The 47,737-nt window shown below is 70.8% G+C and carries 44 protein-coding genes and 1 tRNA gene; 16 read left to right on the top strand and 29 right to left on the bottom strand.

Annotated elements, in window-relative coordinates; genetic code table 11:
* Nucleotides 1-148: 148 nt before the first annotated feature.
* Genes ACFFCN_RS08975 through ACFFCN_RS08965 form a run of 3 tightly spaced genes read right to left on the bottom strand, consistent with a single transcriptional unit; the run spans nucleotide 149 to nucleotide 4,276 of the window.
* Entirely contained in the window at nucleotides 149-913 is a 765-nt protein-coding gene (locus ACFFCN_RS08975; protein WP_375490820.1) for a TIGR03936 family radical SAM-associated protein, read from the bottom strand.
* Nucleotides 914-916: 3 nt separating this feature from the next.
* Complete coding sequence (locus tag ACFFCN_RS08970) at nucleotides 917-2,836, bottom strand: TIGR03960 family B12-binding radical SAM protein (RefSeq protein WP_375490818.1); 1,920 nt, start codon at nucleotides 2,834-2,836, stop codon at nucleotides 917-919.
* A 33-nt stretch (nucleotides 2,837-2,869) separates the two neighbouring features.
* Entirely contained in the window at nucleotides 2,870-4,276 is a 1,407-nt protein-coding gene (locus tag ACFFCN_RS08965) for a M1 family metallopeptidase (protein ID WP_375490816.1), read from the bottom strand.
* A 63-nt stretch (nucleotides 4,277-4,339) separates the two neighbouring features.
* Here ACFFCN_RS08965 and ACFFCN_RS08960 point away from each other — a divergent pair, with 63 nt between their 5' ends.
* The 9 genes from ACFFCN_RS08960 to ACFFCN_RS08920 all read left to right on the top strand — a co-directional run bounded on the left by ACFFCN_RS08960 (nucleotide 4,340) and on the right by ACFFCN_RS08920 (nucleotide 14,168).
* Nucleotides 4,340-5,221, top strand: a complete 882-nt coding sequence (locus ACFFCN_RS08960; RefSeq protein WP_375490814.1) for a DMT family transporter — start codon at nucleotides 4,340-4,342, stop codon at nucleotides 5,219-5,221.
* Between the two features lie 20 nt (nucleotides 5,222-5,241).
* Nucleotides 5,242-6,039 carry a DeoR/GlpR family DNA-binding transcription regulator gene (locus tag ACFFCN_RS08955; RefSeq protein WP_375490812.1) on the top strand — a complete coding sequence of 266 codons (798 nt, stop codon included), beginning with the start codon at nucleotides 5,242-5,244 and terminating at the stop codon, nucleotides 6,037-6,039.
* A gap of 160 nt (nucleotides 6,040-6,199) precedes the next feature.
* Nucleotides 6,200-7,690 (top strand): FGGY-family carbohydrate kinase, encoded by a 1,491-nt coding sequence (locus ACFFCN_RS08950; RefSeq protein WP_375490810.1) that lies wholly within the window; start codon nucleotides 6,200-6,202, stop codon nucleotides 7,688-7,690.
* Nucleotides 7,687-8,370, top strand: coding sequence for a histidine phosphatase family protein (locus ACFFCN_RS08945; protein WP_375490808.1), 684 nt, complete (start codon nucleotides 7,687-7,689; stop codon nucleotides 8,368-8,370). The genes ACFFCN_RS08950 and ACFFCN_RS08945 overlap by 4 nt, the downstream gene beginning before the upstream one ends.
* 51 nt (nucleotides 8,371-8,421) lie before the next feature.
* On the top strand, nucleotides 8,422-9,519 hold the full coding sequence (locus ACFFCN_RS08940) for a sugar ABC transporter substrate-binding protein (RefSeq protein ID WP_375490806.1): 1,098 nt from the start codon (nucleotides 8,422-8,424) through the stop codon (nucleotides 9,517-9,519).
* Complete coding sequence (locus tag ACFFCN_RS08935) at nucleotides 9,516-10,397, top strand: ATP-binding cassette domain-containing protein (protein WP_375490804.1); 882 nt, start codon at nucleotides 9,516-9,518, stop codon at nucleotides 10,395-10,397. The genes ACFFCN_RS08940 and ACFFCN_RS08935 overlap by 4 nt, the downstream gene beginning before the upstream one ends.
* A complete protein-coding gene (locus tag ACFFCN_RS08930) occupies nucleotides 10,394-11,656 on the top strand; it encodes a sugar ABC transporter permease (protein ID WP_375490802.1) in 1,263 nt (420 codons plus the stop codon). Before ACFFCN_RS08935 ends, ACFFCN_RS08930 begins: the two co-directional genes overlap by 4 nt.
* A gap of 8 nt (nucleotides 11,657-11,664) precedes the next feature.
* The gene (locus tag ACFFCN_RS08925) at nucleotides 11,665-12,723 is read left to right on the top strand and encodes a 2-hydroxyacid dehydrogenase (protein ID WP_375490830.1); all 1,059 of its coding nucleotides are present in this window, start codon (nucleotides 11,665-11,667) and stop codon (nucleotides 12,721-12,723) included.
* Nucleotides 12,720-14,168 (top strand): FGGY family carbohydrate kinase, encoded by a 1,449-nt coding sequence (locus tag ACFFCN_RS08920; protein ID WP_375490800.1) that lies wholly within the window; start codon nucleotides 12,720-12,722, stop codon nucleotides 14,166-14,168. The genes ACFFCN_RS08925 and ACFFCN_RS08920 overlap by 4 nt, the downstream gene beginning before the upstream one ends.
* 5 nt (nucleotides 14,169-14,173) lie before the next feature.
* Here the strand turns inward: ACFFCN_RS08920 and rodA are convergent, their stop codons facing one another.
* The 6 genes from rodA to ndk all read right to left on the bottom strand — a co-directional run bounded on the left by rodA (nucleotide 14,174) and on the right by ndk (nucleotide 20,577).
* Nucleotides 14,174-15,346 (bottom strand): rod shape-determining protein RodA, encoded by a 1,173-nt coding sequence (gene rodA / locus ACFFCN_RS08915; protein ID WP_375490798.1) that lies wholly within the window; start codon nucleotides 15,344-15,346, stop codon nucleotides 14,174-14,176.
* Nucleotides 15,343-17,475, bottom strand: a complete 2,133-nt coding sequence (locus tag ACFFCN_RS08910; protein ID WP_375490796.1) for a penicillin-binding transpeptidase domain-containing protein — start codon at nucleotides 17,473-17,475, stop codon at nucleotides 15,343-15,345. The genes rodA and ACFFCN_RS08910 overlap by 4 nt, the downstream gene beginning before the upstream one ends.
* Nucleotides 17,468-18,028 (bottom strand): hypothetical protein, encoded by a 561-nt coding sequence (locus tag ACFFCN_RS08905; protein WP_375490794.1) that lies wholly within the window; start codon nucleotides 18,026-18,028, stop codon nucleotides 17,468-17,470. Before ACFFCN_RS08905 ends, ACFFCN_RS08910 begins: the two co-directional genes overlap by 8 nt.
* On the bottom strand, nucleotides 18,025-18,885 hold the full coding sequence (mreC, locus tag ACFFCN_RS08900; RefSeq protein WP_375490792.1) for a rod shape-determining protein MreC: 861 nt from the start codon (nucleotides 18,883-18,885) through the stop codon (nucleotides 18,025-18,027). Before mreC ends, ACFFCN_RS08905 begins: the two co-directional genes overlap by 4 nt.
* A 9-nt stretch (nucleotides 18,886-18,894) precedes the next feature.
* Nucleotides 18,895-19,911, bottom strand: a complete 1,017-nt coding sequence (locus ACFFCN_RS08895; protein ID WP_375490828.1) for a rod shape-determining protein — start codon at nucleotides 19,909-19,911, stop codon at nucleotides 18,895-18,897.
* Between the two features lie 231 nt (nucleotides 19,912-20,142).
* Entirely contained in the window at nucleotides 20,143-20,577 is a 435-nt protein-coding gene (gene ndk / locus ACFFCN_RS08890) for a nucleoside-diphosphate kinase (protein ID WP_375490790.1), read from the bottom strand.
* Between the two features lie 69 nt (nucleotides 20,578-20,646).
* On the opposite strand from ndk, the gene ACFFCN_RS08885 reads away from it, so the two are divergent.
* A complete protein-coding gene (locus ACFFCN_RS08885; protein WP_375490788.1) occupies nucleotides 20,647-21,330 on the top strand; it encodes a hypothetical protein in 684 nt (227 codons plus the stop codon).
* 5 nt (nucleotides 21,331-21,335) lie between these two features.
* Here ACFFCN_RS08885 and ACFFCN_RS08880 read toward each other — a convergent pair whose 3' ends face one another.
* From ACFFCN_RS08880 to ACFFCN_RS08855, 6 genes are all read right to left on the bottom strand, one after another.
* Nucleotides 21,336-21,533 carry a hypothetical protein gene (locus ACFFCN_RS08880; RefSeq protein WP_375490786.1) on the bottom strand — a complete coding sequence of 66 codons (198 nt, stop codon included), beginning with the start codon at nucleotides 21,531-21,533 and terminating at the stop codon, nucleotides 21,336-21,338.
* A gap of 12 nt (nucleotides 21,534-21,545) precedes the next feature.
* Nucleotides 21,546-22,502 carry an SPFH domain-containing protein gene (locus ACFFCN_RS08875; RefSeq protein ID WP_375490784.1) on the bottom strand — a complete coding sequence of 319 codons (957 nt, stop codon included), beginning with the start codon at nucleotides 22,500-22,502 and terminating at the stop codon, nucleotides 21,546-21,548.
* Nucleotides 22,477-22,647 carry a hypothetical protein gene (locus ACFFCN_RS08870; protein WP_375490783.1) on the bottom strand — a complete coding sequence of 57 codons (171 nt, stop codon included), beginning with the start codon at nucleotides 22,645-22,647 and terminating at the stop codon, nucleotides 22,477-22,479. Before ACFFCN_RS08870 ends, ACFFCN_RS08875 begins: the two co-directional genes overlap by 26 nt.
* Nucleotides 22,648-22,746: 99 nt before the next feature.
* Entirely contained in the window at nucleotides 22,747-23,163 is a 417-nt protein-coding gene (locus tag ACFFCN_RS08865) for a DUF4233 domain-containing protein (RefSeq protein WP_375490782.1), read from the bottom strand.
* Nucleotides 23,160-24,536, bottom strand: coding sequence for a bifunctional folylpolyglutamate synthase/dihydrofolate synthase (locus tag ACFFCN_RS08860; protein ID WP_375490826.1), 1,377 nt, complete (start codon nucleotides 24,534-24,536; stop codon nucleotides 23,160-23,162). The genes ACFFCN_RS08865 and ACFFCN_RS08860 overlap by 4 nt, the downstream gene beginning before the upstream one ends.
* Nucleotides 24,518-27,106 (bottom strand): valine--tRNA ligase, encoded by a 2,589-nt coding sequence (locus tag ACFFCN_RS08855; RefSeq protein WP_375490781.1) that lies wholly within the window; start codon nucleotides 27,104-27,106, stop codon nucleotides 24,518-24,520. The genes ACFFCN_RS08860 and ACFFCN_RS08855 overlap by 19 nt, the downstream gene beginning before the upstream one ends.
* A gap of 65 nt (nucleotides 27,107-27,171) precedes the next feature.
* Here ACFFCN_RS08855 and ACFFCN_RS08850 point away from each other — a divergent pair, with 65 nt between their 5' ends.
* Nucleotides 27,172-27,957, top strand: coding sequence for a GNAT family N-acetyltransferase (locus ACFFCN_RS08850; protein WP_375490780.1), 786 nt, complete (start codon nucleotides 27,172-27,174; stop codon nucleotides 27,955-27,957).
* Here ACFFCN_RS08850 and ACFFCN_RS08845 read toward each other — a convergent pair.
* A complete protein-coding gene (locus ACFFCN_RS08845) occupies nucleotides 27,944-29,881 on the bottom strand; it encodes a M3 family metallopeptidase (protein WP_375490779.1) in 1,938 nt (645 codons plus the stop codon). The genes ACFFCN_RS08850 and ACFFCN_RS08845 overlap by 14 nt on opposite strands.
* A gap of 161 nt (nucleotides 29,882-30,042) precedes the next feature.
* On the opposite strand from ACFFCN_RS08845, the gene ACFFCN_RS08840 reads away from it, so the two are divergent.
* Nucleotides 30,043-30,957 (top strand): endonuclease domain-containing protein, encoded by a 915-nt coding sequence (locus ACFFCN_RS08840; RefSeq protein ID WP_375490778.1) that lies wholly within the window; start codon nucleotides 30,043-30,045, stop codon nucleotides 30,955-30,957.
* 73 nt (nucleotides 30,958-31,030) lie between these two features.
* On the opposite strand, the gene clpX is transcribed toward ACFFCN_RS08840, so the two are convergent.
* From clpX to ACFFCN_RS08815, 5 genes are all read right to left on the bottom strand, one after another.
* A complete protein-coding gene (gene clpX, locus ACFFCN_RS08835) occupies nucleotides 31,031-32,320 on the bottom strand; it encodes an ATP-dependent Clp protease ATP-binding subunit ClpX (RefSeq protein WP_375490777.1) in 1,290 nt (429 codons plus the stop codon).
* 139 nt (nucleotides 32,321-32,459) lie between these two features.
* The gene (locus tag ACFFCN_RS08830) at nucleotides 32,460-33,083 is read right to left on the bottom strand and encodes an ATP-dependent Clp protease proteolytic subunit (protein ID WP_375490776.1); all 624 of its coding nucleotides are present in this window, start codon (nucleotides 33,081-33,083) and stop codon (nucleotides 32,460-32,462) included.
* A gap of 11 nt (nucleotides 33,084-33,094) precedes the next feature.
* Complete coding sequence (locus ACFFCN_RS08825; RefSeq protein WP_375490824.1) at nucleotides 33,095-33,694, bottom strand: ATP-dependent Clp protease proteolytic subunit; 600 nt, start codon at nucleotides 33,692-33,694, stop codon at nucleotides 33,095-33,097.
* 136 nt (nucleotides 33,695-33,830) lie between these two features.
* The gene (tig, locus tag ACFFCN_RS08820; protein ID WP_375490775.1) at nucleotides 33,831-35,309 is read right to left on the bottom strand and encodes a trigger factor; all 1,479 of its coding nucleotides are present in this window, start codon (nucleotides 35,307-35,309) and stop codon (nucleotides 33,831-33,833) included.
* A 44-nt stretch (nucleotides 35,310-35,353) separates the two neighbouring features.
* Nucleotides 35,354-35,427 (bottom strand) — tRNA-Pro (locus ACFFCN_RS08815).
* A gap of 84 nt (nucleotides 35,428-35,511) precedes the next feature.
* On the opposite strand from ACFFCN_RS08815, the gene ACFFCN_RS08810 reads away from it, so the two are divergent.
* The gene (locus tag ACFFCN_RS08810) at nucleotides 35,512-36,303 is read left to right on the top strand and encodes an Fpg/Nei family DNA glycosylase (RefSeq protein WP_375490774.1); all 792 of its coding nucleotides are present in this window, start codon (nucleotides 35,512-35,514) and stop codon (nucleotides 36,301-36,303) included.
* A 3-nt stretch (nucleotides 36,304-36,306) separates the two neighbouring features.
* Here the strand turns inward: ACFFCN_RS08810 and ACFFCN_RS08805 are convergent, their stop codons facing one another.
* Complete coding sequence (locus ACFFCN_RS08805; RefSeq protein ID WP_375490773.1) at nucleotides 36,307-38,220, bottom strand: HlyD family efflux transporter periplasmic adaptor subunit; 1,914 nt, start codon at nucleotides 38,218-38,220, stop codon at nucleotides 36,307-36,309.
* A gap of 68 nt (nucleotides 38,221-38,288) precedes the next feature.
* Between ACFFCN_RS08805 and ACFFCN_RS08800 the strand changes: the two genes are divergently transcribed.
* Nucleotides 38,289-38,867, top strand: coding sequence for a hypothetical protein (locus tag ACFFCN_RS08800; protein WP_375490772.1), 579 nt, complete (start codon nucleotides 38,289-38,291; stop codon nucleotides 38,865-38,867).
* A 322-nt stretch (nucleotides 38,868-39,189) separates the two neighbouring features.
* Here the strand turns inward: ACFFCN_RS08800 and ACFFCN_RS08795 are convergent, their stop codons facing one another.
* The 6 genes from ACFFCN_RS08795 to ACFFCN_RS08770 all read right to left on the bottom strand — a co-directional run bounded on the left by ACFFCN_RS08795 (nucleotide 39,190) and on the right by ACFFCN_RS08770 (nucleotide 44,999).
* Nucleotides 39,190-40,422 carry an ABC transporter permease gene (locus ACFFCN_RS08795; RefSeq protein WP_375490771.1) on the bottom strand — a complete coding sequence of 411 codons (1,233 nt, stop codon included), beginning with the start codon at nucleotides 40,420-40,422 and terminating at the stop codon, nucleotides 39,190-39,192.
* Entirely contained in the window at nucleotides 40,419-41,123 is a 705-nt protein-coding gene (locus tag ACFFCN_RS08790) for an ABC transporter ATP-binding protein (RefSeq protein WP_375490770.1), read from the bottom strand. Before ACFFCN_RS08790 ends, ACFFCN_RS08795 begins: the two co-directional genes overlap by 4 nt.
* A complete protein-coding gene (locus ACFFCN_RS08785; protein WP_375490769.1) occupies nucleotides 41,120-42,475 on the bottom strand; it encodes an efflux RND transporter periplasmic adaptor subunit in 1,356 nt (451 codons plus the stop codon). The genes ACFFCN_RS08790 and ACFFCN_RS08785 overlap by 4 nt, the downstream gene beginning before the upstream one ends.
* 188 nt (nucleotides 42,476-42,663) lie before the next feature.
* Nucleotides 42,664-43,209 (bottom strand): hypothetical protein, encoded by a 546-nt coding sequence (locus ACFFCN_RS08780; RefSeq protein ID WP_375490768.1) that lies wholly within the window; start codon nucleotides 43,207-43,209, stop codon nucleotides 42,664-42,666.
* A 10-nt stretch (nucleotides 43,210-43,219) separates the two neighbouring features.
* The gene (locus ACFFCN_RS08775) at nucleotides 43,220-43,849 is read right to left on the bottom strand and encodes an HAD family hydrolase (protein ID WP_375490767.1); all 630 of its coding nucleotides are present in this window, start codon (nucleotides 43,847-43,849) and stop codon (nucleotides 43,220-43,222) included.
* A 52-nt stretch (nucleotides 43,850-43,901) separates the two neighbouring features.
* Nucleotides 43,902-44,999, bottom strand: coding sequence for a PP2C family protein-serine/threonine phosphatase (locus ACFFCN_RS08770; protein ID WP_375490766.1), 1,098 nt, complete (start codon nucleotides 44,997-44,999; stop codon nucleotides 43,902-43,904).
* Nucleotides 45,000-45,136: 137 nt separating this feature from the next.
* Here ACFFCN_RS08770 and ACFFCN_RS08765 point away from each other — a divergent pair, with 137 nt between their 5' ends.
* Nucleotides 45,137-46,282, top strand: a complete 1,146-nt coding sequence (locus ACFFCN_RS08765) for a glutamate--cysteine ligase (RefSeq protein WP_375490765.1) — start codon at nucleotides 45,137-45,139, stop codon at nucleotides 46,280-46,282.
* 18 nt (nucleotides 46,283-46,300) lie between these two features.
* Here the strand turns inward: ACFFCN_RS08765 and ACFFCN_RS08760 are convergent, their stop codons facing one another.
* Nucleotides 46,301-46,918, bottom strand: coding sequence for a methyltransferase (locus ACFFCN_RS08760; RefSeq protein ID WP_375490764.1), 618 nt, complete (start codon nucleotides 46,916-46,918; stop codon nucleotides 46,301-46,303).
* A gap of 114 nt (nucleotides 46,919-47,032) precedes the next feature.
* Here ACFFCN_RS08760 and ACFFCN_RS08755 point away from each other — a divergent pair.
* Nucleotides 47,033-47,737, top strand: a 705-nt coding sequence (locus ACFFCN_RS08755) for an iron-containing redox enzyme family protein (RefSeq protein WP_375490763.1), incomplete at its 3' end; no start/stop codon positions are given.

Below are 47,737 nucleotides of genomic sequence, written 5' to 3'. Positions count from 1 at the left end.
CGGGCGCGTGCCACCTGGGTGGCACCGCGACCGCACAGGGGCGGTTGTGGCGGTCCGGGTGCGTCCCGCCCTGATCAGCGGTAGGACACTCGAGCCGCAAAGTCTGCGGCGGGCTCGCGATTGCGCGCCCATCGGTGAAGCGGTGTGGCTACGACGTCGGTGTCGCGGAGACTCGATCGGCGGCCAGCGGGTCTCCGATCGCACCGGTGTCGTCGAGCGGACCCTGCGCCAGGCGCACCGCAATCGGCGGCGCTACCGGGGCGAGACCGGCGACGGCACACAGTGCCGCGACGATGTCGTCGGGCCGCACGGTAGGGATCACCTGCCGCACGACCACGTCGATTATCGCATGGGCGGCGTCGTTCGGCGTCTGCGCCGTGCCGGACACGGTCACCGCAACGACCGCGGCACGCACGTCGAGGGTGCGCCGACCGTTCTTCGTCAGCCGCTCGACGGTCACCGATTCCTGCTGTGTGAACTGCGTCACAGCATCACCGACCGTCGCAACGGCAATCCCCGGCAGTTCGATGCGCCACGCCGACGCCTGCATCCGGTCGGCGAAGCCGGAGGTCGACGCGGCCACCGTCTCGACGATGTCGAGGCCCGGCGGCAGCGCGGCGTCGAGTGCCGCCTGCAGGGCCGGCAGCGCGATCTCGCGGGCGAGTCCGATCTCGAGGTACTCGGCCTCGCTGGCGACGCCGGTCGGCGACGCACCGACGTAACTGATCTTGGGATGCGGCGAGAAGCCGGCGGAGTAGGCCATCGGGGCCTCGGCGCGGCGCAGCGCGCGCTCGAACGCGCGGGCGAAGTCGCGATGCGAGGTGAAACGCAACCGGCCCCGCTTGGCGTAGCGGATGCGCACCCGTTGCACCACGGGTGGTGGCGGCGGGCCCTCGGGGACGCGGCGCGCCACGCTTCAGCGCGCGGGCGCGAGCGGCAGCAACGCGCGGCCCGTCGGGCCGACCTGGATGTCGGTGCCGAGATTGGAGCACACGCCGCAGTCGAAGCACGGCGTCCACCGGCAGTCGTCCTGCTCGAATTCGCTCAGCGCGTCCTGCCAGTCGTCCCAGAGCCACTGCTTGTCCAGCCCGGAATCGAGGTGGTCCCAGGGCAGGACCTCGTCGCCGTCGCGCTCGCGGGTGGTGAACCAGGCGAGGTCCACGCCGTGCAGTTCCGCGTCGGCCGCGGCCACCCAGCGCGCGAACGAGAAATGCTCGCTCCAGCCGTCGAAGCGGCCGCCGTCGCGCCACACGCGTTCGATCACCGCACCGACGCGGCGGTCCCCGCGCGAGAGCAGCCCTTCGACGAGCGACGGCTCGCCGTCGTGGTAGCGCAGCCCGACGTTGCGCCCGAGCGAGCGGTCGGCGTTGATCGCCTCGCGCAGCTTGCGCAGGCGCGTGTCGACGGTCTCGGGATCGGCCTGCGCGGCCCACTGGAACGGCGTGTGCGGCTTCGGTACGAAGCCGCCGATCGACACGGTGCAGCGGATGTCGCGATGACCGGCTGCGTCACGGCCGGCGCGGATGACGTCGTGCGCCATCTCGGCGATCTCCAGCACGTCGTCGTCGGTCTCGGTGGGCAGGCCGCACATGAAGTACAGCTTCACCTGCCGCCAGCCCTGCCCGTACGCGGTCGAGACGGTACGGATCAGGTCGTCCTTGCTGACCATCTTGTTGATCACGCGCCGCAGCCGCTCGGACCCGCCCTCGGGCGCGAAGGTCAGCCCGGATCGTCTGCCGTTGCGGGAGAACTCGTTGGCGAGGTCGATGTTGAACGCGTCGACGCGGGTGGACGGCAGCGACAGGCTGATCTTGTCGTCGGCGTAGCGGTCGGCGAGCTGCTTGGCGAGCGGGCCGATCTCGGAGTGGTCGGCGCTGGACAGCGACAGCAGCCCGACCTCCTCGAAGCCGGTGGCGGCGAGACCGCCGCGCACCATCTCGCCGATGCCGTCGATGCTGCGCTCGCGGACCGGGCGGGTGATCATCCCGGCCTGGCAGAACCGGCAGCCGCGGGTGCACCCGCGGAAGATCTCGACGCTCATCCGCTCGTGCACGGTCTCGGCCATCGGCACCAGTGGCGTCTTGGGGTACGGCCAGTCGTCGAGGTTCATCACCGTGTGCTTGGTGACCCGCTCGGGCACGCCGGCGCGGTTGGGCGCCACGGACGCGAGCCGGCCGTCCGGCAGGTGGGCGACGTCGTAGAAGCGCGGGACGTACACGCCGCCGGTCGCTGCGAGACGCAGCAGCAGCTCGTCGCGACCGCCGGGGCGGCCCGCGTTCTTCCACTCCCGGACGAACTCGGTGATGGTGCCGACGATCTGTTCGCCGTCGCCGAGCACCGCGATGTCGACGAAGTCGGCGATCGGCTCCGGGTTGAACGCTGCGTGGCCGCCGGCGACGACGACCGGGTGCGTCTCGTCGCGGTCCGCGGCGTGCAGCGGGATGCCCGCGAGATCGAGCGCGGTGAGCATGTTCGTGTAGCCGAGCTCGGTCGAGAAGCTCAGGCCGAACAGGTCGAACGCGGCGACCGGCCGGTGCGCATCGACGGTGAACTGGCCGATGCCGTGCTCGCGCAGCAGCGCTTCCAGATCCGGCCACACCGAATAGGTGCGTTCGGCCAAAGCGTCGTCGCGCTCGTTGAGCACCTCGTAGAGGATCTGCACGCCCTGGTTCGGCAGCCCGACCTCGTAGGCGTCGGGGTACATCAGCGCCCAGTGGACGTCGACGTCATCCCACTCTTTGGTGCGCGCGTTGAGCTCGCCGCCGACGTACTGGATGGGCTTGGTCACCCGGGGCAGCAGCGGCTCGAGGCGCGCGAAGAGGCTCTCGACGGGCATGGTCACCGAGTGTACGGACGATGCCCGTGGTGATCAGCCGGTCGGCTTGCCGTTCTTGTACAGCCACTCGTAGAAGAAGTGGGTCAGGTTGCGGTGCGCGACCCGCTGCGCGAACGCCGTGAACTGACCGACCGTCGCGTTGCCGTAGCGGTGCGCGGGCAGCCAGCCGCGCATGATGGCGAAGAACGTCCGGTCGCCGACCAGCTGCCGCAGCGCTGCCAGCGTCCCGGCGCCGCGGTCGTAGACCGAGTCGGCGAAGATCCCCTTGCCCGATCCGGGATTTCCCGGCGGCGGCAGCCACTCGTCGCTGTCCGAAGCCGGGTTTGCGAGCAGCGTCGCGAGGTGCTGTGCGGTGGTCTGTCCGCCGGTGTGCTCGGTGTAGAGCCAGGACGAGAACTCCGCAAAGCCCTCGTTGAGCCAGATGTCGCGCCACTTGGCGACGGTGACGTCGTCGCCGTACCACTGGTGCGCGAGCTCGTGCGAGAGCGTCGCGACGTCCGGCGCGCGGTCGAACAGCGGGCGCGTCGCGGTCTCCAGCGCGTAGCCGACCTTGTGCGCGTGGTCGACGATCGCGCCCGCCTGCCCGAACGGGTAGCGCCCGTACACCTTGCTGAAGTAGTCGACGATCGCCGGGAGTTGTTTCAGGACCGGCTTGGCGGCGGCCTCGCGCGGGTCGACGGCGGTGAGGTAGGGGACGCCGGACGACGTGCGGCCCCGGCTCACGGCGAACCTGCCGAGCGTCGCGGTGACCAGATAACTGGACACCCGCTGGTGCAGCGCCCACGACCAGGTGACGAGCCTGCCGTGCGCGTGCCGTCCGGTCAGGGCGCCGTTCGACACCGCGGTCAGCCCCTTGGGCACCGTGATCGACACGGCGTAGGTGGCCTTGTCGCGCGGCGTGTCGTTGACCGGGTACCAGGTCGGAGCACCCTGCGGTTCGCTCGCGACGAACGCGCCGTCGTCGGTCGGGATGAAACCGTCGAGCGATCCGTCGGGGTCGGTCACCGGCCGGGCTGTGCCCGCGTAGTGCACCGTGACGTGGAAGCGGCGCCCGGCGCGCAGCGCGTGCCGCGGCGTGATCACGAGCTCCTGCACGAGCTTCTTGGGCTGCCGGTAGGCGGCGCGGTGGCCGTTGACGCGCACCGATGACACGTGCAGGTTGCCACGCAGGTCGAGGTCGAAGCGCGACAACGTCATCGTCGCGCGGGCAGTCACGTGGGCGACGCCGCTCAGTCGTTTCGTCCCCGGTACGTAGTGGACGGCCAGCCGGTAGTGCGAGACGTCGTAACCGCCGTTGCCCTGCCGCGGGAAGTACGGGTCGCCGCTGCCGACGCTGCCGGGCGTGCCGTGCGGCGCGGACGCGACGGCAGCCGTCTCCGGCAGGACGAACGCTGCCGCGCTGAGGACGGCGGTCAGGAGGACGACGCGGCGGGGGGTCATCGCGTGATCTTCGCACCAAGGCTGCGCGAAATCGACCACCACGGTGCTGGCAGCATCGGGGCCGTGCGATCGGTGGGTGCGCTGGCCAACTCCGTGCCGCCGGAACTGCCGGTGCTCGGCGGCGTGTTCTCCGTGCAGTTCGGCGCGGCGCTCGCCGACACGATCTTCGACCGCGTGGGGCCGGCCGGGGTGGCGTTCTTGCGAGCGTTCTTCACCGCGCTCGTGCTGTTGGTGATCGTGCGACCCCGGTTGCGCCGGCACACGTGGCACGAACTGCGCGTCGTCGCCGTCTACGGCGTGGTGCTGTCCGCGATGAACTGGAGCTTCTACGAGGCGCTGCACCGGTTGCCGCTCGGCGTCGCGGTGACGATCGAGTTCACCGGGCCGCTGGCCGTCGCGATCGCCGGGTCACGCAAGCCGCTGGACGGCCTGTGGGTGCTGCTCGCCGGCGGCGGCGTGGTGCTGCTCGCCACTCGCGGCAGCAACGCCGGCGTGCGACCGCTGGGCGTCCTGCTGGTGCTGATCGCCGCTGCGCTGTGGGCGTGCTACATCCTGCTGACGAAGCGCGTCGGCCAGTGGTTCGGCGCGGCCGAGGCGTTGGCGTTGGGCATGTCGGCCGGCCTGTTCGTGGTGCTGCCGGCGGGTGTCGTCGAAGGCGGGTCGGTGCTGCTGCGGCCGGGTGTGCTCGGCGCCTGTTTCGGCGTGGCCATGCTGTCGTCCCTGGTGCCCTACACACTGGAACTGATCGCGCTGCGCCGGCTGGCCACGCACGTCTTCGGGTTGCTGATGAGCATCGAGCCCGCGGTCGCCGCACTGGCCGGTGTCGTCGTGCTCGGCCAGCGACTGACCGGCGTGGTGCTCGTGGCGCTGTTGATGGTGGTGACGGCCAGCGCCGGGTCGAGCCTCGCCGCGCGGCGTGCCGCCGTCAGCGTCCCGGAGGCCTGACACCCGCCTAGCATGTGCGCGTGAGCGAATCGGCGTCCTCCGGGCCGGCGGAACGTCGCCCGGGTGCCCGGCGCGAGCTCGTGCGCCGCCGTGTGCTGGACGAGGGGTTCGCGCGGGTCGAGGACCTCGTGCGCGAGTTCGACGTCAGCCTGATGACGATGCACCGCGACCTCGACGCACTCGAGGCGGAGGGCTGGCTGAGCAAGATCCGTGGCGGCGCCACGGCCAACCCCGCTGCGCTCGTCGACGCCGGAGTACGCGAGCGCAGCTCGGCGATGCGCGCGGAGAAGCTCGCGATCACCGACGTCGCCGCGACCATGCTGCTGCCCGGGCAGACGGTGTTCCTCGATGACAGCACCACCGGGATGGGACTCGTCCCGCATCTGCTCGCCCGACCGCCCATGACGGTGGCCACGAACTTCATCCCCGCCGCGCTCGCGCTCGGCGACGGGCTGGACACGCACCTGCTCGGCGGCCAGTACCACCCGCGGCAGGACGCGTGTCAGGGGCTGCAGACCGTGGAGGCCATCGGTCAGTTCCACGCTGACCTGTGCTTCATGTCGACGACCGCACTGTCCGGTGGTCAGCTCCTGCACCGCTCCGAGGCGACGATCATGGTGCGCAAGGCCTTCCTGCGCCATGCGCGCAAGCGCGTGCTGCTCGTCGATCACGCCAAGTTCGGCCGCCAGGCCCCGCACGTGCTGTGCGACGTCGCCGAGTTCGACGTCGTCATCACCGACGCCGGAACCGACACGGCGGACCTCGCGGAGCTGCGCGAGCGAGGCGTCGAGGTGCAGGTCGCACCCGTCGCCCACTGACATCTCACTCCGCGTTACCCAACTGTTATCCGGCTGATGCCGTGAATCCCTGAGCACGCAGGGATGTGTTCGCCCCTGCCGTAATTGCCTCTTGTGTCCTAACGCTTTCATTGTTAGATATAACCCAACCGGTGATAGCAGCGGATGAGGGCGGACCATCGTGGCGTTCTGCGGGATCGACGTCGGCACGCAAGGCGTGCGTGCTGCGATCCTGGCCGCGGACGGTTCGCTGCTGGGGTCCGGCGCGGCCACGATGCACTCGGACAATCGCGGGCACGGCCGGCACGAGCAGGATCCCGACGACTGGTGGGCTGCGCTGTGCGTGGCCACGACCGCATCCGTCGAGCAGGCGGCCCAGCACGGTGTTGCGGCCGACGAGATCCGCGCGATCGCGCTGGACGCGACCTCGGGCACCGTGCTCGTCGAGGACGCCCACGGCGCGCCCACCGGGCCCGCCCTGATGTATGACGACGCGCGCGCTGCGGAGCAGGCGACCCGGGCGCAGCGACTCGGCGCCGGCCTGTGGCACGACCTCGGCTACTCGATGCAGCCGACCTGGGCGTTACCGAAGATCATGTGGTTGCTCGCGGCGGATGCGCTGCCGGCCGGCGGGCGCATCGCGCACCAGTCGGACCATCTCGTGCGCCGGTTGTGCGGTGAGCCGGTGGCCACCGACACGTCCAACGCACTCAAGTCCGGAGTCGACCTGCGCAGCGTCCGGTGGCCGGCTGACCTGTTCGCCGAGCTCGGCGTGCCGGTCACCGCACTGCCGAACGTCGTGCTGCCGGCCGGCGAGCTCGGGCACGTCGATGGGGCAGCCGCACGCGAGACCGGTCTGCCGGCCGGCGCGCTCGTGCGTGCCGGGATGACCGACGGCTGTGCAGCGCAGATCGCGTCCGGCGCGTTGGCGACGGGTAACTGGAGCAGCGCGCTCGGCACCACGCTGGTCGTCAAGGGCTCCACCGCCGAACTGCTGCGCGACCCCTCCGGTGCCGTCTACTGCCACCGGCACCCGGACGGTGGCTGGCTGCCGGGCGGCGCGTCCAGCAGCGGTGCCCGAGTGATCGCGACGACGTTCGACCACGCGTCGCCGGCCGACCTCGATGCCCTCACCCGGCGCGCTGCTTCGCTCGTGCCGGTGCCCGGCGTGACCTACCCGCTGACCGGACGGGGCGAGCGGTTCCCGTTCGTCGCCGCAGACGCGGTCGGCTTCGTCAGCTCCGGGGCGACCGACGATGCCGCGCGCTTCGGCTCGCTGTGCCAGGCCGTCGCCTACGTGGAGCGGCTCGCCTACGACGTGCTCGCCGGCCTCGGCGCGGACGTGAGCGGCGCCGTGGCCCTGACCGGCGGCGCGACGCGCAACGACTGGTGGAACCAGTTGCGCGCCGACGTGCTCGGCCGGGCGTGTGTCCTGCCGGCGTCCGCACAGGCGGCGACCGGCATGGCCGTGCTGGCCGCGGCCGAACCGGGCGAGCTGACCGCGACGGCGGGACGGATGATCGCCTACACCGGCCGGCTGGAGCCGGACGCCGAACGGCACGCGGCGCTGACGGCCGGCTACCTCGACCTCGTCGGTGAACTCACCGATCGCGGCTGGCTCGACGCGTCCGTCGCGCAGCACGCCACGGACACCGCGGCGGTGCATTCATGAGTGGCGTGCGCGAGGACGTCGAGGGGCTCGGCGACCTGCCCGGTAACGACGACGCCGCGACGCGGACACACCTCACGCTGGTGCGTCACGGCCAGACGGTGTGGCACGCCGACAACCGCTACGCGGGCCACGCCAGCGACGTCGACCTCACCGACGAAGGCGTCCAGCAGGCGACCGACCTCGCGCAGTGGGTCGCTACGCAGCACTTCGACGCGGTCGTCACCTCTCCAGTCCGTCGTGCGGTCGAGACCGCGCGGCCGTCGGCGACCGTCCTCGGCAAGACACTGAAGGTCGTCGACGCGCTGCGCGAGGTCGACTTCGGCGTCGCCGAGGGGCGCACGATCGACGAGCTGCGCGATCTGGACGCCGACATGGTGCGCCGCTTCCGCGCCGACCCGGTGGCGCACCCGTTCCCCGGTGCAGAGTCCTTCGACGTCGCGGCCGAGCGCGCGGCGCACGCGCTGCGCACCATCGCCCGCGAGCACCTCGGCGGCAAGGTGCTCGTCGTCGCGCACAACACGTTGTTGCGCATCGCCATGTGCGCGCTGCTCGAGCTGCCCGTCACCCGCTATCGCGTGCTGTTCCCGCAACTCGAGAACGCGGCGATCACCGAGCTGGTCGTGCCGGCCGGCAGCGGACCCGCCTCCTTGCTGCGCCTCAACGGCCGACCCGGCCCCTGACCGATCTGCACGAACCCGACACCGGATACCCCGTCCAAGAAGGAGCACCGAATGAGATCAACCACGATCCGCGTCGCTGCGGCGACGCTGGCGTGTTTCAGCGTCGTCGCCGCGGGTTGCTCGACCAAGTCGAAAGGCACGACGAGCAGCGGCGACGCGAAGACCGCGAAGGTCGCGTTCCTGATGCCCGACGAGGCGTCGACGCGGTACGAACAGCACGACAAGCCCGGCTTCGTCGCCGAGATGAAGACACTGTGCGCGAAGTGCCAGGTGCTCTACCAGAACGCCGACGCGGACGCGACGAAGCAGCAGCAACAGTTCCAGTCGGTGCTCTCGCAAGGTGTCAAGGCCATCGTCATCGACCCGGTGGACTCGACCGGCGCCGTGTCGCTGGTCAACCAGGCCAAGGCCAAGGGCGTCAAGGTGATCGCCTACGACCGGCCCATCCCGAAGGCGAAGCTCGACTACTACGTCTCGTTCAACAACGAGGCCATCGGCAAGGCGATCGCCTCGTCGCTGGTGCAACACCTGAAGAGCGCCAACGTCTCGCCGAGCTCGGGCGGCCTGCTCGAGGTGAACGGCTCACCCACCGACGCGGCGGCCGGCCTGATCAAGAAGGGCATCCACGAAGGCCTCGCCGGCGGCGGGTACAAGACGCTCGCCGAGTACGACACCCCCGACTGGGACCCGTCGAAGGCCCAGCAGTGGGTCAGCGGCCAGGTGTCGCGCTTCCACAAGCAGATCCTCGGCGTCGTCGCGGCCAACGACGGCACCGGTGGGGGCACCATCTCCGCATTCAAGGCGGGCGGCCTGACCCCGATCCCGCCGGTGACCGGCAACGACGCCACCACGGCCGGCCTGCAGCTCATCATCGCGGGCGACCAGTACAACACCATCTCCAAGCCCAGCGAGATCGTCGCCGGCGCTGCGGCGAAGGTCGTCTGGGGGTTGCTGAACAACAAGAAACCGAAGGCCACTGCCACGCTGTTCGGCTCGCCGGCGCAGCTGTTCACGCCGACGCTCGTCACCGCGCAGAACCTGAAGCAGGACGTCGTGGACAAGTCGGTGGGCGGCAAACCGATCGCGACCGCGGCCCAGTTGTGCGGCGGCCGCTACGCGACCGGTTGCTCGAAGCTCGGCATCACATGACGGCCACCATGACCGAGGAGGAGCCGGTCGCCCCCACGGGGACGGTCGTGCTCAGCCTGCGCGGCGTGTCCAAGCGCTTCGGCGCGGTGTCCGCACTGACCGACATCGAGCTCGACGTGCACGAGGGCGAGGTCGTCGCGCTGGTCGGCGACAACGGGGCCGGCAAGTCGACGCTCGTGAAGATCCTGGCGGGCGTCCACGCCCCGACGGAGGGGCAGATCAGCTGGCAGGGCCGGCCGGTGACCGTCGCCGACCCGAGCGCCGCGCTGCGCCTCGGCATCGCGACGGTCTTCCAGGACCTCGCGTTGTGCGAGAACCTCGACGTCGTCGCGAACCTGTTCCTCGGGCAGGAGGTGTCGCCGTCACACCTCGACGAGGTCGAGATGGAGACCCGCTCGTGGAAGCTGCTGCAGGAGCTGTCCGCCCGCATCCCCAGCGTCCGCACGCCGATCGCGTCACTGTCCGGCGGCCAGCGGCAGACGGTGGCCATCGCGCGGTCGCTGATCCTCGATCCGAAGATCATCATGCTGGACGAGCCGACGGCCGCGCTCGGCGTCGCCCAGACCGCGGAGGTGCTCGACCTGATCGAGCGGGTGCGCGAACGCGGCCTCGGCGTGGTGATGATCAGCCACAACATGGAGGACGTGCGCGCGGTGGCCGACCGCATCGTCGTGCTCCGGCTCGGCCGCAACAACGGCGTGTTCGGCCCCGACGCGAGCAACCAGGACCTGGTCGGCGCCATCACCGGCGCCAGCGACAACTCCGTCAGCCGGCGCTCGGCCCGCCGCGCCGCGGCAGCGGCGGATCACGCACCGGACGAGTCCCGACCCACCACCGTCGACGACGCGGCGACACCGCGCAGCGAGGACGTGTCATGACCAGCGCAACCGCGACCGAACCCCAGCGCTCCCCCGGGCTGCTCGACCGCAGCGACGAGCGGCTCGACGCACAGGCGGGCGTCGGCGGCGCAGTACGCGCCTTCGGCCGTCGGGTGCGCGCCGGTGACCTGGGGGCACTTCCCGTCGTCGTCGGGCTGGTGATCATCTGCGTCGTCTTCGAGATCCTCAACAGCGTCTTCCTGCAGGCCGACAACCTCGACAACCTGCTGTTCGACAGCTGCGCCGTCGGCACCATCGCGCTGGGCATCGTGTGCGTCCTGATGCTCGGCGAGATCGACCTGTCGGTGGGTTCGGTCAGCGGGTTGTCGTCCGCGCTGCTCGGCGTGCTGTGGATCAACGAGGGCTGGCCGTGGATCGTCGCCGTCGTCGTCGCCGCGGTGGCCGGTGTGGTGATCGGCGCGGTGTACGCGGTGCTCTACAACCGCTTCGGCATGCCGAGCTTCGTGGCCACGCTGGCCGGACTGCTCGCGTTCCTCGGCCTGCAGCTCAACCTGCTCGGCAAGAACGGCTCGATCAACCTGCCCTACGGATCCACCCTGGTGAACTTCGGGCAGAACGACTACATGCCGGCCGGCGCGGCGTACGTGATCGCAGCGCTGCCGTCGGCCGCGCTGGTGCTGTCCGGTTTGCGGACCGCCGCCCGGCGGCGCGCGGCGGGGCTCTCCGCACGGTCCACGGCGTTGATCCTGACGCGCGCCGTCGCGCTGCTGATCGTCCTCGAGGCCGCGGTCGCCTACCTGAACACCTCCTACGGCGTCCCGTGGCTGTTCGGCGTGTTCGCCCTGCTGGTGGCCGTCATGAACTACGCGCTGACCCGCACCAAGTGGGGTCGCTCGATGGCGGCCGTCGGCGGCAACCGCGAGGCCGCGCGGCGCGCCGGCATCAACGTCAAGCGCATCTACCTGACCGCGTTCGTGCTGTGTTCGTTCTTCGCCGCGCTCGGCGGTCTGTTCGCCGCAGCGCGGTTGGGCTCGTCGAGTCAGCAGGCGGGCACCGGCGACGTGAACCTGAACGCGATCGCGGCCGCCGTCATCGGCGGCACCAGCCTGTTCGGTGGCCGGGGCAGCGCGTACTCGGCGCTGCTCGGCGTGCTGGTGATTCAGTCGATCTCCAACGGCCTCACGCTGCTGGACCTGTCGTCGTCATTGCGCTACATGATCACCGGCGCAGTGCTGGCTATCGCGGTGATCGTCGACTCGCTGGCCCGCAAGTCGCGCACCGCGCACGGGGCGGCGTGAGCGTGGGCGTGCGTGTCGTGTGCGCCGGGGACCGGTTCATCCGGGCCGCGGCGCTCGCGGCCGCCGCCCGCGACGCGATCGGCGCAGATGTCGAGACCGTCGAGCTCGACAGCACGTGGCCCGACGAACCGTTCGGCACCGTTGACGGGGTGCGTGAGGCGTCCGGTGACGCCGACGCGCTCGCCGACGCGCTCGCCGACGGCACCGAGGATCAGGTGCTGCTGACGCATCTCGCGCCGGTCACCGCCCGGGTGCTGACCGCCGCACCGTCACTGGCCGCCGTCGGCGTCACCCGCGGCGGTCCGGTGAACGCCGACCTCGCCGCGGCCACCGAGGCGGGCGTGCCGGTGATCTACCTGCCCGGACGCAATCTCGGCGCCGTCGCGGAGTTCACCGTCGGCGTGATGATCGCGCTGCCGCGCAGCATCGGCCGCGCATCGCGCGCGCTGGCCGACGGCACGTGGGACGCGCGGTACTTCCGCAACGACCTCACCGGCCCCGAGCTGCGCGCGGCGACGGTCGGATTGATCGGGTTCGGCGCCGTGGGCCGGCGCGTGGCGCAACTGCTGCGCGGCTTCGGTGCGCGGGTGCTCGCGCACGACCCGTTCGCCGACGCCGCCGCGCTCGCCGACACCGGCGTCGAGGCGGTGGAGCTCGCCGACCTGCTCGCCGCCAGCGACATCGTCAGCGTGCACGCCCGGCTGACCGACGACACCCGGCACATGGTCGACGCCGCGGTGTTCGCGGCGATGAAGCCGGGGGCCTACTTCGTGAACACCGCACGCGGCGAGCTCGTCGACCAGGGAGCCCTGCTCGGGGCGCTGGAGTCCGGCCGGCTCGCCGGTGCTGCCCTCGACGTGTTCGACCCGGAGCCGCCCCGCGCGGACGACCCGCTGCTGCGCCGGCCCGACGTCATCGCCACACCGCACCTGGCCGGCGCGTCGAAGCAGGTCGCGAGTGAATCCGCGAAGCGCGTCGCCGACGAGGTGGCGCACTTCCTGGAGACCGGCGAGATCACCAACTGCGCCAATCCGGGCTGGCGGGAGCACCGGACGGCGAGACTGTGAGCGTCATCGGCCTCGACGTCGGCACGTCGCGGGTCAAGGCGGTGCGCTTCGACGCCGACTGGGCATCGGCCGACGGCGAGGGCGAAGCGACCAAGGTGGTGTCGGTGCCCGGCGGCGGCCGGGAACAACACATGCCCGAGGTGTGGTCGGCGGCCGCGGACGTCGTGCGCACGGTGGCGCAGCGCTCGCCCGATCCGATCGATCTGGTGGCGGTCACCGCGCAGGGCGACGGCTGCTGGCTCGTCGACGACGACCTGCAGCCCGTCGGCAACGCGATCCTGTGGAACGACGCGCGCGCCGGTGGCATCGTCGACGAGTGGCAACGCGACGGCAGCGCCGACGCCGCGTTCCGCATCTCCGGCTGTGCCGCGGCACCGGGCACCGCGAACGCGCAGCTGCGGTGGCTCGCGGCGGAGCGGCCGCAGGCACTGGACGCCGCCGCGACCCTGCTCAGCTGCGGCAGCTGGGTCTTCGCCAACCTGACCGGACGTCGCGTGCTCGAGGAGACCGACGCCGCCAACCCCTTCTTCGGCGCGCGCGAGCGCGGCTATCGCGCCGACCTGCTCGAGCTCTACGGCATCGCCGAGCTGCGCCGGTTGCTGCCCGACGCCGTGCGCGGCGCGGACCGCATCGCAGCGCTGACCGCGGACGCCGCGCAGCGCTGCGGGCTGCGCGCGGGCACGCCCGTGGCCCTGGCGCCCTACGACGTGGCCGCGACCGCGGTCGGCACCGGCGTCGTCGGCACGGGCGAGTCCTTTGCGGTGCTTGGCACCACGCTGTGCGTGGGCACCGTGCAGGACCAGCCGTACCTCGACCGGCCGGCCAACGGCATCACGTTGCCGGGTGTGGCCGACGAACGATGGCTGCTGGCGTACCCGACGATGTGCGGCACCGAAGTGCTCGACTGGTGCGCGTCACTGCTCGGGCTGGCCGACGCCGCGACGGTCGTGCGGCACGCCGCGCAGTCGACGCATCCACGGCCACCGCTGGTCCTGCCGTACCTGTCGCCGGCCGGCGAACGCAACCCGTTCCTCGACGCCGACGTGCGCGGAACGATCACTGCCCTGGAGCTCGGGCACCGGCCCGCGGACGTCGCGCGCGGTGCGCTCGAAGGGCTGACGATGGCTGTGCTGGACTGCCTGCAGGCGGCGGGCATGCCGCAGTCGCTGGCGCTGTCCGGCGGTGGGTCGCGCAGCGAGCTGTGGTGCCAGGCGATCAGCGACGCCACCGGGGCACGCGTCGTACGTCCCGACGTCGACGAGGTCGGCGCACGCGGTGCGGTGCTGGTGGGCGCGGCGGACGCAGGCAAGTTCGCCGACGTCGATGCCGCGGTGGCGCAGGTCGTGCGGCCGGGCATCACGCACGAGCCCAACCCGGAGATGACCGAGTACTTCCGCACGCGCTACGACGAGTTCGTCACGGCCCGCGACGCACTGCGCGGCTGACGCGGCTACGCCGGGCAGCGGCGGTGCACGGCCTCGAGCAAGCCGATCGCGAGGCCGCCGGCGAACATCGAGGAGCCGCCGTAGCTGACGAACGGCAGCGGTACGCCGGTGACCGGCGTCAGCCCGATGCACATGCCGATGTTCTGGAACGCCTGGAAGGCGAACCAGCAGACGATGCCGACCGCGACGAGCTTGCCGGCGTCGTCGGCCGCACGCGCGATGCGCAGCCCGCGCCAGCACAGGAACGCGAACAGCGCGATGATCACCGCGCCGCCGACCAGCCCGAACTCCTCGCCCGCAGCGGAGAAGATGAAGTCGGTCTGCTGCTCCGGTACGTAACCGCCGTCGGTCTGAGGGCCGGCGAACAGGCCGCGGCCGAACAGCCCGCCGTTGGCGATGGCGATGTGCGCCTGGGTGATGTTGTACCCGGTGCCCTGGACGTCGCGGTTCGGCTGGGTGAACGACCGGAACCGGTCGAGCTGGTAGCCGTGCAGGATGCCGCCCTTGATCGCGATAACGGCGACGAGCACGCCGAGGGCGATCAGCCCGATCGTCCAGCGGGCGCGCACGCCGGCCGCGATCAGCACACCGTAGGCGGCGCAGCCGAGCACCATCGCCGACCCCAGGTCGGGCTGCAGCATGATCAGCCCGAGCGGCACCGCGATCAGCGCGATCGCCTGCAGCACCTCGCGCCCGCGCGGCTGCGTACCCTCCTCGCGTTCGTGCCGGGTGAACAGCACCGCCATGCCGACGACGAGCCCGAGCTTCATGAACTCCGCCGGCTGCAGCTCGACCCCGGCGCCGATGCGGATCCACGCCTTCGCGCCGTTGACGGTCGTCCCGGCGACGAGCACAAGCACCAGCCCGAACAAGCTGGCCAGGTACACGACGGGCCCGAACAGCCGCAGCACCCGCGCATCGAGCCGCGCGGCGACGATCGCGAGTACGCCGCCGATCGCGATGTTGATCAGATGCCGGTACAGGAAGCCCTGCGGGTTCGCATGCTGCGCGATCTGCGTGTCGCGGGTCGCGGCCCACACCAGCACCGCGCCGATCAGCGAGAGCGTCAGTGCGGTGATCGCGAGCGGGATGTCGTAGCCACGGGTACGCCGCTCGAGAGGCAGCACCGGCGGGGTCAGCGTGAACGGTGCGCGGGGATCGCGGGCGAGCAGGGTCACCGGCCGCTCACCGTCACCTGCGGCGCGACCCTCGGCAGCGCAGCTTCTGGCCGCGCGTCGGGCAGTACGGACGGGCCCTTCGGCGCGAGGATGCCGTCCCAGATGCGCTTGAGCATCGGGCCGGCCGCGAGGGCGCCGGTGCCCGCCTGCTCGACCATGCCCACCATGACGAGCTTGGCGCGGGTGTGGCCGGCCTGCTTGTACGTCGGGCCCCACGTGGCGAGCCACGAGGTGTCCTGCTTGCCGTACACCTCGGCGGTGCCGGTCTTGCCGCCAATCTCGTTGCGGTAGGCCGACTTCATGTAGGCGAAGGCACCGGACACCGCCCAGCCGCGGCGGAACGACAGTGACTTGGTGATGTAGTCGAACAGCTTCGCGCTGACCGGCACCGTGTTGTGCACCTTCGGCGTGATCGTCCTGACGAGCTTGCCGTGCGCATCGACGACCCCCCACCCGAGGGTGGGGTCCCAGACGCGGCCGCCGTTGACCAGTGCCGAGTAGGCGACGGCGAGCTGCAGCGGCGACATCGTCGTCTCGCCCTGGCCGATCGACATGTCCGCGTTGTCACCGGCGCGGTAGCGCCAGCCGTCCGTGCAGTTCTGGGACGCGAGCAGCGTGAGGTAGGCGCGGTCCGCGGCGTTGCTGATGTTCTTGTAGCCGCCGCGTGCCTCGGCGCAGTACGTCGCGCGGTTCGCCTTCCACCGGGCGAGCCGGGTCTCCCGGTCGGCGTAGCTGCCGGTCGCCTGCTCGCCGGAGGGTAGGTCGATGCCGGGCTCGCGGCCCACGCCGAACGCGCCGGCCATCTGCTGCAGGTACTCGGTCGGCTTGTCGTGGGCCGCGATGCGCTTCTGATCGGCGTAGTACTCGCGTGCCGCTGGTGCGTAGAAGAACGTGTCGCACGAGTAGCCGAGCGCGTTCTCCAGATTGATCGGGCCGAGGACCTCGGAGTCGTAGTTCGTCTTGACCCGACCGTCGATGGACAGCGAACCGGGACACGGGTACTGGGTGTGTGTGTTGATCTCGTGGTGCGTCACCAGCGACGACGAGGTGATCAGTTTGAACGTCGACCCGGGCGCGTAGGCGCCGTTGACGGCGCGGCTGAGCAGCGGCGTGCCGGCGGACGGGTCGGTGATCTTCTGGTAATCGGCCTGCGAGATACCGCCGGTGAACAGTCCCGGGTTGTAGGTCGGATAGCTGGCCGCCGCGACCACCCGGCCGGTCTGCGGATCCATGACGACGACGGCGCCGCCGGTGGCCGGCTTGCCCGCCTTGCGCGAGTCGTGGATCTGCTGGGCCAGCGACTGCTCGGCGAGCTTCTGCACGCGCAGGTCAAGGCTGGTGACGAGCGTGTCGCCCTGTTGCGGCGCCACCTGACCGCCGTCGCCGACGCTGTAGCCCTGCGGACTGAGCGAGACGACCTGCTTGCCGTCCACGCCGCGCAGCACGGCGTCGTACTGCTCCTCGAGCCCGCTCGCGCCGATGGTGTCCGCGTCGTTCAGATCGTGGTTGGCCTTGGTGTCGTCCGCGGTGACCTGGCCGGTGTAGCCGAGCAGCTGCGCGGCGAGATCGCCGTTCGGGTACGTCGGCTCGGTGACGGTCTGCACCTGCACGCCGGGGAAGTCCTCGCGGCGCTCGTCGATGGCCAGCACGACCTTCATCGACACCTTGGTGGCCACCGGCACCGGTGCGTACGGCTCGCCGGTCCAGCACGGCGCCGGCACCTTGGCCGAGCACGGCGTGATCTGCTTGCGCAGGCCGGCTGCGCTGCGGTCGAGCAGCTTCGCCAGCGCTGCCAGCACCGAGTCGCCCTTGTCCAATCGGGTGCGCAACGCGTCGCCGGACACCGTGACGACGCGTTCGGAGGTGTTGGCGACGAGCGGCCGGCCCTGTGCGTCGACGATCAGTCCGCGCGGCGCGGGCACGACGATGTCGCCGTTGTGCAGCGCGTGCGCCGTCTGCACCGGCTTGTGCGGGTCGAGCAGCTGCACGTAGTAGAGCCGTGCGAACAGCGTCAGCATCAACGAGCACACGAGCGTGACGACGATGCCGAGCCGACGCGGCGTCGGCGGCCGGCGCCGCTCGCGACGCGGGGCGATGCGCGGGTACTCGCCGCGCGACGGGTCAGCCACGGCGTGCTCCGAAGCCGGCCGTCTCGCGCCGTGCGAAATCGCCGGCCAGGTCGGTGTAGACGGGGTGGGCCGCACGCAGCGACTCGGCGCGCAGTGCCCGACGCACGAGCGGGACGACGAGCAGCGCGAGCGCGGCGTCACCGATTGCCGCGGGCAGCAGCCCGGTGATCGCGGCGGTCACCGATCCGCCGTCGTGCAGCAGCGCGAGCAGCACCGTCGTGGCCGCGGCGGCCAGCGCGCCGACCACGCCGATGACGCACGCGTCCCGGCGCACGGTGCGCCGGTCGCTGATCCGCCCGCACAACAACCCGACACCGAGCCAGCACAGGGCGAGCACGCCGGCCGGATGGTGCGAGCCGAGGTCGGCGAACAACCCGGCGGTGAAGCCGAACGACATGCCGGTGGCCGGGCCGTCGACCAGTGCGACGGCGGCGACGAGCACGACGGACAGGTTGACCGACCAGCTCACGGTCGCCGGCCCGACCACGGTGGCCTGCAGCAGCGCGGCGGTGAGGACGGCCGCCGCGGCGAGCGCGACCCGGGCGCGCCTCACCGCGGACGCCCCGAGGGAGTCAACGCCGCGCGCCCGGCGAGCGAGCGCGGTGCACTGAGCACGACACCGACGACATCCACCGCCGTCGGCGAAGCGACCGGGCGCACGTGCGCGCGCACGGTGCCGTCCGCGGATCTGCGCACCGAGGTCACGGTGCCGACCGGCAGGCCGGCCACGTAGGTGGACGCGCCGGTGGGGCCGGTCTGCAGCGTGTCGCCGGCGCGCACCGTGGCGGTCGGCTTGATCGGCGCGAAGGAGAAGCCGTCCGCGCCCTGGCCGGTGACGACGCCGATCTCGCCGGTGCGGGTGTCGCGGACGCCGACGCCGGAGCCCGGGTCGGCGGCGAGCAGCACGACGCTGGAGTCGGCGTCGGCGTGCAGCACCCGCCCGACCAGGCCGGCGCCGTCGGTGACGGTCTGCCCCACGCGCACGCCGCTGTTGGCACCGGCGTCGAGGGTGACCGTCCAGTCGAAGCCCGATCCCGGGCCGTAGGCGGTCACCCGTGCGGGCAGCAGCCGTGCGCCGGTGGCGTCGGCGCTGCGTTGCAGCGAGGTCAGTTGCCCCGAGGTGCGTGCGTCGGACCGCAGCCGGGCGATCTCGCCGTGCAGCTCGGCGTTGCGCTTGCGCAGCGCGTCGATGCGTCCCTCGTTGGTGCCCGCGGAGGGCACGCCCTGCACCCAGCGGCGGACCGGTCCGAGGACGGAGTCGGTGCCCCGGTACAGCGAGCCGAGCCCACCGCGGACGCCGGAGTGCGCATTGGCCAGCGACCCGCCGCCGAGGTCGAGGGTGATGAAGCACAGGGCCACGACGACGAGCACGATCGCCGAGAGCCGCTGTCGCCGGGTGAGCCGCCGCACCGCGCGTCGCTAGCGTCGATGGCCGTCGACGACGACCTTCTGCAGTTGCTCGAAGTGCTCGACGACCGTGGCGGTGCCGAGCACGACGGAGTCGAGCGGCCGGTCGGCGACCTGGACGGGTACGCCGAGCTCGTGCTGCAGCCGGGCGTCCAGGCCACGCAGCAACGCGCCCCCGCCGGTGAGCACGATGCCGTGGGTGACGAGGTCGCCGGCGAGCTCGGGCGGACAGCGGTCGAGGGTGGCGCGCACCGCCGCGACGATGCGGACCACCGGCGGGTCCATGGCCTTGCGCAGCTCGTCGCCGGCGATGGTGACGTTGCGCGGCAGGCCGGTGCCGACGTCGCGCCCACGGATCTCGGCGTTCTTCGGCCCGGCGACCGGGAACGCGGAACCGACGGAGATCTTGAGCTCCTCGGCGGTCCGCTCCCCCACGAGCAGCGCGAACTCCGCGCGCACGTAGTCGACGATCGCGGTGTCCAGCGCGTCCCCCGCGACGCGCAGGCTGGTGGCGGCCACGACGCCGCCGAGCGCAAGGATGGCGACCTCGGTCGTGCCGCCGCCGATGTCGACGACCATCGATCCGGACGGCTGGTTGACCGGCAGCCCGGCGCCGATCGCCGCGGCCATCGGCTCGGAGATGGTGTGCACCTTGCGCGCGCCGGCCGCATACGCAGCCTCGCTGACGGCCCGCTGCTCCACGCCGGTGATGCCCGACGGCACGCACACCACGATGCGCGGACCGGTGAACGCGCCGCGGCGGCGCAGCACCTTGCGCACGAAGTAGCGCAGCATCTCCGAGGTGATGTCGTAGTCGGCGATGACGCCGTCCTGCAACGGGCGGACCGCCTTGATGTGGTCCGGGGTGCGGCCGATCATGCGCTTGGCCTCCGCACCGACCGCGACCACCGAGCTCGTCGACGTGTCGACCGCGACCACCGACGGCTCGTTGAGCAGGATGCCGCGCCCGCGCGCATAGACGAGCGTGTTCGCCGTGCCGAGGTCGATCGCGAGATCACCGCCGAGCAGATCACCGCCGCGCTGCGTGACGCGCGAGGCCAGCGCGCGGCGCGCTAGCGGCGTGAACGTCACGACGTACCCCTTCGACACGGATGCGACGCGAAGATCGCAGAATTGGCCTGGGGCGATCGTATGGGCGTGCAGGGGCCGAACCGCGCTGCGACGCGCGGTGCCCGTGTTACGGATGTGACGACTTCTCTCACGCCGCCGCCGATCCGTCGGGCAACCCCGCGGATCAGCTCAGGCGCGGCCCGGGAACCACAGCGCGATCTCGCGCGCCGCCGATTCCGGCGAGTCGGAGCCGTGCACGAGGTTGCGCTGCACCTTCTCGCCCCAGTCGCGGCCGAGGTCGCCGCGGATCGTGCCCGGTGCTGCCGTTGTCGGGTCGGTGGCGCCCGCGAGCGCGCGGAACCCTTCGATGACCCGCTGGCCCGAGACGACCATCGCGGCCACCGGCCCGGACAGCATGAACTCGACCAGCGGCTCATAGAACGGCTTGCCCTTGTGCTCGGCGTAGTGCTCGCCGAGCAACTGGGGGGTGGCTGTGCGCAGCTCGAGCGCGACGAGCCGATACCCCTTGGCCTCGATGCGACCGATCACCGCGCCGGTCAGGCCGCGCTCGACACCGTCCGGTTTGACCAGGACGAGGGTGGTCTCGACATCAGGTTCACTCACGCCGGCAGCCTAGCGATGCGCGTGAGTGCACCGTCGCCGTAGGCTGCGGCCCAGCCGAGGAGGGCGTACATGCGTGGATCACGACGGTTCGTGTCGGCCGCCCTTGCGCTGACCTGCGCAGCGACCGTGCTCGCCGGATGCGCGGACACCGTCAGGGGCTCCGGGACAGTCGGCCGACAGGGCACGTCGGGCGCCCCGGGCAACCCGAGCAGCTCGCCGACCGGCTTCCCCAGCTCGGTGTCGCCCTCGGCCGCGGGCGCAGCGCTGCCGAGCTACCTCGTGCCGGCGCCGGCCGGCAGCGTGCGCGGCACGAGCGCGTGGGCCAGGACGACGGCCCCGACGGTGCAGCAGTTCGTCGCGCAGTTCTACGACGCCGGCCAGGTCACCGGCGAGGTCAGCCGGCTGCACACGTACGGCATCACCGGCATCGCGCACAACCTGTGGATCAGCGACCAGCTCCAGCTCGACGTCGTGCTGTTGCAGTTCACCTCGGCGGCGGGCGCGATCGCGCGGCACAGCGGCGTGATCACCGCGACCACGGGCGAGCCGGATCTGCGCTCGACCCGGCCGGCGATCCAGGGCGACGTCACGGAGTTCTACGCGACCAAGATCGATAAGTACGGCAACATCGCCTCGCGCGCGTACGCGGTGAAGGGCGACGTCGCGATCGAGGTCTTCTGCTTCAGTCCGAAGACCTTCGCGCAGGCCTACCTCTCCCGCTACACCGGCGAGCAGGTCGTCAAGCTGCCCTGACGTGCTCAGTCGTCGCGGGGCGGACGGCCGCGCCGCGGCAGCTCGCCCGCCGAGCTCGGCAGCCGCCCGGCGTCGGCCAGTGCACGTCGCAGCAACATCTCCAAGTGCGCGTTGACGCTGCGGAACTCGTCGGCCGCCCAGCGGGCGAGCGCGTCGTGCACCTTCGGGTCGACGCGCAGCAGGACCTGCTTGCGCTCAGCCATCAGCGGGCGCCGTCACTGGTAGAGCGAGCCCGCGTTGACGATCGGCGAGGCCGGCTGATCCCCGCACAGCACCACCATCAGGTTGCTGACCATCGCCGCCTTGCGCTCCTCGTCGAGTTCGACGATCTCGCGCTCGCTGAGCCGTTCCAGCGCCAACTCCACCATGCCGACGGCGCCCTCGACGATGCGCGAGCGGGCGGCCACCACGGCGTTGGCCTGCTGCCGGCGCAGCATCGCCTGGGCGATCTCCGACGCGTAGGCCAGGTGACTGATGCGCACCTCGACGATCTCCACGCCCGCGACGAGCACCCGCTGCGCGACCTCGGTCGCCAGCTCGCCGGCCACGATGTCCGTGGACCCGCGCAGCGACGTGCTCGCGTCGTTGGCGTCGTCGTAGGGATGCGAGACGGCCACGTGACGCAGCGCGGACTCGGCCTGCACCCGGACGAAGTTGAGGTAATCGTCGACGGCGTAGATGGCGCGGGCGGTGTCGGCGACCTGCCATACGACGATCGCGGCGATCTCCACCGGATTGCCGTCTGCGTCGTTGACCTTCAGTTGGTTGGTCTCGAAGTTGCGCACCCGCACACTGAGGTTGCGCCGTGAGGTGAGCGGCGTGATCCACGACAGTCCCGGCTTGCGCACAGTGCCCACGTAGCGGCCGAAGAACTGCACGACCCGCGCCTGCCCCGGCGGCACCACGACGAGTGAGGCGAGCACGATCACGCCGATGAGGATCGGCAGCACCAGGATGCCCTTGACCGCCTTCGGCGCGCCGACGCCGATGCCGATCGCCGCCCCGATGCAGATGACGATGACCACGACGCCCAGCCAGCCATTCGTCGAGCTCGCGCCGCGCTCCTCGATCTCCACGCGCGCGCCCTGGTGCCCGACCGGAGTGGCCCGCGGCGCACCTGCGGCGGACTCGCCGTCCGCCGGTACCTCACCCTGCTGCTGCGCCGATGTCATCGTGCACCTCCATGCCGAATAAAGTGATATCCAATTGATAGCAGTTTGTCGGCGCGGTGCCAAGGTTGGCCACGCGGGTGGTCACCGCCCCCATCCCGGTGATCAACCGTGGGGGTGCTGCCAAGGTTGGCTCGCGGGTGATCACCCCCGTCATCCCGGTGATCAACAGCAGGAATTGGTCGCCAGAGCGACCAATTCCTGCTGTTGATCACGGGAATGGAGCGGAAGCGCCAGCGGCCGTAGATCAGCCGGCGAGCATGCGGAACCCGCCGGGGCTGCCGACGACCTCGTGGCGCAGCAGCAGGATGCGCAGCCAGATCGCGATGAACAGGGCGCCGATGAGGAACAGCGAGCCGACGAAGAACCCGGTCGCGAGGAAGGCCAGCTGCAGCACCGACCCGAGGCCGATCCCCCACGGCCGGCGCACCAGACCGGCCGCCAGCACGAGCACGACCGCGAGCCCGATGCAGATGGACGTCCGCACGCCGCCGAGTCCGGACGTGAGCGCGATCGCCCGCGGGATGAGCAACGTGATCACCGCCTCGAGGCCGAGCACCCCGGCGAGCGCGCCGCGGGTCGCCTTGTTCGCGCGACGGGCGCGCGCGGCGTACTGCTCCGGGGTCGGCTGCGGCGGGTCGTCCGACTGCTCCGGCTCGCTCACGCCGGCGGCGAGGGTCGGCTCAGCAGTGTGCGCGCCTCGCCGGCGGTGACGACCGAACCGGTGACGAGCACCCCGCTGCCGCCCCGCCCGCTGTCGACCGAGTCGTCGCCCGCCCCCTCGGCGAGCGACACCGCGGCCTCGATCGCGTCGTCGAGCCGCGGCTCGACACTGACCCGGTCGCTACCGAACAGCGCCACAGCCGCAGCGGCCAGCTCGTCGACGTCCATGCCGCGCTCCGCGCCGGTCTGGGTCACCACGATCTCGTCGACCGCGGGCTCGAGCAGCTCGAGCATGCCGTCGACGTCCTTGTCAGCCATCGCGCCGAAGACGGCGATCAATCGGCGGAAGCGGAACTCCTCGGCCACCGCGGCCAGCGTCGCGCGCATTCCCGCCGGGTTGTGCGCGGCGTCGAGCAGGATGGTCGGTGCCGAACGAACCGGCTCGAGGCGCCCGGGCGACTGCACCGCGGCGAACGCCTCACGCACGGTGTCGATGTTCAGCGGGCCGGACGCCGCGCCGGCGCCGAAGAACGCCTCGACCGCCGCCAGCGCGAGCGCGGCGTTCTGCGCCTGGTGCGCGCCGTGCAGAGGCAGGAAGACGTCCTCGTACAGCCCGCCCAGGCCCTGCAGCGTCAACATCTGCCCGCCGACGGCGAGACGCCGGTCCCGGACGCCGAACTCGAGGTTCTCCCGCGCGACCGAGGCGTCGACGTCGTTGGCCCGGCGCAGCAGCTCGATCGCGGCGTCCTCGGGCTGCGCGGCCAGGATCGCGACGGCGCCGGGCTTGATGATGCCCGCCTTCTCCTGCGCGATGCTGGTGACGGTGTCGCCGAGGTACTGCGTGTGGTCCAGGCCGATCGGCGTCACCACCGCCACCTCGGCGTCGATGACGTTCGTGTTGTCCCACGAGCCGCCCAGCCCCACCTCCACGACGGCGACCTCGACCGGCGCGTCGGCGAACAACGAGAACGCCAGCGCGGTGACGATCTCGAAGAACGACAGCGGGATCTCGTTGCGCGCGTCGAGCATCGCGACGTACGGCTCGATCTCCTGGTAACCCGCGACGAACGTCTCGTCGCTGACCGGCTCGCCGTCGATGACGATGCGCTCGGTGACGCTCGCCAGGTGCGGGCTCGTGTAGCGACCGGTGCGCAGCCCGAATCCACGCAGCAGCTCGTCGATCATCCGCGCAGTGCTGGTCTTGCCGTTGGTGCCGGTGAGATGGATCGACCGGTAGGCGCGCTGCGGATCGCCGAGCACGTCGACGAGCGCCTGCATCCGCTCGTTGCTCGGATTGACGTGCCCTTCGTTGCGCCGGCCGAAGATCGCCTTCTCCACGGCGCGCAGTTCGTCGCTCACGATGCACCACCCAATCCGTCCAGCGCGGCGTCGATGCGCGCAAGGTCGGCCTCGGCGGCGGCAAGACGTTCGCGCACCTTGGCCACCACGGCGTCCGGCGCCTTGCCGACGAATGCCTCGTTGCCGAGCTTGGCCGCGTTGGCGGCGCGCTCCTTTTCCGCCGCCGCGCGGTCCTTGGTCAGCCGCGCCTGCTCGGCCGCGACGTCGATGACCCCGGAGAGGTCGAAGCGCAGCGCGATGCCGCCGGCGACGTCGAGCGACGCGGTGGACGTGAAGCCGTCGGCCGGCTCGTCCAGACGCAGCAACGAGCGGACGTGGTCCTCGTTGACCGGCCCGTCGACGGTGGCCGGGATGCGTTGCGCCGGCTTGATGCGCTGGTCGGAGCGGAACCGACGGCCCTCGTCGACGACGGTCTGCAGTGTTGTCACGTACTCGATCGCGTCGGGATCCGCGCGCTTGGTGTCGGCCTGCGGCCAGGTGGTGACGACCAGCGATTCGCCGCCGGTCAGCGCGGTCCACAGCGCCTCGGTGACGAACGGGATCATCGGGTGCAGCAGCCGCAGCAGCGTGTCGAGCACCTCGCCGAGCACCCGCTGCGTCTCCCCGCGCCGCTCGCCGGCCAGCGAGTGCTTCGCGAGCTCGATGTACCAGTCGCACACCTCGTCCCACGCGAAGTGGTAGAGCAGGTCGGCGATCTTCGCGAACTCGAACCGCTCGTACAGCTCGTCCACCTGCGTCACGACGCTCTGCAGCCGCGCGAGGATCCAGCGGTCCACGACGCCGGGGTCGGCCGGCAGCTCGCCGTCGGTGGTGGCGCCGGACAGCTGCGCGAAACGCGTGGCGTTCCACAGCTTCGTGCCGAAGTTGCGTGCGCCCTTGACCCATTCCTCGTTGATCGCCTGATCCGCGCCGGGGTTGGCGCCCTGCAGCAGCGACAGCCGCACCGCATCTGCGCCGTAGCTGTCGATCCACACCAGCGGGTCGACGACGTTGCCGCGCGACTTGCTCATCTTCTTGCCGCTCGCGTCGCGGACGAGCCCGTGCAGCAGCACCGTCTTGAACGGCACCTCGCCGTCCATCGCGTACAGGCCGAAGAGCATCATCCGCACGACCCAGAAGAAGAGGATGTCGTAGCCGGTGACGAGCACGGTGGTCGGGTAGTACGTGCGCAGGTCGGCGGTGTCGTCCGGCCAGCCGAGGGTCGAGAACGGCCACAGCGCCGAGGAGAACCAGGTGTCCAGCACGTCGTCGTCCTGGGTCCAGCCGGCCGGCGGCGTCTCGTCCGGGCCGAAGCACGCGTCGTCGCCGTCGGCGGAGTACCAGACAGGGATGCGATGCCCCCACCACTGCTGGCGGCTGATGCACCAGTCGCGCAGGTTGTCGACCCACTGGAAGTAGCGGCCCTGCATCGACGCCGGCTCGATCGTCACCCTGCCGTCGCGCACCGCAGCCGCAGCGGCGTGCGCCAGCGGCGCCACCCGGACGAACCACTGCAGCGACAGGCGCGGCTCGATCACGGTGTCGCAGCGCGAACAGTGCCCCACGGCGTGCTCGTAGGGGCGCTTCTCCGCGACGATCCGGCCGTCCTCGCGCAGGGCCGCGACGATCGTGTAGCGCGCCTCCATCCGGTCCAGCCCGGCGAACGGACCGGGCGCGGTGATCACACCGCGCTCGTCCATGATCGTCGGCATCGGCAGGTCGTGCCGGCGGCCGATCTCGAAGTCGTTCGGGTCGTGTGCCGGCGTCACCTTGACCGCCCCGGTACCGAAGCTCGGGTCGACGTGCTCGTCGGCGACGATCGGGATCGACCTGTTGGTCAGCGGCAGCGCCACCTCCTTGCCGATCAGGTGCTGGTAGCGCTCGTCGTCCGGGTGCACGGCCACCGCGGTGTCGCCGAGCATCGTCTCGGCGCGGGTGGTGGCGACGACGATCGAGTCGTCGCCCGCTCCGTAGCGGATCGACACGAGCTCGCCCGGCTCGTCGGCGTGGTCGACCTCGGCGTCGGAGAGCGCGGTCATGTCGCGCGGGCACCAGTTGATGATGCGTTCGGCGCGGTAGATCAGGTCGTCGTCGTAGAGCCGCTTGAAGATCGTGTGCACAGCGCGGGAGAGGCCGTCATCCATGGTGAAGCGTTCGCGCGACCAGTCCACGCCGTCACCCAGCCGGCGCATCTGGCCGAGGATCTGCCCGCCGTACCGGTTCTTCCACTCCCACGCCTTGGCGATGAACTCCTCGCGCGTGTAGTCGCCGCGGCTCTTGCCCTCGGTCTCGGCGAGATAGCGCTCCACCAGGTTGTTCACGGCGATGCTTGCATGATCCATGCCTGGCAGCCACAGGGCGTCGTGACCCTGCATGCGCGCCCGACGGCTCAGCGCGTCCATCATCGACTGCTCGAGCGCGTGCCCGATGTGCAGGCTGCCGGTGACATTCGGCGGCGGGATCACCAGCGACCAGGGCGGCTTGCCGCTCGACGGGTCGGCGGTGAAGTAGCCGCGCTCGACCCACCGCTCGTAGAGCGGACCCTCGACGTCGGCCGGCACGAAGTGCGACGGCAGCTCGGTGGGTCCGGACGGTGCAGCGCTCACGCGGTGAATCGTACGGAAGTCCGCGGCGCCGCCTTTCCGTTGCCGGGCCGGGCGAGGATGGACGCATGGCGCTCACGGTGACGACCGACCACGGCGAGATCACTGCCCAGATCGACCAGCTCCTGGCAGCCGACCCGGTGCGCGGCACGATCCTCGGCAGCATCCGCGGCACGTTGGACGACAACGCGTGGTCAGCCGTCGACGGCGACCGTCTCGCGGTGCGGTCGGGCAAGTCGTTCCCGGTGGTGATCACGGGCGATTGGATCGGGCTTACGCCCGAGCTGGCCTCCCTGCTGCGTGAGCTGCCGGGGCTGCACGGGCTCTCCGGCACGCCCGGCGCGGTGCGCGCGCTCGTCGACGAACTGGGCCGGGACACCCCGCGCAGCCTCAATCAGCGGTTGTTCCGCTGCGACGCGCTCGCCCCGCCCGCGGGGGTGATCGGCGCGGCGCTGACCGCCGGCGACGCGCACCGGGCGCTCGTCCGGGACTGGTACGCCGCTTTCGTGGCCGAGGCGCAGGGGCTGTTCGGCGACCCGCGGGCGGCGGCCGACCAAGCGGTGGACTCCGGCACCTGCCTGCTGTGGCGTGCTGGATCGGGCGAGCCGGTCGCGCTGGCCGTCGCCCGGCCCGCGGTGGCGGGCAGTGGCCGGGTGGGGCCGGTGTACACGCCACCGGCGCACCGGGGCCGCGGTTACGGCTCGGCGGTGACCGCTGCGGCGACGCACGCGATTCTCGACGCCGGCGCGATCCCGGTGCTGTTCACCGACCTCGCGAACCCGACGTCGAACAAGATCTACCAGGCGCTCGGCTACCGGCCCGTCGAGGACCGTCTCGTCGTCAGTTTCGGCTGACCGGCTGCTCGTCCAGCCAGGCGGCGAAGGCGTCGAAGGTGAACGGCCGGCCGAGGAAGTCTTCGACCAGGTCCGCGGCGTCCTTCGACCCGCCCGGCGCGAGGATGCGCTCGCGATATCGCGTTGCCGCGTCGGAGGCGAGCAGATCGTCGGCGTCGAACGCCGAGAACAGGTCCTTCGCGATCACCAGGCTCCACAGATACGTGTAGTACGCCGACGAGTAGCCGCCGAGGTGGCCGAACGACGTGTGGAAGTGCGTGCCGTCCAGGTAGCGCACGACGTCGTAGCGCTGCTGCAGCTCGCGCACCGCGGCGGTGAGATCGGCCGGGCGATCGCGGTGCAGCAGGTAGGACACCGCCGTGTAGTAGAGCTGGTTGCGCACGAACACGCCCTTGCCGAAGTCCTTCGCGGCGCGCATGCGGGCGACGAGCTCGGCCGGGATCGGCGTGCCGTCCGCGTCCCGGGCGAAGGTGCGCAGCACGTTCGCGTCCCACGCCCACTCCTCGAGCATCTGGGACGGCGCCTCGACGAAATCCCACTCGGTGGCGACGCCGGAGAACCGCGACCAGTGCTGGTCACCGGCGAGCACGTGGTGCACGAGGTGGCCGAACTCGTGGAACAGCGTCACGACGTGCTGGTGCTCCATCAGCCCGCGCGAGAAGTTGCACACGAGCACACCTTCGGGCAGCCGCCGGCCGGTGATGCCACCGACGAGGTCGAACTGCGCGGCGTGCTTGTACTTGCCGTCGCGCGGGTGCAGATCGAGGTAGATACGGCCGCGGGTGACGCCTTCGGCATCGACGACGTCGTAGCCGGTGACGTCCGGGTGCCAGGTCGCGACGTCGACCGCGCGGTATGTCACGCCGAACAGCCGACCGGTGACGTCGAGCAGCCCCTGCCGCACCTGCGCGAAGTCGAAGTAGCGGCGTACCTCCTGGGCGTCGACGTCGTAGTCCTCGCGGCGGACCAGCTCGGTGTAGTAGGCCACCTGGGACGAGTCGAAGCCGTCGGCCTGCGGGTCGTCGCGGCGCAGGCGCTCGAGCAGCACGTCGCGGTCGCGCTCGCTGGACGTGCGGGCGGCGTCGGCGAGCTTGTCGATGAACGCGGCGATCGCCTCCGACGTGCCGACCATCTTGACCTCGGAGTCGTAGGCCGGCCAGCTGTCGTAGCCGAGCAGCTGCGCCTTCTCGTGCCGCAGGTCGAACATCTCGTGCAGCACGTCGTCGGCCTTCGGCCAGCCGCGGTTCAGGAACTCGATCGCCAGTTCGCGCCGGGCCTGCGCGTCCTGCGCGAAGGTGCGGAACGGCAGGTAGTCGGGGTAGTCGGTGTTGATCGCGACGAGTCCGTCGTCCCCGGCCGGGTGCGCGTCGATGAAGTCCTGCGGCAGGCCGGCCAGCCGCTCGGGCGCGATGCGGATCTCGCGCACGTCCTCCCGGGTGAGGCGGGAGAAGTCCTGGTCGAGCACGGTGAGGCGTTCGGAGATCGCGCGCAGCCGGTTGCGGGTCTCGTCGTCGCGATCGACGCCGCTGCGGCGGAAGTCGCGCAGCACGTGCTCGCGCATCCGCTGCGCCTGCGGATCGAGGCCGGCCGGGTCGCTGGCGGCCACCGCGTCGTAGAGCCCACGATCCAGGCCACGGTCGGTGCGGATGCGGTCGACCTCCTGCGCGTGCCGCTCGGCGAGCGTGCGCAGGTCCGCGTCGGGATGCACCTCGGTGAGCAGGCCGGCCAGCGAGTCGGCCTCGCGCAACGCGATGTCGGCGTCGTTCCACAGCTCGAGCACCGCCGCGGTGTCGCGTCCGGTGCCGTCGCGCAGCTGGTCGAGTGTGCTGCGCACCTCCGCCAGCCGGTCGGCGAGCTGGGCGTCCAGCCAGCCGGGCCAGTCGTCGACAGGCAGGGACAGCGGCGCGGGTTGCGAGGTGGTCACCGACCCGACGTTAGCCGCCCCCACAACGAGCTTCCGCCGCCGTCCCCGCGCGCCCGTGCCTACCGTGCAGGTCAGTTACGGCGTGTCCCCGCGCTGACGGTGCACAGTCCACTGTCCACAGGCCGAAACGCTGCCGACGCGCAACGATCAGGCTGTGCGACGTGCACGATCCAGTCGATGCCACGCTCGCTCGCCACGGCCGCGTGGCTACCCGCACCCAGTTGCTGCGCGTGATGTCGCGTGGACAACTCGACCATCTCGTGCGCACCGGCCGGCTCAGCACGCCTTTTCCGCAGGCTTACTGTCGCCCGTGGGACGCCGACCTGCCGACGACCCGGCGGCGAGCTGCGCTGGTCAGTACCGGTCCGCCGGCAGCTTTGAGCCACCTCACGGCGCTGGAGATGTGGGGAGTTCTCGACGCGCGGCCGGCAGCTCCACTGCACGTGACGACACCGGCCACTCGCGCGCCTCGCGGCAACGCAGACCTGGTGGTCCATCGCGCACGCCGCTTCCCGGACGTCGCCCGGATCGACGGGTTGATCGCCGTAACCGCTGCGGACGCGATCGTCACCTCGTGGCCGCTCCTGCCACCGACGCAACGCCGTGGTCCGGCCCTTCGCGCGATGAGAGACCGGATAACTCTCCCGGCCCAGCTACGTGAGTCAGTAGACCGCTACCGACGGCTGCCCGAGCGCGAAGCACTACGCGACCTCATAGCGCTGCTCGAAGCCGGCTGCGAGAGCGAACTCGAGATCTGGGGGCACACGCACGTCTTCGACATCCCGGGACTGCGGCACGGGGTGAAGCAGTACCACGTGCCGGCGGGCGGCCGGCGTTATCGGCTCGATCTCGCCTTCACGCTTGAAAGGGTCGCGGTGGAGCTGGATGGCTTTGCGTACCACTCGACGCACGAGCAACGCGAGCGGGACACGCGCCGCGACGCCGCACTAGCAGCGGTCGGGTGGCTCACCGTGCGCTTCACACACCACCAGTTAACGACCGACCCGGACGGGTGTCAGCGGCAACTGTTGGCGATCCTGGCGCAACGTCGACGACTGTGCACGCCAGGCAGGTGAAACGCGGCGTGTTACCGCGCAGACGGTGCACGGTCGGTCCACAGCCGCACGAAGCGACGCCGCGGCAGGTGCCTCAGGCGGACTTCTCGCGCGGCGGCGTCTTCTTGGCTTCGCGCGGCACGAGGGTCGGGTAGACGTGGTCGAGCACGGTGTCGCGGTTGATGACCACTCGGGCGACGTCCTCGCGCGAGGGCACCTCGTACATCACCGAGAGCAGCACTTCTTCCATGATCGCGCGCAGGCCACGGGCGCCGGTGCCGCGCATGACTGCCTGGTCGGCGATCGCCTCGAGCGCGTCCGTGGTGAACTCGAGCTCCACGTTGTCGAGCTCGAACAGCTTGGAGTACTGGCGCACCAGCGCGTTCTTCGGCTCGGTGAGGATCTGCACGAGCGCGTCGCGGTCGAGTGGACGCACCGAGGTCAGCACCGGCAGCCGGCCGATGAACTCGGGGATCAGCCCGAACTTGATCAGATCCTCGGGCATGACGTCGCCGAAGATGTCCTTGGTCTCGCGGTCGAACTTGGTGTGCAGCTCGGAGCCGAAGCCCAGGCCCTTCTTGCCGACGCGGCTCTCGATGATCGTGTCGAGCCCGGCGAACGCACCGCCGACGATGAACAGCACGTTCGTGGTGTCGATCTGGATGAACTCCTGGTGCGGGTGCTTGCGCCCGCCCTGCGGCGGCACCGAGGCCGACGTGCCCTCCAGGATCTTCAGCAGCGCCTGCTGCACGCCCTCGCCGGAGACGTCGCGGGTGATCGACGGGTTCTCGGCCTTGCGGGCGATCTTGTCGACCTCGTCGATGTAGATGATGCCGGTCTCGGCGCGCTTGACGTCGTAGTCCGCGGCCTGGATCAGCTTGAGCAGGATGTTCTCGACGTCCTCGCCGACGTACCCGGCCTCGGTCAGTGCGGTGGCGTCGGCGATGGCGAACGGGACGTTGAGCATCCGCGCCAACGTCTGGGCGAGCAGCGTCTTGCCCGAGCCGGTGGGCCCGAGCAGCAGGATGTTGGACTTGGCGAGCTCGACGGTGGTGTCCGCGGTGCGCGGTTTGGCCTCGTTACCGCCGGCCTGTACCCGCTTGTAGTGGTTGTAGACGGCGACGGCGAGCGTCTTCTTCGCCTGATCCTGGCCGACGACGTAACCGTTGAGGAAGTCGTAGATCTCGCTGGGCTTGGGCAGTTCGTCGAAACTGAACTCGCTGGTCTCGGCGAGCTCCTCCTCGATGATCTCGTTGCACAGGTCGATGCACTCGTCGCAGATGTAGACGCCGGGACCGGCAATAAGCTTCTTGACCTGCTTCTGGCTCTTGCCGCAGAAGGAGCACTTGAGCAGGTCACCCGTCTCGCCGACACGTGGTGCCACTGACGACTCATCTCCTCTGGTGCTGACTTCGTTGAGCGCTTGACGACCGTCCCCGGAGGCCTTGAGACCTCGCACGCTACCTGGAAAACCTACGGAAGTCCGCTGGAAAATCGCGGCGGACGCGCCGAGCGGCGGCGGCTCAGGTGTCGGGCACCAGCTTGCGGGTGGTGATGACCTCGTCGACGATGCCGTACTCCTTGGCCTGCTCGGCGGTGAGGATCGTGTCGCGCTCGATGTCCGCGCGCACCTTTTCCACCGTCTGCCCGGTGTGCTTGGCCAGCACGTCCTCGAGCAGCCCGCGCATGCGCAGGATCTCGTTGGCCTGGATCTCGAGGTCGGTGACCTGGCCCTGACCCTCGCCGGACGGCTGGTGGATGAGGATGCGCGCGTTCTGCAGCGCGAACCGCTTGCCCTTGGTGCCCGCGGCCAGCAGCACCGCGGCGGCGGAGGCCGCCTGGCCCATGCAGATCGTCTGCACCTCGGGCCGGACGTACTGCAGCGTGTCGTAGATGGCGGTCAGCGCGGTGAACGAACCACCCGGCGAATTGATGTAGATCTGGATGTCACGGTCCGGGTCGGTGGACTCCAGCACGATCAGCTGGGCCATGACGTCGTTGGCCACGACGTCGTCGATCGGCGCGCCGAGGAAGATGATGCGCTCCTCGAACAACTTGTTGTACGGGTTCGATTCCTTGATGCCGTAGTTCGTGCGCTCGACGAACGAGGGCAGGACGTAGCGCGACTGCGGCGCTTGATTGCTCATGACTATCCCTCTCAGGCCGGAGCCGGGCCGGAGCCGTTGGGGACCTGCGCGACCCGGGCGATCACGTGGTCGACGAAGCCGTATTCGAGTGCTTGCTGCGCGGTGAACCAGCGGTCGCGCTCGGAGTCGGCCTGCACCTGCTCGACGCTCTGCCCGGTGTGCTCGGCGATCAGCTGCGCCATCTCGACCTTGGTGAGCTTGAACTGCTCGGCCTGGATCGCGATGTCCGATGCCGTGCCGCCGATGCCCGCGGACGGCTGGTGCATGAGGATGCGCGCGTGGGGCAGCGCGTAGCGCTTGCCGCGGGTGCCGGCCGAGAGCAGGAACTGGCCCATCGACGCCGCGAGGCCCATGCCGTAGGTGGCGATGTCGCAGTCGACGAACTGCATCGTGTCGAAGATCGCCATGCCGGCGGTGACCGAGCCGCCCGGCGAGTTGATGTAGAGGTTGATGTCGCGCTGGTCGTCCTCGGCGGACAGCAGCAGCAGCTGCGCGCAGATCTGATTGGCGATGTTGTCGTCCACCGGCTGGCCGAGGAAGATGATCCGCTCGCGCAGCAAGCGGTCGTACACCGAGTCGTTGAGCGTCATGCCCGCGCTGGGGCTGCGCATTTCGCTGCTCATGGTCTCCTCGTCATCGTCCGTGCGGTGTGCACGATGTCGCTTGGTCCGCGTCTGTCATCGACCCTAACGAAGCGCGGGCGCCGCGCAGTCCGCAACGGGGCCGCGTTCGCTCAGGGCGTGACGCTCAGGCGTCGCTCGCGTCCCCGCGGGACGTCGCTTCGGCGGCGGCCTCATCGGCTGCGGCGGCTTCGACGTCCGCGGCTTCGACGTCCGCGGCTTCGGCTGCGGCGATCTCCTCCTCGGGCAGGTCGCTGAGATCGGGCGCCTCCGGGCCGCCGGCGAGCGCGGCGAGGTCGACGGTTTCGCCGGAGGCGTCGGTGACCTCGGCCGACTCCAGCAGCGAGGCGAGCGCCTTGTTGCGCCGGATGTCGGCGACGAGCATCGGCAGATTGCCCGACTGCATGATCTGGTTCGCGAACTCCTGCGGCGCCATCTGGTACTGCTGCGCCTGCCGGACGAGGTACTCGGTCAGCTCGCCGTCACCGATCTGCACCTGCTCGACGTCGGCCACGGCGTCGAGGATGAACTGGGCGCGCACCGACTTCTCCGCACTCTCGCGCATCTCGGTGTCCCATTCCTCGCGCGTCTTGCCCTGCGCCTCGAGGAACTTGTTCAGCAGGTCGTCGTCGTGGTTGAGCGAGTGGACGATGTCGTGCTGGCGGTACTCGATCTCGGCGTCGAGGGCCGACTCAGGCAGCGGGAACTCGACGGTGTCGACGAGGTGCTCGAGCAGCCGGTCGCGCGCCTGCGCCCCCTGCTCCATCGTGCGCACGTTGCCGAGGCGCGCGCGCAGGTCGTCGCGCAGCTCGCCGATCGTGTCGAACTCGCTGGCCAGCTGGGCGAACTCGTCGTCGGCCTCCGGCAGCTCCTTGACCTTGACCGCCTTGACAGTGGCCGCGATCTCGGCCTCGGTTCCTGCGTGCTCGCCCTGGCGCAGCGGCGCGGTGAAGGTCACGGTCTCGCCCGCCGGCTTGCCGGTGATCGCGGCGTCCAGGCCGTCGACGAAGTCGTCGGAACCGACCACGTAGGAACGGCCCTTCGCGGACGCACCCTCGATCTCGTCGCCGTCGACCGTGGAGACGAGGTCCAGCGACACGTAGTCGCCCTCGGCGGCGGGACGTTCGACACCGACCAGCGTGCTGAACCGGTCGCGCAGCTCGTCGAGCTGCTCGTCGACGTCGGCGTCGGTGACCTCGGTGTCGTCGACGGTGACCGCGATGCCGTCGAGCTCGGGCAGCGTGATCTGCGGACGGACGTCCACCTCTGCCGTGAAGTTCAGACTGCTCGCGGTGTCCGAGCCGAGGTCGTCGAGATTGGTGATGTCGATCTCGGGCTGGCCGAGCGGCTGGATCTCCTGCTCGCGCGCGGCCTCGGTATAGATGCGCGGGAGTGCTTCGTTGATCGCCTCCTGCAGCACGGCGCCGCGGCCGACCCGCTGGTCGATGATGCGAGCCGGCACCTTGCCCGGGCGGAAGCCGGGGATGCGGATCTGCTGGCCGATCGACTTGTATGCGGCGTCGAGCTCGGGCTTGACGTCGTCGAAGGGCACCTCGACGGCGAGCCGGACGCGGGTCGGGCTCAGGTTCTCGACGGTGCTCTTCACGTGCGGGTACTCCTTCACTGCGGTCAGTGCCAACGACGGTGTTGTCGGGGTGACAGGATTTGAACCTGCGGCCCCTCGCTCCCAAAGCGAGTGCGCTACCAAGCTGCGCCACACCCCGGGCGCGGTCGTTGTCTGAGTCTACGGATTGCGGCGTGCCGGCGAGAACCGCGGGCTTCGCTGCTGTTGAGCAAGGAGACTGCTGTTGCCCGAGGGACACACGCTGCACCGGCTGGCCCGCGACCAGGGGCGCATGTTCGCCGGGACCGTGGTGCACGCGAGCAGCCCGCAGGGCCGGTTCGCCGACGGCGCCGCCGTGCTCGACGGCCGGGTGCTCGAGAACGTCGACGCGTACGGCAAGCACCTGTTCCAGCACTGGGCGGACGACGCGACGCTGCACGTGCACCTCGGGCTGTACGGCAAGTTCACGACGGGCAAAGGCGCGCCACCACCGCCCCGGGGCGCGTTGCGGCTGCGCCTGGTCAACGACGAGGTGTGGACAGACCTGCGCGGCCCCATCGCCTGCGAGCTCGTGGACGCCGAGCAGCAGAACGCCATCATCGCCAAGCTCGGCCCGGACCCGATCCGCGCCCGGTCGGATCCGGCGCTCGCCTTCCAGCGCATCCGGCGCAGCCGGACGCCGATCGCCGCGTTGCTGATGGACCAGCACGTCCTGGCGGGGGTGGGCAACGTCTACCGCGCCGAGATCCTCTTCCGGCACCGGGTCGCGCCGCACCTGCCGGGCAACGCGCTGCCCGAGGTGATCTGGGGCGAGATGTGGGACGACCTCGTCGTCCTGATGCGCGCGGGCGTGCGGTCCGGGCGCATCGTCACCATTCGCGAGGAGGACCGCCCACGCCGCGGGCGCCTCACCCGCGCGGAGGCGAATTACGTCTACCGCCGCACCGGCGAGCCGTGCCGGGTCTGCGGGACCGAGATCCGTACCGAGGTGCTGGTCGGGCGCAACCTGTTCTGGTGCCCGAACTGCCAGCGCTGAGCGTCAGCGACCGCCGGGCGGCCCGCCGCCGGCACCCCCGAAGCCGCCGCCGCCGAAGCCACCACCACCGGCACGGCCGCCCAGTCCCGCGCCCCCGGTCAGCCCACCGCCGCGGCGGGTCGTCGTGGACGACGGCACCGCCTCGCCGACGTCGGCCAGCACGACACGCTCGCCGGCCTGCAGACCGGACTTCACCTGTGCGCGCTGCGCGCCGATCGTGCCCGTCGTCACGGCCACGGCCTTGGTGGTGTCACCCGATACCACCTCGACGAAGTGCCGGGTACCGATGGTGTGCAGCGCGGACAGCGGCACGGTGAGCACGTTGGCGGCCGACCCGACAGAGATCTCGACGCTGGCGCCCATGCCGTCGTACAGAGCCTTCTGCGCGGCGGCCAGCGTGACGGTCACCGGATAGGTCGCGGACGTGCCTTCGCTGTCCGCGGAGTTCAGCGTGCCGACGTAGGAGACGGTGGCCGCGTAGGGCTGTGCGTGCCCGTCCACCGTGACGGCAGCCTTGTCCCCGGCCTTGACCTCGTCGATGTTGGTCGCGCTGATGTTCAGGTCGGTGGTCAACGCCCCGTTGCCGACGACGGTGATCGTCGCAGTCGTCGACGACGCACTGACGGTGTCTCCCTCGGCGATGTCGACCGACGCGACCTTGCCCGCGATCGGGCTGACCAGGTTCGCGTTCGCGGTCTCGGACTTGCGCACTGCCACCGTCGCCTCGGCCGCGTCGATGGCCTTCGCATCGGCGGCGATCTGCTCCGAGGTGATCGTCCTGATCGACTTGGTCGAGCCGGCGCCCGATGTCCTCGAGGTCGAACCGCTGCCCTGCGAGGTCGGGTTGGACCGGGTCGTCGAGCCGGACTTCACGCTCGAGCCGCTGGCCGCCGAACCGGTCGACCCGTTGGCCGAGGCGCTCGCCGACTTCTGCAGCGCGGCCACCGCCTTGGTCAGGGCCGACAGAGCCTTCGTGAGCGAGGACTGCGACGAGTCGACCGCGTTCTCGTCGCTGACGACCTTCTTGACCGAGCTCACGCAATCGGCCGTCATGATCGCTCGCTCGACTTGGACAACGTATTTCGTGCCCTCGTCCAGCCCTGGGAAGTCGTACTGGCCGCCGCTCCCGGACTCGATCGTCTGGGTCGTGCTCTTGCCGTCGGGGTCGATCAGCGTCACGGTTGCCGAATCGTCCACCGTTCCTTTGATTTCCTTGCTCGAGTCTGCAGTCGCGGTGGTCGTGCTCGCTTTCGAGGTGCTGGTGCCGCAGTCCGTGCTGAGGTCGGCGACGGCCGAGTCCTGGGCCTTGATGGCCCTGTCGAGTGCGCTCTGCGCTGCGACGACCGCGTGCTGGGCCTGCTCCACGCCGCCGTTGTGCGTGCTGGACGACGAGCTGCCCGACCTGGCGCCCGACGGTGACGTCGGCGTCCTGGCAACGGGTGTGAGCAGGACGAAAGAGCTCGCCGACGTCGTGGCGGAGGTGTCCGTGGCGGCGTTGCTCTGCGCGGTCTCGTCGTCGCTGAGCTGCTGCTTGGCCCTGTCGACCGCCGCTTGCGCCTCGACCACGGCATCGCTGAGGTCGGTGCCGTCCAGGGTCGCGACGACCTCGCCCGCAGTCACGGCCGAGCCGGCCGCGACACGCACCGCGTTGACGGTTCCGGCAGCGGCGAAGGCGAGTGTCGCCGTCTTGCGGGCTGCCAACGTGCCGTCCGCCGACACGGTCTGCTGCACCGAACTGCGCATCGCGGCGGCCGTGCGGTAGTCCGGGCCGTCGGAGCTGCGGGCGGCCCACGCCGTACCGGCGCCGGCAACGATCAACAACGCCACCACGGCGGTGACGACCAGACGACGGCGACGGCGACGTCGACGTCGCTGCCGCGGTGAGAGCGGCTCCGCCGATGGGTCGGGCTCAGCCATTGCCGCCACCCGCACCGCCGGGAGCGCCACCACCGGGAGCGCCGGCACCCGGACCGCCGCGTCGTCCCATGGCCGCCGTGCAGGTGCTGCCGGTCTTCGTGCTGAGAGCGATACGGGTGGCGGCGACCGTGCCGGTGCTGCCCGTCCTGCCCTGCGCGACTGCGCACAGGCCGACCTTCGCCGCCGCGCTGGTCGCCGCCGCCGTCGTGGTGTATTTCGTCGACGCCGACGTGGTGATCGTTTCCTTGGTCGCGGTGGCCGAGCCGGACGACGGCCCGCGACGCGTTGCCGACACGACGATCGTCGACGCGGTGATCGCGGTGACCTTGCCGAACGTGAACCCGCCGAAGCCGGCGCGACCTGCTCCCTGCGGGCGGGCGCCGCTGCGCGCACCGGACGGCCTACCGCTGGGCGCGCCGGACGGGCGGGCACCGGACGGGCGCGTGCCGCCGCCGAATCCGGTCGTGCAGGAGCCGGCGGTCGCTGCCGTGATCGCGACGGTGGTGGCGGGCTGCGACGCGCTCGCTCCGGCCGCGGTACTCGATGAACCCGCCGCGTTTCTCGCCACCGCGCTCACGCAGCTGCCGACCTTGACCGCGGACCGCGTCGTGACCTTGGCGAGCGTGAACTTCGTGGTCGAGCTGTAGGTCACGGCGGTCTGCGCCGTGCTGCTCTGGACCTGCAGCGTCGTGCCACTGACCTGTGCGATCTCACCCTGCGCGGCTGCGCCGCCGGCGCCGCCGAAACCCCCGGCGCCTGCGGCACCTGCGGCCCGTCCGCCGCCGGCTGCCGGTGCCGCCGACGACGAGCTGCTGCCGCCCGAGCTACCGGAGCAGGCAGTGAGGGCCAGCGCGGCGGCCACGACGGCCGCACAGACGGTCAGGCCGCGCACGGCTGGTCTCGCAGAAGGGTGGTACATCGCGTTCCTCGCATTCATCTGGTGCAGGATCCGGTCCGGCTCGTCGGTCGTCATTCGCTGCGCAGCGCGTCGATCGGCGCGAGACGTGCGGCGCGGCTCGCCGGATACACGCCGAAGATCAGCCCGATGGCGACCGCGACGACGATGGCTCCGCCGATGGCGGTCCCGCTCAGGGTGATGTCGTTGGAGATGAAGTGCGGAATGATCTCGGCACCCCCGATGCCCAACGCCGCGCCGGCCACGCCGCCGATCAGACCCAGGGCCGATGCCTCGACCAGGAACTGGCGGCGGATGACGACGGGTGTCGCACCGAGCGCCTTGCGCAGGCCGATCTCGCGGGTGCGTTCGGACACCGACACCAGCATGATGTTCATGACGCCGATCCCGCCCACGAGCAGCGACAGGGCGGCGATGCCGCCGAGCAGCACGGTCAACGTGCTGCTCACCGACGTCGCGGTCGACAGCAGCGAATCCTGCGCGGTGATGGTGAAGTCCGCGGCCGTCGCCGTCGTGATGGCGTGCCGCGACAGCAGGATCGCGTCGACCTCCTGGTACGCGGCGGAGATAGTGCCGTTGGTCCGCGCGGACAGATAGATCGACGACAACGAGCTGCGCGACGAGCTGGTCGACAGCCGCTCCACCTCGGTGGACAGCGGAACCACTGCGGTGTCGTCGAGGTTGCTCGAGGAGTCCGAGCCCGTCGAGGCGAGCACGCCCTGCACGGTGAACGAGATGTCGTCGATGGTGACGGTGCGGCCCACCGGGTCGAGCGGCCCGAACAGCTCCTCGGCCGTTTCCGAGCCCAACACGACGACCTGCGACGCATCCTTTTCATTCGCCGCGGTCAGGAACGTTCCCGACGACAGCTTGCGCGCGCGAACGCTCAGCCACGACGTGCTCGTGCCGACGACCGTGGTGGTCCAGTTCGTGCTGCCGTTCTCGAGTTCGAGCGAAGTGCTCTGGATGGGTGCCACCGCACGCACGTCCGGCGCGGACACCGTGGATTCGAGCGCATTCGCATCGTTGACGGTGAGTGTTGCGGCCGAGCCCGAGCCGCCGCGCACACCGCTCGAGCTGGTGGTCGAACCGGGCGACACGATGAGCAGGTTGCTGCCGAGCGCGTTGATCTCGCTGCTGACCGAGCTCTTGGTGCCTTCGCCGAGGCCCACCGAGAGCACCACGGTGGCGATGCCGATCAGGATGCCGAGCACGGTGAGCGCCGAACGCATGCGATGTGCCCGGACCGCCGACAACCCGGTACGGACCGTCTCCGCCCAATTCATGTCGCGGCCGCCAGCTGGTCCTGGATCAAACCGTCCAGCACCCGCACGGTGCGCTGCGCGCGGCTGGCCACCTCGGCCTCGTGCGTGATGAGCACGATGGTCCGGCCCTGCTCGCGCAGCTCGTCCAGCAGGGCCAGCACGTCCCTGGTGGCGTGCGAATCCAGGTTGCCGGTCGGCTCGTCGGCAAGGATCATGGCCGGGTCCGTGACGAGCGCGCGAGCCACGGCGACACGTTGCTGCTGACCACCGGACAGCTCGCCCGGCGTGTGGTCGAGCCGGTCGGCGAGCCCCACCCGCGCCAGGGCATCGGCTGCGCGGTCGCGACGTTCGCTGCGTGCAATCCCCGCGTAGACCAGCGGCAGCTCCACGTTGCGTAACGCGGACATGCCGGCCAGCAGGTTGAACTGCTGGAAGACGAACCCGATACGACGGTTGCGGATCTCGGCGAGTTCCTCTTCGTCCAGGTCGGCGACGTCCTCGCCGGCTAGGCGATAGGACCCGGAGGTCAGGACGTCCAAGCAGCCCAGGATGTGCATGAGCGTCGACTTGCCCGAGCCGGACGGACCGGTGATGGCGACGTACTCGCCCTCGTCGATCTGCAGGCTGACGCCGCGCAGGGCCTCCACCGCCACCGACCCCGTGCTGTAGATCTTGCGCAGTTCGTGGACGTCGATGATGGGTTCGGCCGGCGCAACCGTCATCGGGTGCCACCACCGAAACCGCCACCGGTGCCGCCGGGCGCCCCGCCGCCACCGCCGCCGTACCCGCCACCACCGGTTCCGCCGCCGTACCCGCCGCCGCCGTACCCGCCACCACCGGTTCCGCCGCCGTACCCGCCGCGATTGGTGCGCGTGGTGTTCGACGTTCCGGTGGTGGGGCGCGCGGTGGCGAGCTGCTCGTAGACCTTCTGGCCGGCGGTCAGCCCGGACGTGACTTGCACGACGCCGGCCGACGACACGCCGGTCTTGACCGTCGTCTTGATCTGCTTGCCGCCCTGGTCGACGTAGACGTAGCTCGACTGCCCGTCGCGGTGTACGGCGGCTGTTGCCACGGTCAGCACATTGGTGAGTTGTCTGTAGATGATGCTGGCCGTCACGGACGCGCCGTCGTGCAGTCCGCTCGGCGACCCGGTGACCGCGATCGTGACGGGGTAGCTCGCCGAGCCTGAGGAGCTGGACGACAGCACCGAGACGGTCGACACCGTGCCGAACAGCGGCGTCGTGGACGACGTCGTCGCGAGTTGCACCTGATCGCCCTTGGCGATGTCACCGATCTCCGTGTCGTCCAGGCTCGCCGACACGGTCCAGCTCTTCATCCCGACGACGACGAAATCACCGGAATCGGACGAGCTCGAGCTCGTGGAGCCGCCGGAGGTGCTCGAGCCGGACGTGGTCGAGCCGGAGGACCCCGACCCGGTAGCGGACCCCGCCCGGGTCGACCCCGACCCGGTGGACGACGAGCCGCTGGTCGCTGCGCCGCCGGACGAGGTGCCGCTGCCGGCCGCCGACGAGCCGGACGACGACGCGCTGGTCGACGACGTGGTGCCCGAGCCGGACGAGGTGTCACCGGTGGCCACGTTCACCTCGGCGACGGTTCCGGCGATCGGGGAACGCAGCGTGGCGTCGTCGAGCGCGTCCTCGGCGCTGGTCACCGACGAACGGTTACTGGTCACCTCGGCCTTGTCGGCGGCGAGTTGCGCATCGGTGGTGCTGCTGCTGTCCTCGGCGGAGGCGAGTGTCGACTTCGCGGTCGCGAGGTTCGCCTTGGCCTGGGCGACGTCCGCCTTGAGCGAGACGGTCGCGATCTTCCCGAGCACCTGTCCCTTGGCCACCTTCTCGCCCTGCGTCACCTCGACGGAAGTGATCTTGGCGGCCGACGAGAAACTCACGTCGTCCTCGTCGGCCGGCGAGAGGGTGCCGGTGGCCGACACGCTCTGCTTGATGGTCCCGGTCGCTGCCGCCACCAGCCGGGTGGTGGTCGACGTCGCCGCGGCGTCGCCGGACGAGCTGCCGCCCAGCACGAAAGCCGTGACGCCGCCGGCGATCAGGACCACGGCGACGAGTGCACTGAGCCACGGTCGTGCCGTCAGCGCGCGGCGAGCGTGCGCTCCCCACTTTTTCAACGAAACCCCTGATGTCCTAGCCGCTGCTGACCCGGCTCAGCTTGGACTCGACGCGTTCAGGGGCAGGTCAGCGCAAGGTCAAGAGAGCCTCAAGCCGAGCTGGGAATCGATCAAGCGGGTCAGCCCCGGCGCGAACGCGGCCGCAGTTCTCGCGCGGCCACCGGCCAGAAGGACGACCCGGTGATCCCCAGGCCGCCGACGGTGATGAGCCCGACCGCGAGGTCGACGCTGCTGCGCCCGTCCCGTGCCCAGTAGACGTCCTTGAGGTCGATGAGCAGTGCCGCCTCGTCGACGATCAGCGCCGTGCCGACGCCGTAGCTCGTGGCCGTGGCCGGGTGCTGCGCCAACTTGTGCTCGCCGCGCACCGCGATCAGCCCGACACCGGTGAGCAGGGCGATGCCGATGTTGTAGTGGTGGAAGTGCCGCCCGCCCACACTCATCCCGCCGCCCGACGGGCCGTGGCCGTCGTGGATCCAGTGCGTGATCGCCCGGGTGATGCCGAAGGTCGCCGCGAATGCAGCCCACGCCGTGACGGCCGCGCGTTGCTTGCTGTCCAGGTGCGCGTGCCAGCGCGAGCGCAGGCGCCGCACGACGGGTGAATCCACATCGACGTCGTCGTCGGGAAAGTCGTCGGTGGGCGTGTCGTTCCGTGTCTCGGTGGCCACGGCCGAGACGCTACGACACGTCCACGATCTCCGTCAGCTCGGCGAGCGCATCGTCCGGGTCGCCGACCTTGATCGTGTGCAGCCCGAGTGCACGAGCCGGTTTGAGGTTTATGCCGAGATCGTCGAGCAGAACCGCGCGCTGCGGCGGGGCGTCCAGCGCCGCGCAGGCGAGCTCGTAGATGCGCGGCTCCGGCTTGCGCACCCCGAGGCGGCAGGATTCCAGGACGCGGTCGAAGGCGTCGAAGACCCAGCGGGTGCCGTCCGTCCCGTCCATCGGGGCGATGTTGTTGGTGAGCAGTCCGACGCGGATGCCGGCCGCGCGTAGCTCGTCGATCCGCGTGATCACCGCCGGCCGGGCGTCACCACGCGTGGTCGGCAGTGCGCGCAGTGCCTCGAGCAGTTGGTGGCCGTCCAACGCCACCCCCAACGCCGCAGCCTCGTGGCCGAACAGCTCGACGAAGCGGTCCGGCGTGATCTCACCGCGCTCCAGCTGCGCCCAGGCGCTGGTGTCCGGACTCGCGGAGTTGATCCGCCGCACGGTCCCGGCCGGCACGCCGCAGCGCTGCTCGACCTGGGCGAACGCCTCGAACGGGGAGTCGATGACGACGCCGCCGAAGTCGAACAGCACCGCATCGATCACGGGGCGACGATACGGTCCGGGCGGGCGCGTCCGGCGAGGCCGTGACCCGGTGTCACGCCGCGCGGATGACGGTCTCGACCGTGGCAGCCCCGCTCTCCGGCGTGGTGACCGGGTCGTACTGCACCCCGACGATCGCGAAGTCGTCGACCGCGCACCCGTCGGTCCACGTCGACACGGCGTCGCCCAGCCGGGAGACCGACGTCGCCGGATTCACGCAGTCGGTGAGGGTACTGAGCAGGCGCTCGTCGTCGAAGAAGGCGCGGTCGACCCGGCGGCGGGCCTCGGTGACGCCGTCGGTGTAGAGCACCAGCTGATCGCCGGGCAGCAGAGCGTGTTCGCCGACGGCGGCGCGACCACCGAACACGAGCGGCGGCCGGGTGATCGGCACGGGCAGAAGAGTGGCCTGACCGTCGCGGATCAGCACCGGCTGCGGGTGCCCTGCCGAAACGGCCGAACAGCGACCGTCCGGCGCGATCTGGACGAGCGAGGCGGTGACGAAGTCTCCGACGACCGCGCGCCTGGTGGCCGCAGCATGGAGTCGTTCGAGCAGGTCCGCGATGTCCTCGGTGAGCGTCGCCCACTCCCGGAAGGCGCCGAGCACTTCGGCGGCGAGCTGCACTGCCTCCAGACCCTTGCCCCGGACATCACCCATCAGCACCCGCACACCCCAGGGCGTGGCGATCGTCTCGTAGAAGTCGCCGCCGACCGTGGCAGCGCGTGCCGAGCTGCGGTAGCGACCGGCCAGCTGCGTGGCGCCGAGTCGGGCGGGCACCTCACGCAGGATGGTCTGTTGGGCGACGTCGGCAATGCGCCGCACCTCACGCAGCTGCTCCTCGTGCCGTTCCCGGTTCATCGCGGTGAGCACGGCCACCACCGCGCCGATCGCGATACCGATGCCCCGGATGATGGAAGCGTGCCGCGGCGCACCGGGCACGAGCAGGTGATCGTGCAAGGAAAGCGCGAACCAGGCACCGACAGCGACCACTCCGTACGCCGCCGTCGACCGAGCGCCGATCAGCGCGGCGGCCACCAGTGGCGTGATCACGACCAGACTTGCGACCGACGTAGCCTGGTTCAACGACAGATCTGCCGCGGCCAGCAGCCCGAGCAGCAGACCCGGAACCAGCCAACGCACCCACTGTGCAGCCATCCGTGGCATCGCACCCACCCACTCCCTGTTGTCGGGAGCTAACGCTAACCTCACATTGCGCTATTGGTCAACATGTCCCCACCCGCAAACTCGCCGACGCCGGGCGCCGATCGCCGCCGGACGGGTAATACCTGACGATGCGGACACCGCCCCGTGACGCGGGCGCCCCGACTGCTGCGCCACTTCCGGTCGGAGCCACGTTCGGTATCGAGGAGGAGTACCACCTCGTCGATCCGGACACCTTCGCCCTGCGCAGCCGGCCGGAGTTGTCGGCCGGAGCACTGCGCGGCGCGGCCGGTCCGCACCTACGCCCGGAGATGCTGACCAGCCAGCTCGAGGCCGCCACCGACGTGTGCACCGACCTCGCCGGCGCACGCGCTGCGGTCGTCGCCGTGCGGCGTGAGGCCGCTACCGCGGCGGCGTCCTGCGGCGTGGCGATCATGGCCACCAGCACACATCCGACGGCCACTCTCGACGAGGCCCGGTTGCTGGCCCGCGAGCGCTACGACCGGCTCGTCGAGCGCTTCGGGGTGGTGGTCCGTGCGTTCAACCTCTGTGGCTGCCACGTCCACGTGTCGGTGCCCGACCTGCCCACGGCCGTGGCGATCATGGCTCATGCGCGGCCGTACCTGCCCGTGCTGGCCGCGCTGACCGGCAGCTCGCCGTTTCACGAAGGTGCCGACACCGGCTACGAGAGCTTCCGTCTCGCCTGGTTGTCGCTGTGGCAGCAGGGCGGCCCGCCGCCACACTTCGGCTCGGCCGACGAATACGTCGACAGCGTCCGGCAGCTGCTCGCGATGGGCATCGTCGACGAACCCGGACAGCTGTTGTGGGAGCTGCGCCCGTCGTCGCGTTACCCGACCCTGGAATTCCGGATCGCCGACGTGTGCACCGCGGTGGACGACGTCGTGCTGTTCGCCGCCATCGTCCGGTCGCTCACCCGCACGCTCGGCCGGCGGGCCACCGACGGTCAGCGGGCGCCGGTCGTGTCCGACGCGGTGCTGCGCGGTGCCCGGTGGCGCAGTGCGCGGCACGGGTTGACCGACACGCTGTGGCACCCGGGCCGTGCCGAGCTCGTCCCGGCCGACGTCGCCGTCCGGGACCTGCTCACCGAGCTGCGCCCGGACCTGGAGGCGCACGACGAATGGTCGATCGTCGCGGGGCTCGCCGAGCGGTTGCTCGTGCGTGGCACCTCGGCGCGGCGGCAGCGCGCGTGCTTCTCGGCCACCGGCGACATGTCGGCCGTCCTGCGCGACGCCGTCGAACTCACCGCCGCCCCGTGACGCAGCCGCGCGCGCTCGTCAGGCCCGGCCGATCAGCATGATTGCGCGCGCCTCGTCGTGGACACGCGTCTCGAGCACCTGCAACGCGGTTCGCTCGCGCGCCAGCATCGCGGCGACCGTATCGGCCTGGGCGACACCGGCCACCTGCAGCACCAGACGTCCATCGGAGCTGAGGTGCGCCCCGGCGACGGCCAGGCAGGCGCGGATGACGCCGAGGCCGTCGCCGCCACCGTCGATGGCGGTGACCGGGTCGTCCGGCCAGCGCGGCACCTCCCCTGTCGGCAGGTAGGGCGGATCGGCGACGATGACCCCGAAACGCTCGTGTGCACCGACGGCGTCCTCAAGGCGCTGCGCACGCACCTCGACCCGCGCCGCGTATCCGGCGCGCGCAGCATTGCCGCGGGCGTATTCCGCGGCCACCGGGTCGGCCTCCACCTGCACGAGATCGCGATCGGCGAGCACGGCCGCGGCCAGCCCGATGTGCCCGGCGCCGGCGCACAGCTCGAGCAGCGGCCCGGGTGCGGACTGCGCGGCGATCTCGGCCGCCCAGGTGCTCTGCGCGTAGGTCCACGGGCGCGGTTCGAGCACGCGGTCGTCGTACGCAACGGTCAACGGCCCGAACCGGCAGGTCTGCACGCATCCAGCCCTACCCGGTTGCCGCGGCCGTTTTCCGTTCCGGACACCGGGGTACGTCCCTCTCGAGTCCTGCGTGACAACCCTGCGCTCGGCTCCTTGACCCATGGGACACCAATGTTGCTGCCCGAGACCCGCGGCCCCCTGACCGAAGCGCTCACCACCTCGCTGCGTACCGACGACCCGGCTGCGCTGCCGTCGCTCGATGACGTTGCGCCGCGCCCGGATCCGCTCGGCGACGACGATCTCCAGCTGGCGCTGTGGATCTGCTACGAGCTGCACTACCGCGGCTTCGACGACGTCGCGGGCGAGTGGGAGTGGCAACCGCAGCTCATCGCGCTGCGGAACGCGTTGGAAGACCAGGTGATGGCTGCGCTGCGCCGCGCCGTGGCGCCTGCGCGATCCGACGCGCCGGTGGCCGACCGGCTGCGTGACATCGTGGACGGCGACGACGGGCGCAGCCTCGCCCGCCACATGCAGCTGCACGCCGAGCGGGAGCAGTTTCTCGAGTTCGCGATGCACCGCTCGGTCTATCAGCTCAAGGAAGCCGACCCGCACAGCTGGGCCATCCCGCGGCTGAGCGGACGCGCCAAGGCTGCGCTCCTCGAGATCCAGTTCGACGAGTACGGCGACGGCGACTTGGCCCGCATGCACTCCGAGCTCTATCGACAATTACTGCGCGGGCTGCATCTGGACGACGGCTACGGCGCCTACATCGATTGCGTCCCGGGCATCACGCTGGCGCTGAGCAACGTCATGTCGCTGTTCGGGTTGCACCGGTCCTGGCGTGGCGCCCTCGTCGGCCACCTCGCGGCATACGAG

The sequence above is a fragment of the uncultured Jatrophihabitans sp. genome, assembly GCF_964246335.1.
In the GTDB taxonomy this organism is placed as follows: domain Bacteria; phylum Actinomycetota; class Actinomycetes; order Mycobacteriales; family Jatrophihabitantaceae; genus Jatrophihabitans.
Note: the sequence above shows the minus strand (reverse complement) of the source record. Positions and strands in the feature narration are given on the sequence as shown.

Excerpts from the sequence above, each read along its gene's own strand:
- ACFFCN_RS08970 (WP_375490818.1), bottom strand. The coding sequence starts at position 2,836 with ATGCCCGTCGAGAGCCTCTTCGCGCGCCTCGAGCCGCTGCTGCCCCGG.
- ACFFCN_RS08965 (WP_375490816.1), bottom strand. The coding sequence starts at position 4,276 with ATGACCCCCCGCCGCGTCGTCCTCCTGACCGCCGTCCTCAGCGCGGCA.
- ACFFCN_RS08945 (WP_375490808.1), top strand. The coding sequence starts at position 7,687 with ATGAGTGGCGTGCGCGAGGACGTCGAGGGGCTCGGCGACCTGCCCGGT.
- ACFFCN_RS08940 (WP_375490806.1), top strand. The coding sequence starts at position 8,422 with ATGAGATCAACCACGATCCGCGTCGCTGCGGCGACGCTGGCGTGTTTC.
- ACFFCN_RS08935 (WP_375490804.1), top strand. The coding sequence starts at position 9,516 with ATGACGGCCACCATGACCGAGGAGGAGCCGGTCGCCCCCACGGGGACG.
- ACFFCN_RS08930 (WP_375490802.1), top strand. The coding sequence starts at position 10,394 with ATGACCAGCGCAACCGCGACCGAACCCCAGCGCTCCCCCGGGCTGCTC.
- ACFFCN_RS08885 (WP_375490788.1), top strand. The coding sequence starts at position 20,647 with ATGCGTGGATCACGACGGTTCGTGTCGGCCGCCCTTGCGCTGACCTGC.
- ACFFCN_RS08880 (WP_375490786.1), bottom strand. The coding sequence starts at position 21,533 with ATGGCTGAGCGCAAGCAGGTCCTGCTGCGCGTCGACCCGAAGGTGCAC.
- ACFFCN_RS08875 (WP_375490784.1), bottom strand. The coding sequence starts at position 22,502 with ATGACATCGGCGCAGCAGCAGGGTGAGGTACCGGCGGACGGCGAGTCC.
- ACFFCN_RS08850 (WP_375490780.1), top strand. The coding sequence starts at position 27,172 with ATGGCGCTCACGGTGACGACCGACCACGGCGAGATCACTGCCCAGATC.
- ACFFCN_RS08830 (WP_375490776.1), bottom strand. The coding sequence starts at position 33,083 with ATGAGCAATCAAGCGCCGCAGTCGCGCTACGTCCTGCCCTCGTTCGTC.
- ACFFCN_RS08825 (WP_375490824.1), bottom strand. The coding sequence starts at position 33,694 with ATGCGCAGCCCCAGCGCGGGCATGACGCTCAACGACTCGGTGTACGAC.
- ACFFCN_RS08805 (WP_375490773.1), bottom strand. The coding sequence starts at position 38,220 with ATGGCTGAGCCCGACCCATCGGCGGAGCCGCTCTCACCGCGGCAGCGA.
- ACFFCN_RS08800 (WP_375490772.1), top strand. The coding sequence starts at position 38,289 with ATGGCCGCCGTGCAGGTGCTGCCGGTCTTCGTGCTGAGAGCGATACGG.
- ACFFCN_RS08795 (WP_375490771.1), bottom strand. The coding sequence starts at position 40,422 with ATGAATTGGGCGGAGACGGTCCGTACCGGGTTGTCGGCGGTCCGGGCA.
- ACFFCN_RS08790 (WP_375490770.1), bottom strand. The coding sequence starts at position 41,123 with ATGACGGTTGCGCCGGCCGAACCCATCATCGACGTCCACGAACTGCGC.
- ACFFCN_RS08770 (WP_375490766.1), bottom strand. The coding sequence starts at position 44,999 with ATGGCTGCACAGTGGGTGCGTTGGCTGGTTCCGGGTCTGCTGCTCGGG.
- ACFFCN_RS08765 (WP_375490765.1), top strand. The coding sequence starts at position 45,137 with ATGCGGACACCGCCCCGTGACGCGGGCGCCCCGACTGCTGCGCCACTT.